34 protein-coding genes and 2 pseudogenes (2 of these 36 only partly in view) are annotated in these 57,671 nt (G+C 72.2%); 16 read left to right on the forward strand and 20 right to left on the reverse strand.

The annotated features are described in order from the left end of the window. From ABZ562_RS02335 to ABZ562_RS02350, 4 genes and pseudogenes are all read right to left on the reverse strand, one after another. A pseudogene (locus ABZ562_RS02335) lies at positions 1 to 884 on the reverse strand (MFS transporter); its annotated part reaches 130 nt to the left of the window's first position; the annotation flags it as partial. A gap of 83 nt (positions 885 to 967) precedes the next feature. Further along, the gene (locus tag ABZ562_RS02340; protein WP_361472799.1) at positions 968 to 1,546 is read right to left on the reverse strand and encodes a class I SAM-dependent methyltransferase; all 579 of its coding nucleotides are present in this window, start codon (positions 1,544 to 1,546) and stop codon (positions 968 to 970) included. A gap of 30 nt (positions 1,547 to 1,576) precedes the next feature. Continuing rightward, positions 1,577 to 1,819 carry an NUDIX hydrolase gene (locus ABZ562_RS02345; RefSeq protein WP_361472802.1) on the reverse strand — a complete coding sequence of 81 codons (243 nt, stop codon included), beginning with the start codon at positions 1,817 to 1,819 and terminating at the stop codon, positions 1,577 to 1,579. Between the two features lie 13 nt (positions 1,820 to 1,832). Further along, positions 1,833 to 2,207, reverse strand: a pseudogene (locus ABZ562_RS02350) (hypothetical protein); the annotation flags it as partial. 143 nt (positions 2,208 to 2,350) lie between these two features. Between ABZ562_RS02350 and ABZ562_RS02355 the strand changes: the two are divergent. From ABZ562_RS02355 to ABZ562_RS02385, 7 genes are all read left to right on the forward strand, one after another. Then, a complete protein-coding gene (locus ABZ562_RS02355; RefSeq protein ID WP_361472804.1) occupies positions 2,351 to 3,520 on the forward strand; it encodes a serine hydrolase domain-containing protein in 1,170 nt (389 codons plus the stop codon). Between the two features lie 87 nt (positions 3,521 to 3,607). Beyond that, positions 3,608 to 4,837: an alginate lyase family protein gene (locus tag ABZ562_RS02360; protein WP_361472807.1), complete on the forward strand. Its 1,230-nt coding sequence runs from the start codon at positions 3,608 to 3,610 to the stop codon at positions 4,835 to 4,837. A gap of 37 nt (positions 4,838 to 4,874) precedes the next feature. Then, positions 4,875 to 6,575, forward strand: coding sequence for a sigma-70 family RNA polymerase sigma factor (locus tag ABZ562_RS02365; protein WP_361472810.1), 1,701 nt, complete (start codon positions 4,875 to 4,877; stop codon positions 6,573 to 6,575). 129 nt (positions 6,576 to 6,704) lie between these two features. Beyond that, on the forward strand, positions 6,705 to 9,542 hold the full coding sequence (locus ABZ562_RS02370; protein ID WP_361472813.1) for a beta-L-arabinofuranosidase domain-containing protein: 2,838 nt from the start codon (positions 6,705 to 6,707) through the stop codon (positions 9,540 to 9,542). 145 nt (positions 9,543 to 9,687) lie between these two features. Further along, positions 9,688 to 12,906 (forward strand): NACHT domain-containing protein, encoded by a 3,219-nt coding sequence (locus ABZ562_RS02375; RefSeq protein WP_361472815.1) that lies wholly within the window; start codon positions 9,688 to 9,690, stop codon positions 12,904 to 12,906. 238 nt (positions 12,907 to 13,144) lie between these two features. Then, a complete protein-coding gene (locus ABZ562_RS02380) occupies positions 13,145 to 15,250 on the forward strand; it encodes an ATP-binding protein (protein ID WP_361472818.1) in 2,106 nt (701 codons plus the stop codon). Positions 15,251 to 15,256: 6 nt separating this feature from the next. Then, positions 15,257 to 16,846 (forward strand): ABC transporter substrate-binding protein, encoded by a 1,590-nt coding sequence (locus ABZ562_RS02385; protein ID WP_361472821.1) that lies wholly within the window; start codon positions 15,257 to 15,259, stop codon positions 16,844 to 16,846. Between the two features lie 3 nt (positions 16,847 to 16,849). Here the strand turns inward: ABZ562_RS02385 and ABZ562_RS02390 are convergent, their stop codons facing one another. After that, positions 16,850 to 17,260 (reverse strand): transcriptional repressor, encoded by a 411-nt coding sequence (locus ABZ562_RS02390; protein WP_361472823.1) that lies wholly within the window; start codon positions 17,258 to 17,260, stop codon positions 16,850 to 16,852. A gap of 247 nt (positions 17,261 to 17,507) precedes the next feature. On the opposite strand from ABZ562_RS02390, the gene katG reads away from it, so the two are divergent. The 4 genes from katG to ABZ562_RS02410 all read left to right on the forward strand — a co-directional run bounded on the left by katG (position 17,508) and on the right by ABZ562_RS02410 (position 25,588). Beyond that, on the forward strand, positions 17,508 to 19,736 hold the full coding sequence (gene katG / locus ABZ562_RS02395; protein WP_361472826.1) for a catalase/peroxidase HPI: 2,229 nt from the start codon (positions 17,508 to 17,510) through the stop codon (positions 19,734 to 19,736). Positions 19,737 to 20,016: 280 nt separating this feature from the next. Beyond that, entirely contained in the window at positions 20,017 to 21,021 is a 1,005-nt protein-coding gene (locus tag ABZ562_RS02400; RefSeq protein ID WP_361472828.1) for an enoyl-CoA hydratase/isomerase family protein, read from the forward strand. 234 nt (positions 21,022 to 21,255) lie between these two features. Beyond that, positions 21,256 to 22,032 (forward strand): SDR family oxidoreductase, encoded by a 777-nt coding sequence (locus ABZ562_RS02405; protein ID WP_361472831.1) that lies wholly within the window; start codon positions 21,256 to 21,258, stop codon positions 22,030 to 22,032. 577 nt (positions 22,033 to 22,609) lie between these two features. Then, positions 22,610 to 25,588 (forward strand): AAA family ATPase, encoded by a 2,979-nt coding sequence (locus ABZ562_RS02410; RefSeq protein ID WP_361473262.1) that lies wholly within the window; start codon positions 22,610 to 22,612, stop codon positions 25,586 to 25,588. Positions 25,589 to 25,652: 64 nt separating this feature from the next. Here ABZ562_RS02410 and ABZ562_RS02415 read toward each other — a convergent pair whose 3' ends face one another. The 9 genes from ABZ562_RS02415 to ABZ562_RS02455 form a co-directional block, all read right to left on the reverse strand. Continuing rightward, complete coding sequence (locus ABZ562_RS02415; protein WP_361472834.1) at positions 25,653 to 28,433, reverse strand: discoidin domain-containing protein; 2,781 nt, start codon at positions 28,431 to 28,433, stop codon at positions 25,653 to 25,655. Further along, positions 28,433 to 29,764 carry an MFS transporter gene (locus ABZ562_RS02420; protein WP_361472837.1) on the reverse strand — a complete coding sequence of 444 codons (1,332 nt, stop codon included), beginning with the start codon at positions 29,762 to 29,764 and terminating at the stop codon, positions 28,433 to 28,435. Before ABZ562_RS02420 ends, ABZ562_RS02415 begins: the two co-directional genes overlap by 1 nt. A gap of 69 nt (positions 29,765 to 29,833) precedes the next feature. After that, positions 29,834 to 30,844, reverse strand: a complete 1,011-nt coding sequence (locus tag ABZ562_RS02425; RefSeq protein ID WP_361472840.1) for a 3-oxoacyl-[acyl-carrier-protein] synthase III C-terminal domain-containing protein — start codon at positions 30,842 to 30,844, stop codon at positions 29,834 to 29,836. A 71-nt stretch (positions 30,845 to 30,915) separates the two neighbouring features. Then, positions 30,916 to 31,335, reverse strand: coding sequence for a 3-aminobutyryl-CoA ammonia lyase (locus ABZ562_RS02430; RefSeq protein ID WP_361472843.1), 420 nt, complete (start codon positions 31,333 to 31,335; stop codon positions 30,916 to 30,918). Then, the gene (locus ABZ562_RS02435; protein WP_361472846.1) at positions 31,325 to 31,855 is read right to left on the reverse strand and encodes a holo-ACP synthase; all 531 of its coding nucleotides are present in this window, start codon (positions 31,853 to 31,855) and stop codon (positions 31,325 to 31,327) included. Before ABZ562_RS02435 ends, ABZ562_RS02430 begins: the two co-directional genes overlap by 11 nt. Next, on the reverse strand, positions 31,852 to 32,697 hold the full coding sequence (locus ABZ562_RS02440; protein WP_361472849.1) for a hypothetical protein: 846 nt from the start codon (positions 32,695 to 32,697) through the stop codon (positions 31,852 to 31,854). Before ABZ562_RS02440 ends, ABZ562_RS02435 begins: the two co-directional genes overlap by 4 nt. 96 nt (positions 32,698 to 32,793) lie before the next feature. Beyond that, positions 32,794 to 33,054, reverse strand: a complete 261-nt coding sequence (locus ABZ562_RS02445) for a phosphopantetheine-binding protein (RefSeq protein WP_361472852.1) — start codon at positions 33,052 to 33,054, stop codon at positions 32,794 to 32,796. Between the two features lie 32 nt (positions 33,055 to 33,086). After that, positions 33,087 to 34,352 carry a type III PLP-dependent enzyme gene (locus tag ABZ562_RS02450; protein ID WP_361472854.1) on the reverse strand — a complete coding sequence of 422 codons (1,266 nt, stop codon included), beginning with the start codon at positions 34,350 to 34,352 and terminating at the stop codon, positions 33,087 to 33,089. A 5-nt stretch (positions 34,353 to 34,357) separates the two neighbouring features. Continuing rightward, a complete protein-coding gene (locus tag ABZ562_RS02455) occupies positions 34,358 to 35,719 on the reverse strand; it encodes an ATP-grasp domain-containing protein (protein WP_361472857.1) in 1,362 nt (453 codons plus the stop codon). Between the two features lie 405 nt (positions 35,720 to 36,124). Here ABZ562_RS02455 and ABZ562_RS02460 point away from each other — a divergent pair, with 405 nt between their 5' ends. Beyond that, entirely contained in the window at positions 36,125 to 43,459 is a 7,335-nt protein-coding gene (locus ABZ562_RS02460; RefSeq protein ID WP_361472860.1) for an amino acid adenylation domain-containing protein, read from the forward strand. 3 nt (positions 43,460 to 43,462) lie between these two features. Then, positions 43,463 to 44,695, forward strand: coding sequence for an FAD-dependent monooxygenase (locus ABZ562_RS02465; protein ID WP_361472863.1), 1,233 nt, complete (start codon positions 43,463 to 43,465; stop codon positions 44,693 to 44,695). On the opposite strand, the gene ABZ562_RS02470 is transcribed toward ABZ562_RS02465, so the two are convergent. Beyond that, positions 44,646 to 45,635, reverse strand: a complete 990-nt coding sequence (locus ABZ562_RS02470; RefSeq protein WP_361472866.1) for an alpha/beta hydrolase — start codon at positions 45,633 to 45,635, stop codon at positions 44,646 to 44,648. The two genes, ABZ562_RS02465 and ABZ562_RS02470, sit on opposite strands and share 50 nt — an antisense overlap. A gap of 138 nt (positions 45,636 to 45,773) precedes the next feature. Between ABZ562_RS02470 and ABZ562_RS02475 the strand changes: the two genes are divergently transcribed. Further along, positions 45,774 to 46,667 (forward strand): virginiamycin B lyase, encoded by an 894-nt coding sequence (locus tag ABZ562_RS02475; protein WP_361472869.1) that lies wholly within the window; start codon positions 45,774 to 45,776, stop codon positions 46,665 to 46,667. A 12-nt stretch (positions 46,668 to 46,679) separates the two neighbouring features. Here the strand turns inward: ABZ562_RS02475 and ABZ562_RS02480 are convergent, their stop codons facing one another. The 5 genes from ABZ562_RS02480 to ABZ562_RS02500 form a co-directional block, all read right to left on the reverse strand. After that, the gene (locus tag ABZ562_RS02480) at positions 46,680 to 47,630 is read right to left on the reverse strand and encodes an SDR family NAD(P)-dependent oxidoreductase (protein WP_361472871.1); all 951 of its coding nucleotides are present in this window, start codon (positions 47,628 to 47,630) and stop codon (positions 46,680 to 46,682) included. 133 nt (positions 47,631 to 47,763) lie between these two features. Next, complete coding sequence (locus ABZ562_RS02485) at positions 47,764 to 48,171, reverse strand: RidA family protein (RefSeq protein WP_361472874.1); 408 nt, start codon at positions 48,169 to 48,171, stop codon at positions 47,764 to 47,766. 139 nt (positions 48,172 to 48,310) lie between these two features. Beyond that, complete coding sequence (locus tag ABZ562_RS02490; RefSeq protein ID WP_361472877.1) at positions 48,311 to 48,868, reverse strand: helix-turn-helix transcriptional regulator; 558 nt, start codon at positions 48,866 to 48,868, stop codon at positions 48,311 to 48,313. Between the two features lie 17 nt (positions 48,869 to 48,885). After that, positions 48,886 to 51,027, reverse strand: coding sequence for a helix-turn-helix transcriptional regulator (locus tag ABZ562_RS02495; protein ID WP_361472880.1), 2,142 nt, complete (start codon positions 51,025 to 51,027; stop codon positions 48,886 to 48,888). A gap of 78 nt (positions 51,028 to 51,105) precedes the next feature. Continuing rightward, positions 51,106 to 53,805, reverse strand: coding sequence for a SpoIIE family protein phosphatase (locus ABZ562_RS02500; RefSeq protein ID WP_361472883.1), 2,700 nt, complete (start codon positions 53,803 to 53,805; stop codon positions 51,106 to 51,108). A gap of 421 nt (positions 53,806 to 54,226) precedes the next feature. Between ABZ562_RS02500 and ABZ562_RS02505 the strand changes: the two genes are divergently transcribed. Beyond that, the gene (locus tag ABZ562_RS02505; protein ID WP_361472886.1) at positions 54,227 to 56,188 is read left to right on the forward strand and encodes a glycoside hydrolase family 20 protein; all 1,962 of its coding nucleotides are present in this window, start codon (positions 54,227 to 54,229) and stop codon (positions 56,186 to 56,188) included. Positions 56,189 to 56,330: 142 nt separating this feature from the next. Next, a protein-coding gene (locus tag ABZ562_RS02510) for a Gfo/Idh/MocA family oxidoreductase (RefSeq protein ID WP_361472889.1) crosses the window boundary here: on the forward strand, positions 56,331 to 57,671 show its 5' portion. It continues 21 nt past the right edge of the window; only the first 1,341 of its 1,362 coding nucleotides appear in the window; it begins with the start codon at positions 56,331 to 56,333; its stop codon lies off the right edge, out of view.

Below are 57,671 nucleotides of genomic sequence, written 5' to 3' on the forward strand. Positions count from 1 at the left end.
GGCGTCAAACGGGTCAGGACGAACATCACGGCGGCCGCGGCGATCAGGGTGGAGCCGAGCAGGGCGGCCAGGGCGTTGATGATCAGCGTCAGGCCCGCGCGGACCGGCGGATAGCCGAGGAGTGCTTGGGTGTAGTAGCTCATGAACAGGTAGAAGCCGGACATCGCGACGAACATCAGGGTGATCGAGATGAACGCACCGGCGCGGGCCCGGTGCAGGAGCACACGCATCGGCAGCAGCGGGTGGGGTGCGCGGACCTCGACGGTGGCGAATACGGCCAGCAGCAGGACACCACCGGCCAGCAGCACCAGCACCTTCGGCGCGCCCCAGCCGAGCGGTTCGGCTTCGTTGAAGGCATGGACCACCGCGGCGAAGCCGGTGGTGCTGAGCAGTGCGCCCGCGACGTCGAGCCGTCCGCCGTCGCGGACCGGGCGGCCCGGCGGCACGAAGGCCGTACCGAGCACGGCCAACAGGGCGACGGGGACGTTGATGTACAGGCACCAGCGCCAGCCGGCGTACTCGGTCAGCAGTCCCCCGGCGATCAGGCCGATGGCCGACCCGGCGGCACCGACCGCGGTGAACACGCCGAACGCCCGGCCGCGTTCGTGCGGCTCCGTGAACGTCGTGGTCAGCAACGACAACCCGGCGGGTGCGAGCAGGGCGCCGAAGGCGAGGGCATACGCGGTGATCGCCCATTGCCGGTTCGCGTCGGACATCCCGAGCGCGCCCTGCGCGGAGGGCAGGGCGATGTTCACGACCGTCCCGTCCAGCACCACGAGCAGTTGGGCCGCGCTCACCGCCGGCAGGGTCCACCACCGCCGCTGCGGTACGGGGGCATCAACGGCAGACTCCACCTCGGGCGGTTCGATGTCTTGGGTATCCATGACTTCAAGGGGTTTCGTTGAAGTCATCCCGGAGACTTTTCCTCGCCCCCGGCCGACGGTTCACGGCCGGGGGCGGACAACCCTCAACCCTCCGGCTGAACCCGGCCCCGCAGGATCAGCATGGCCAGCCCCTCCGCGTCGAACCGATCCACCCGCTTCCATCCGCTGCTCAGCAGGCCGATCTCCGTTTCGTCCAGCGTGATGTCCCGACGCTCCTCGGGCGTCGTCGCTGCGAGCGGTGTGACCACCACGATCGCTCCGCCTTCCCGCAGCCGACGGGCGAGGGCGTCCATGGCCCGGGAGCGGTTACGGAAGAAGGGGTAGACCAGCCGGAGCGCGATCAGGTCGTAGCCGTCCTGGCGCAGCGGGGCGAGGTCGTCCCGCTCGATGTCCAGGCGTAACCACCGCACGCCCGCCGGGTGAGTGGTACCGGCCCGGGCGAGGGCGCTGTCGGACCAGTCGACGGCGTCGACGGTGTAGCCCACCGATGCCAGATACGCGGCCAGCTCGCCCAGGCCACAGCCCACGTCGAGGGCTCGGCCGCCCTCGGCGGGGGCGGGCACGTGCGCGGCCAGCAGTGCGCGCTCGGTGTCCCCCAGGCGCCGGAATGTCTTTCCGTCGGCGTAGTGCGTGTCCCATTCGTCCTGCCGTGTGTGTCCCAATGGATCGCTCCTCAGGGGGTGGAGGGTCGGTCAGGTCCAGCCCATCTCGGTGTAGAGGCGCCCGTGGCGGATGCCTTCGATCGCGGCCCGGGTGTAGGCAACGGTCGGCTCCGGCAGTGCGCCGGCCGGCCACCAGCCCCAGCTGACGCACGTGGCCGGCTCCAGGACTTCGGGCTCGCCCGTCCACCGCCGGGCGCGGAAGAACATCTGCCATGCGCGGCTGCGTGCCGGGCGTATCGACGAGGTGGACGGCCTGTACGAACTCGACGTCATCGGCGTCGATCAGCAGCCCCGCGTCCTCCTTCCCCTCCCGGATGAGGCAGGCGATGGCGGACTCCTGCTCGCAGTGTCCGGCCAGGGCATGGTGTTCCAACGGTGCGAACGCCGCATCGGGATGGCGCAGCCCGAGCAGGACTTGGCCGTCGCGCTCCAGATACAGGTGCACGCCGATGACGTTCTTCACGGTCCGCGCGCCGTGACGCGTGTGCGACTGCGGCGGGGTCGCGGCCCCTTCCGGGCCGCCGCCGGGGAGGGACCAGGTACCCGGGTCGGGGATCGGTTTGTGCGCGTCGCGGAGATGCAGCAGATACTGTCCACGGCTGTTGACGATGAGGGCTGCCGTTCCGGTGCACCGGAGTTCGGGGGTGGGCCGCGTGGTCATGAGGCCTCCGTGTCCGTGGCGGGTCCGCCGATGCGACCTTGCCCCACGGCGGGGCACGGACGCCGGAGGATCGGTCGGGTTTCCGCCGGTCCAACCAGTCGGTATGTTGCAAGTCCGCCGAACACACCTGTTGGGAGTGGACCATGACGCAGCCGTCCGTGCCGCCCGCGCCGCACATCGAAGGCCACTGCGACCCGGGATTCACCGCCGTGCGTGACGCTTTCGCGGCCAATTTCGCCGAGCGCGAGGAGCTGGGCGCGGCGGTGACCGTCCAGGTCGGCGGGCGGACCGTGGTGGATCTGTGGGGTGGTTGGGCGGACGCCGGGCGCGAGCGGGTGTGGGAGCGGGACACCATGGTGAACGTGTGGTCCACCACCAAGGGTGTGACGGCCCTGTGCGCGCATCTGCTCGCGGACCGGGGGCTGCTGGACTTCGACGCCCCGGTGGCCTCGTACTGGCCGGAGTTCGCGGCGGCGGGCAAGGCGGCACTGCCGGTGCGGTACCTGCTGTCGCACCGGGCGGGCCTGGCCGGGTTGCGGCAGAGGCACACCGTGGCCGATCTGTACGACTGGGAGAAGACCTGCGCACGGCTGGCCGCCACCGAGCCGTGGTGGGAGCCCGGCACGCGGTCGGGTTACCACGCCATGACGTACGGCCACTTGGTGGGCGAGGTGATCCGGCGCGTCACCGGTGTCCTGCCCGGCGAGTTTCTGCGGCAGGAGATCACCGGGCCGCTGGGGATCGATTTCAGCATCGGTCTGCCGGAGAAGGAGGCCGGGCGGGCGGCCGAGCTGGTGCATCCGCCCGCCGCCACGTCCAGCGAGCAGGCCGCGGTGTTCGCGCAGTTGGAGCCGGTCGCGATCGCCGCGCTGGCCAACCCGCTCGTCGGGGCCGCCGAGGCCAATACTCCGCAGTGGCGGGCCGCGCAGATCCCGGCCGCCAACGGCCACGGGACGGCCCGCGCGATCGCCACCCTCTACGGCGTCTACGCCCGCCATGGCCTGGCCGGGGACCATCGTGTGCTCTCGCCCGGGGCCGTCGAGCGGGCCCGTGAGGGGCAGGGGGCGTGCCGCGACCTGATCCTGGGGCACGGTCTCCCCCATGACATGGAGGCCGGGCTCGGTGTGTGGCTGAGCGGTCCCAACGGCTCGTACGGCCCCAACCACCGCGCCTTCGGCCACGACGGTTCCTGCGGCCACGCCGACCCCGAGGCCCAGGTCAGCCTCGGTTATGTCATGAACCGCATGGGTCCGCACATCGCCGACGATCCCCGGAAGAAGGCCCTGATCGACGCGGTGTACACGGCGCTGTGAGGGCGGGGTAGGAAAAACTGTTATCGGCGGTGGTGTGGCTCCGTCTCCTGGGTGTCCCCTGTCATCCTCGTTCAGGAGTTGAGCCGCATGCCGCACGACAACAAGCACCGCCTCAGCCGCAGAGGCCTGTTCACCCTCGGCGGTGGCCTGGTGGCGGCCGGGGCGCTCGGTGGCGGGGTCGCCGCGCTCGCCGGGGGCGGCGCGGAGGCCGCCCCGGCGGGGTTCGCGCACCCCGGCGCGCTGCACAGCGCCGGGGATCTGCACCGCGCCAAGGTGCGGGTGGCGGCGGGCGACGACCCGTGGCTGGCGGGCTGGAAGAGGCTCACCGCCAATCGGCACTCGGCGAGCACGTGGCAGCCGAGGCCGCAGGCCACGGTCGTCCGCGGTGGCAGCGGCCAGAACTACCCCACCCTGTACCACGATGTCCACGCCGCCTATCAGAACGCCCTGCGCTGGAAGATCGGCGGCACCAGGGCGAACGGCGACACCGCCGTGTCGATCCTCAACGCCTGGTCGGCCACGCTGAAGGAGATCACCGGCAACGCCGACCGCTTCCTGGCCGCCGGTCTCCACGGCTACCAGTTCGCGAACGCCGCCGAGCTGATGCGCGGCTACGACGGCTTCGACCTCGCCCGCTTCCAGGCGATGATGCGGCGCGTCTTCCAGCCGCTCAACGAGGACTTCCTCACCCGCCACAACGACGCCTGCGTCACCAACTACTGGGCCAACTGGGACCTGTGCAACACCGCGTCTCTCATGGCGATCGGCATCCTCCGCGACGACGCCGCGGCGTTCGACCGCGCCGTGACGTACATGAAGTCCGGCGAGGGCAACGGCTCCATCCGGCATGCCATCCCCTTCGTGTACGAGGACCAGGGGCTCGCCCAGTGGCAGGAGAGCGGCCGCGACCAGGGTCACACCATGATGGGCATGGGGCAGATGGGCGCGATCTGCGAGATGGCCTGGAACCAGGGTGTCGACCTGTACGGCTACGACGACAACCGGTTCATGAAGGCGGCCCAGTACGTGGCCACGTACAACCTCGGACAGGACGTGCCCTTCACCACCTACACCTGGGGCACCGGCCAGAACTGCGCACAGCGGTCGCAGACGGTGATATCCGACGCGGGGCGCGGGCAGATCCGCCCGGTCTGGGCGATCCTGCACTACCACTACGCCCGCCGCCGCGGACTCTCCGTACCCTTCATCACGGCGATGGCCGAGAAGGTGGGCGTCGAGGGCGGGGGCGGCGACTACGGGCCGAACAGCGGAGGCTTCGACCAGCTCGGCTTCGGGACGCTCCTCTACGCGAAGTGATCGCCTCGTACGAGAAGGGACGGCGGAAGGGCAGGTTGTGGGCGGGCGCAGTGTGGACGGGCGGCAGTGGCGCGCCACCATCGCGGCGGCGCAGAACGGGGACCGGCGCGCCCTCGACGAGCTGGTCGAGGGCTGGCTGCCGCTCGTCTACAACATCGTCGGACGGGCTCTGAACGGCCACGCGGACGTGGACGACGTGGTGCAGGACACCATGCTGCGCGCCGTCCACGGCCTGGGCTCGCTGCGCGATCCGGAGGCTTTCCGCTCCTGGCTGGTCGCCATCGCCATGCGCCAGATCCGCGACCGGGCGCGCCGCCGGACCGCCGACGCACTGCCCGACGACGACCACGGCGCCCCGGACTTCGCCGAACTGACCGTGCTGCGGCTCCAGTTGGAGGGGCAGCGGCGGGAGGTGGCGGAGGCGGTGCGCTGGCTCGCCGACGAGGACCGGGAGCTGCTGTCGCTGTGGTGGCTGGAGGTCGCGGGCGAGCTCACCCGGCGCGAGCTGGCGGCGGCGGTCGGCATCAGCCGGCAGCACGCCGCCGTGCGGGTGCAGCGGATGAAGGCGCGGCTGGAGACCGCGCGGGGCATCGTCCGGGCGCTCGGCTCCTCGTGCCCGGATCTGCGCGAGGTGACCGACGACTGGGACGGACGGCCCGATTCGGTGTGGCGCAAGCGGCTGGCCCGGCACATCCGGGGGTGTGCGCGCTGCTCCGGAGGACGCGAGGACGCCGTACCCGCCGAGCGGCTGCTCGTGGGCATCGCGCTGGTGCCGCTTCCGGCCGGTTTCACGCTCGCGACGGTACTGGGCGGCGGCAAGACGGCGGCTGCGGCCGCCACCGTCTCCGCCACGGCCTCGGTCACGGCGCCGGTGGGCTGGTCGGCCAAGGTGCTCGGCGCGCTGGCCAAGCCCGCGGTGGCGGTGACGGCCGGGGCGGCCATCGCCGCGGGCGGCGCGTACGTCGTGACGCAAGCGCCGGACGAGCCCGCGCCACGGACCGCACCGCCCACCACCGCGAGCACGGCCCGCCCGCCGTCGTCCGCGCCTCCGGCCTCCCCGGCGCCGTCGCCCTCGCACCCGGAGGAGCAGCTGTACGGCACGGTCGTCGACACGGCCGACCGCGCCCCCGCGGCCACCGTCCGGCCCGCGGCGCTGCCACGGCGCGCCGACGGCACGGTGACGCTGACCGGAGCACCGCCGACCGGGCTGACCCACCGGGGCGAGGAGGTCACGTTCACGGGGCGCGGCTACGTCCGGGTGCGCTGGCAGGTGCTGCCCGGGCAGCGCCCCGGCGCGCTCGTCATGCCGACGTGGACCGGCCTGCGCGGCAGGCTCTTCCATGTGGCCTCGGGCGGCGGGCGGCGGCTGGACGACGTACAGCCGGGTTCGGCGGACGGTACGACCTGGATGGGCGGCCCCGCCACCGGCACCACCGTGCTGCCCGCCGGGGCCCAGCAGATGTGGCAGAACGAGTACTTCTGGCTGGACGGCAGCGTCACTCTGCACCAGAACGAACGGGGCGCGGACTACAACCTCTTCGCCCAGGCGTCCAGTTGGGACCAGGTGGCCGAGGACGTGGCCACTCCGCCCGACGCGGGCGCGGGCGTCGTCCGTTACGGGCTGGTCCGCGACACCGGTGAGGACACGGCACCGGTGCCGCAGTATCTGACGCGCGCGCGGCCCGCCGACCCCGCGACGGTGCCGCGACAATCCGAGGTCACTCCCCCGCCGCGCTGAGGCGTGCGCGCACTCTCGTCCCAGCTATTGACGTGTCCTGACCAGCGTTCTACTTTCTGGTCGGCTTTCCGAACGATGTTTGATATGTCGAACGCGATCCCGGCCCCGCCCCCAGAAACGAGGCAATCCATGGCATCCGCACCCGCCAGACGAGCCGTCCTCCGCGCCGCCGCCCTCGTCGCGGCGGCCCCGGCGCTGACCTCGCTCGCCACCGGCCGGGCGGCCGCGGCTCCTGGCGCGGCGCCCGGGACCGGGGCCGGGGCCGGGCCCGGGGTCCCGGCCGCCTGGACACTGCGGCCGTTCCGCCCCGAGGACGTGGCGCTCCGGACAGGCGTCTTCACCGCCAAGCGCCAACTGATGCTGGACTACGGCCGTGGCTACGACGTGGACCGGCTCCTCCAGGTCTTCCGGGCCAACGCGGGCCTCTCCACCCGTGGCGCGGTGGCGCCGGGCGGCTGGGAGGGGCTGGACGGCGAGGCCAAGGGAAACCTCCGCGGCCACTTCACGGGCCATTTCCTCACCATGCTCTCCCAGGCCCATACCGGCACCGGCGAGAAGGTGTACGCCGACAGGATCCGCCATATGGTCGGGGCCCTGGACGAGGTCCGCGAGGCGCTGCGGCACGATCCGGCGGTGCTCAGCGTGCCGGGCAGGTTCGGCACCGCCGCGGAGAACGTCCGGGGGTCCTACAGATACGTGGACCTGCCGGACACGGTGCTCGGCGGCGCCGCGGCGATCACCCTCGCCGCCCGGGTGAAGCCCACGCACGACGCCGCCTGGACCCGCATCCTCGACTTCGGCGACGACACCACGCGCTATCTCTACCTCACCGCCCGCAACGGACAAGGCCATCCCCGCTTCGCCATCACCACCTCGGGGGCGGGCGGCGAGCAGAGCCTGGACGGCACCGCGCCCCTGCCCCTGGGCGAGTGGAGCCATGTGGCGGTGACGATCGCGGACGGCACCGGAATCCTCTACGTCAACGGCGCCGCGGTCGCGAAGAACACCGCGATGACCCTCACCCCGGCCGCCCTGGGCACCCTGCGCGACCACTGGCTGGGCCGCTCCCACTACTCCGCCGATCCGGTGTTCGCGGGGGCCTTCGACGAGGTCGGCCTCTGGTCACGGGCCCTGACGGCCAACCAGATCGCCGAGCTCCAGGACCACCCCGCCGCCGAGTCGTCCGCCGGGGCCGGAGACCTGGCCGCCTACACCTTCGAGGAGACCACCGGCGGCACCTTCGCCGACTCCTCGGGCCACGACCGGCACGCCACCCTGCGCCGCACCTGGGGAGGGCCGAGCCACCCCGGGTTCCTCGCGGCGTATCCGGAGACGCAGTTCATCACCCTGGAGTCGATGACGAGCGGCGACTACACCGTGGTGTGGGCGCCGTACTACACCGCCCACAAGATCCTGCGCGGGCTGCTCGACGCCCATCTCGCCACGGGCGACGCGCGGGCCCTGGACCTCGCGACGGGCATGTGCGACTGGATGTACTCCCGGCTGTCGAAGCTGCCCCGGAGCACCCTGCAGCGGATGTGGGGCATCTTCTCCAGCGGTGAGTTCGGCGGCATCGTCGAGGCGATCTGCGATCTGTACGCGATCAGCGGCAAGCCCCAGCACCTGGCGCTGGCCCGCCTGTTCGACCTCGACAAGCTCATCGACGCCTGCGCCGCCGGCGACGACATCCTGGACGGGCTGCACGCCAACCAGCACATCCCGATCTTCACCGGTCTGGTCCGGCTGTACGACGAGACGCGGGAGGAGCGCTATCTCACCGCGGCGAAGAACTTCTGGGACATGGTCGTGCCGACCCGGATGTACGGGATCGGCGGCACCAGCAACCGGGAGTTCTGGGGCGCGCGCGGCGCCATCGCCAAGACCCTCAGCGACACCACCGCCGAGACCTGCTGCGCCTACAACATGCTCAAGCTGAGCAGGATGCTGTTCTTCCACGAGCAGAAGCCGTCGTACATGGACTACTACGAGCGCGCCCTGTACAACCAGGTCCTCGGCTCCAAGCAGGACAAGGCCGACGCGGAGAAGCCGCTCGTCACGTACTTCATCGGCCTGGTGCCGGGGCATGTGCGCGACTACACCCCCAAGGCGGGCACGACCTGCTGCGAGGGCACCGGCATGGAGAGCGCCACCAAGTACCAGGACTCGGTGTACTTCAGGCGCGCCGACGGCACCGCCCTGTACGTCAACCTGTACAGCCCGTCCACCCTCACCTGGGCCGAGAAGGGCATCACGGTCACCCAGTCCACCGGCTATCCGGCCCAGCAGGGCTCCACGCTCGTCATCCGGGGCCGCACCGCCCGCTTCGACCTGCGCCTGCGGGTGCCCGCGTGGGCGACGAGCGGCTTCCGGGTGACGGTCAACGGCAAGCCGGTGAAGGGGCCCTGGTCCCCCGGGGGTTACGCCTCGGTGTCCCGCACCTGGCGCGACGGGGACACCGTCCGGGTGCTCATCCCGTTCCGGCTGCGGGTGGAGAAGGCGCTCGACGACCCGGGCGTACAGACCCTGTTCCACGGCCCGGTCAACCTGGTGGCCCGCGACGCGCGCACGGACTTCCTCACCTTCGGCCTCTACCGCAACGCCGCCCTCTCCGGCGATCTGCTGCCCACGCTCACCCCCGTACCGGGCAAGCCGCTCCACTACACCCTCGACGGCGTCGAGTTCGCCCCGTTCTCCGAAGGGACCGAGGAGCCCACGCACGCCTACTTCCGCCGGTCCGAGCCGACGGTGGTCTTCGGCGGCCACGACTCCGGCATCGCCAACCCGGCCCGGGACGACGGCACCACCCTCCTGGACGCGATCTGGGCCGCCGCCCCGTACCGGAGCAAGGGCGCGCTGGTCCAGCACGTCCGGTCCACCGTGGACGCCTGGGTGGCCGCGGGGCTGCTCGGCGCCGCGGACGGCCGCGGCGTGGTCGCCGCGGCGAAGAAGGCCGACTACGTATCCTGAGCGGACCCGGGCGCGGGCACTTGGCGCGAGCCCGGCGCCCGCGCGCCCTGCCTCAAGACGGCCGTCCGCGGCTATGGTGAGCGGGGGTTCGAGGGGCATGGGCCCGGCGGGGGAAGCGCGTCGGCGCTGGTGAGGGAGGGCTGCTGTGGACGGCGGCACGGTGGGGCTCCGGATCGCATCGGCAGTGGTCGTGCCGGTGGTCAAACGACTGCTGGTGCCGCCCGCGAGCGCGCCGGCGGCCGAGTTCGGCGAGCGCCCGGTCCCGATCCGCCGGCTGGTGTCCTTCGCCAAGGAGCACCGCACGCTGACCGAGGACGATCTGCACAAGCTCGCCCGGGAGCTGGTCCGCCGCGCGGTGCGGGCCGCGGGTCCCCACGATCCGCCGATCGGCGCGGACGAGCACGACTCCGTCGGGCAGGCGCTGACCCGCACCCTGCACGCGCTCGGCGATCTCGACATGGACGACGTCCACGCCTTCGCGCTCGGCCCCGAGCGGCTGGCCGCCGAGCTGTCCCGGAGCGCGGGGCCCGACACCCGCAGGCTCCTCAGCGACGACGCCGCCCGCTTCCACGACCGGCTCCTGGAGACGGCGTGCGTGCACCTCATGCGCTTCTTCAGCCAGCGGCCCGGTTTCGCGGCCCGAGCCCAGATCGAGCTGAGCCGCGAGATCCGGGAGCAGAGCGAGAAATTGGACAGGATCCTGCGGCGGCTGCCCGACATCAGCCGCCAGGACGCGGAGTTCGAGGAGGAGTACGCGCGCTACGTCGTCGAGTGCCACGGCCGGCTCACGATCTACGGCGTCGACCTGCGCGAACCGGACGGCCAGGACTGGCCGCTGGAGACCGCGTACCTGAGCCTGGAGGCCCGGCCGTACCGCGAGGGCACCGATCCGGTCCCGGTGGTGAACGGCGAGCCGGGCGCCGACCGGGAGGCGGAGGCCGAGCGGGCCGCGGGCCCGGCCGAGGGGGTCTTCGCCCGCCACGAGCGGGTGCTCCTGCACGGGGTCGCGGGCACCGGCAAGACGACCCTGGTGCAGTGGCTGGCCCTCGCCACGGCACAGCAGGACCGGGTGCCCGGCGGGCTGACGCAGCTGTTCGGACGCGTCCCGTTCGTCCTTCCGCTGCGCACCCTGGCGCGCAAGGACGCCGAACTGCCCATGCCCGAGGACTTCCTGCGCTGGATCGGCTGCCCGCTGGTGGGCATCGAACCGGACGGATGGGCGGCACGGGTGCTGCAGCACGGGCGCGGCGTGCTGCTGATCGACGGGGCCGACGAGATCCCGAAGGAAGACCGGACCCGCACTCGAGCCTGGCTCAAGAAGCTGCTCGCCGTCTTCCCCGGCAATCTGTGGCTGCTCACCTCCCGCCCCTCGGCCCTGGAGCGGGGCTGGCTGGCGCGCGACGGTTTCCAGGAGTTCACGCTCGCCGCGATGCGGCCCGCCGACATGAAGCAGTTCATCCGGCGCTGGCACGCCGCGGCCGGGGCCTCGCAGGAGCTGGGCGAGACGCTGACGCTGTCGCTGCGCAGCAGCCCCGAGTTGAGCCGGCTGGCGACCAACCCGCTGATGTGCGGCCTGATCTGCGCCCTGCACCGGGAGCGCCGCGGCTTTCTGCCGCAGGGTCGCGCCGCCCTGTACGAGGCGGCGCTCTCGATGCTCCTGGAGCGGCGCGATCTGGAGCGCGAGGTGTACGGCCGCAGCCGCCCGGCGCTGGACCAGCGGTCGGCGACGGAACCGCTGCAGAAGCTGGCGTACTGGCTGATCCGCAACGAGCGGACGCAGCTGGACCGGCCGGACGCGGTGGACGTGGTGCGGCGGCTGCAGCCCTCGGTGCCCCGTCTGGCGGAAGTGGGGACGGCGGAGGAAGCTTTGCAGTATCTGCTGGAGCGTTCCGGTCTGTTGCGGGAACCCGCCACGGGTGCGGTGAACTTCATTCACCGGACTTTTCAGGATTTCCTGGGCGCCAGGGCCGTACTGGAAGAGCGCGACATGGGCATGCTGGTGAACAACGCGCACTTGGACCAGTGGGAGGACGTGGTTCAGATGGCCGTCGCACAGGCCCGCCACCAGGAGCGCGCCGATCTGCTGACGCGCCTTCGCGAACGGGGCGACCGGGAGCAGGACGCGGCGGTGCGAGCGCGCCTGCGACTCCTCGCGCTCGCCTCCCTCGAACAGGCCACCCGGCTGGAGCCGACGGTGCGCGAAGCGATCGAGGACCGGGCCGCGCGGCTGCTCCCGCCGCGTAGCCTGCGGGAGGCCAGGTCACTGGCGCAGACGGGCCCGCTGCTGCTCGGCCTGCTGCCCGCCGCGAAGGACCTGGAGGGCGACGAGGAGCTGGCCACCGTCCACGCGATATGCCAGATCGGCGGGGACGCGGCCATCCCCAGGCTCCGGGAGTTCCTGCGCACCGGCCAGCCCGCGGTGCGCGCGCAGCTCCTCGCCCACTGGGACCGGTTCGACACGACGGCGTACGCCGAGGAGATCGTGCGCCCCCTCCTCGACATCGCCCCCGAGGAGATCGTCACGGTGCGCTCGCACGCCGAGCTGGACGCGCTGCGCACCATGTCCGGGTATCAACGCGTGGGGCTGCACGGGGATTTCGGTCCCGACGAGATCAGTGCCGCGCTCGATCCGCGGCGGCTGCGCGAGCTGCGTCTGCGCAACACCCTCCAGCTGGAGGATCTCGGCCTGCTCTGCGCCTATCCCGAGCTGGAGACGCTCGCCCTGCAGGGGTGCCGGAACGTCAAGGACCCGGCGCCGCTGACCCGGCTGCCCCGGCTGCGGAGGCTGGAGCTGCGGGACCTCCCCCAGTTCGAGACCCTGCTGAAGCTGGCCGGCTGCCCCCGGCTGGAGGGGCTTCTCGTCGGGCCGGAGGTGCCCTGGCGCGGACTGTCCGACCTGCCGCGCGCCGCCGAGCTGCGGCTGCTGGCGCTGCCGTCGGCGGCGGCCCAGCTCGCGGGCATCGTGGCGTGCCGGGGGCTTGAGGAACTGCGGCTGCAGGACGCCAGCGAGCGGCTGACGCCGGACGAGTGGGGCTCCCTCGTCGCCGAGCTGCCGCATCTGCGCAAGCTGACGCTCTCCCCGCAGCAGCTGAGCATGCTGCTGTTCGCCCCGCGCACCGAGATCCCCCAGGTCACCCACCTGGATGTGTGGGCCAGGGCGGGGGACGCGGTTCCGCTGCGGCGGATCGCCCGGCGCCTCCCGGGCCTGGAGGAGGTCCATTTGTCGCAGGTCGCGGAGCTCGATCTCGCCTCCCTCGCCGGGCTGCCCCGGCTGCGCCGGGTACGGCTCGTCTACCCCGGCGAGATCCGCGGGGCGGACTCGCTTCCCGACAGTGTCGAACTGGATATCTATCCGCACCCCTGACACCCGGCGACACGCCGCACCCGTGTTCGACACCAGGGTCACACTGGAGGCCATCGCGTACGCGATTCCGCCTTCACCTGGTGTGATGTCCCCGCGACGGGTAAATTCTCTGTTTACAGGCGTAGTTGGTACGGATGTCAGCGGCTGATGTCTCGGGGGAGCGGTGCCGCCCGCCTCCTAAAGTTGTGGCCGCCGGCAGCGTTGAGCACGTTGGGCAACGAAGGCGGGACACAGCCAGATGCGCGTATCGGAAGGGTCACCGCTCTATGGCCGGGACCCCCTGCTGCGCTCGCTCGTCCCCCGGCTCACGGGCCTGACCCTCGACGAGCGGTCCCGCACGCCCCGGGAGCACCAGGGCGACCTGCCCGTCGTGCTGGTGACGGGATACCACGGCATCGGGCGCAGCGCCGTCCTGGCGGAACTGGCCTCGCGTTACCGGGACCGGCTCCCGCTCGCCCACGTACGGGTCGTCGCCGGCGAGACCGTCGTCGTCCGGCCGGCCCCGGCCGACGGCGGGACGCCCGCCGCCTCCACCCTGGTCGAGATCCTGGCGGAGCTGGTGTGCGGACTCGCGCCGGACCTGCGCCGCCGCTTCCCCGTCCTGGTGCCGGGCCTGTTCGCCGTCTCCGGCTGGCACCACGGCAACGCCGAGCAGCGGGACGCGGCGTGTCTGCGGTTCGCCCGGCTGTTGCTGGCCTGCCGCCTCACCGGCGGGGACGAGAACACGCTGCGGCACGCCTGGGCCACCGCCGTCGAAGGCCGTCTGGACACCCGCGAGACGGACACCGGCGCGGCGTACGCGGAGTCCGGCCAAGCGGACCCGTGGGATCTGTCGGACCCCTCCCGCCGGGACGCGGTCACCGCCGCCGTGGTGGCCGAGTACGCCGAGCGGCACCCGCCGGGCGCGGCCCGGGAGTGGTACCGGCGGCGCTTCCCCCGGGGCGCGGAGGGCCAGGATCCGCTGGTGCTGCTCGGGCAGTGGTTCCAGCAGGGCGGCGACTACCGGCATGCCGCCGAGCAGAGTCTGATGGCTGCCTTCCTGCACGATGTGGCCGCCTCCTACGGCAGGCTGCAGCGGTGGAACCGGGAGCCGTGGCCGCTCGTCCTGCTCGACGACGTACACCACCCGCCGGGGCAAACCTTCCTCGATCTGCTCCTGGAGCACCGGGCCAGCCCTGCGCGCCCCGACCACGAGGAGCTGGTCGTCGTGGCCACCCGGCTCGGCGGGCTGCCGGAGGGCGCGTCCGCCGCGGTCCGCCGCAACCTTCCCGACCTGGTGAAGTCCTCCGGCTGGGAGCGCAAGGGCCTCAGCCCCTCCGCCGGGCTGCTCGCCGTCCCCCTCACCCCGCTGAGCCGGGACGACATCCTGCCGATGCTGGTGCCGGACCGGCCCGCCCGGCCGCTCCACCCCTATCTGGCCTCGGCCGTGCACTCCCTCACCGGCGGGCATCCCGCGGTGACCACCGTGCTGTGCGGCGCGGTGCTGGACGCCACCGAGAAGGGCGGCAGCGTGGGCCCGCGGGACCTTCTGCAGCTGCGGGCCGGGGACGGGCGCCCGGTCACCGAGGCGCTCCTGGAGCGGCTGCTTCCGGACCGGCGCCAGCGCGACCGGCTGACCCTGCTGTCGCTCGCCCGCGACAGCACCGCGGCCGAGGCGCTGGCCGACCATCTGCGCCTCCAGGGGCCCGATCAGCTGCCCGCCAACTCCGCCACCGACTACCTCGAAGAGCAGCAGTGGCAGCAACTCACCCCGCCGGACGAGCCGCTGGTCACCGATCCCCTGCTGCGGACCCTGCTGGTGCACGAGGCGCGCCGCACCTCGCGGGCGGCCGAGGACGGCCGTGGCTGGCAGGACATCCACCGCTTCCTGCGGATGCACCACGCCCAGCGCGGTGAGAGCGGGGAGGCGGACGCCCTGCGGCACACGCTCGCCGCCGGGAACGCCGAGGCCGTGGTGGCCATGCTGGCGGAGGAGTTCCAGTCGGAGCAGGACGAACACGCCGCCGCGCACTGGCTGCTGTGCCTGCGGTACGCCGCCACCGCGCCCACCCCGCCCGTCGGGGAGTGGACCGACGAACGCATGCAGGTCGCCCTCGGCGCGCACGACGGCCGGTACGCGGGGCTGCACGAGATCGAGCGCTGCGTCAACCGGCTGCTGCACGCCCTGTGGCACGTGTCCGAACCGCACGCCGAACCCGACCCCGACATGTGCAAGGCCGTCGGCGAAGAGCTGGCCTACCTCTCACCGCGGCACCCGTCCTGGCACGCCGTCCTGGGCCAGGCCGCCCGCAGCTGGCCCGCGGCGGCGCGGAAGAAGCGCCCCTTCCCCATCACCGGTCAGTGAGGAAGCATGCTGCTGCGTCTGTTCCGTCGTCATCCCCGCGAGTGGGGCCCGGTCGAGTGGCTGGCCGTCTTCGGACTCGGCGCCCTGACCGCCGTCGCGATCACCGTCATCGTCGGCATGGCCCGGGGCCCCGGCAGATGCGGTGACGATCTGCGGGACATCGACGGGGACTGCATAGGCGTCACCGAGAACGCCTTCGAGGCGGATCCGGGCGTCACGTCCCTGATCCAGGCGGTCGCGGACGAGAACGCCCGGGTGCGGCGGACCGCGGAGTCCCCGTCGAGCGGGCCCAGGATCCCGTATGTGCGCATCGCGCTGATGATGCCCTTCACGGCGGACGAGCACAGCGCCATGACCACGGACATGATCCGTCGCGGGCTCGCCGGTGCCCTCGCCGCGCAGCGGCAGGCCAACCGCTTCGGCGGCCCGCACTACCAGCTGCTGCTCGCCCCCGACGGCCGCAACCTCGACCAGTGGGAGCCCGTCGTCGCGCGCCTGGCCGAACTGTCCAAGGACACCCGCGCGCCACTGGTCGGCGTGACCGGCATCCCCAGCAGTACGCCGGACACGCGCAGGGCGATCGCCGCGCTCAGCAAGCACAGCATCCCCACGGTCGGCCCCGTCATCACCGCGGCCACCATGAACGCGCCGTACTTCTTCAAGACCTCGGCCAACAACGACCAGTTCGCCCGCGCCCTGGGCCGCTACCTGGCCGAGAAGCCGGGCAAGCACCGGGGCTTCCTGGTCTGGGACAACCGCGCCGAGGACGTCTACTCGCAGAACCTGCGCAGCGTCTTCGAACGGCACTTCGGCGACGCGTACGGCCTCACCCACCACAACTCGAACTTCACCGGCACCTCCGGAACCGACAAGGGCATCCCCCAGCGGTTCACCGACGCCGTGCAGAAGATCTGCAACGAGAAGTCCGACACCGTCTTCTTCGCGGGCCGCGACCAGGACCTGCCCGCGTTCGTCGAACGCCTGGCCCAGGAGGGCGACTGCGGCCGCACCACGAAGCTGCGCATCCTCAAGGTGGGCATCGGTCTGGAGCCCACCCTCACCGCCGACGCGCCCACGCGGCGGCTGGACGACGCCCGGGCGGTGATCGTGGACGCGTCCTGCGTCGACCCCGCCTGGTGGAGCGGGAAACACAAGCGCGGCAAGGCGCTCGGCCGTTTCCTCGACCGCTTCGACGAGCTGAAGAAGCCGCACAAGCTCGACACCGAGCAGCTCAACGACGGCTACGCCGTCATGTACCACGACGCCTTCACCCTGCTCGCCAACGCCGTGGACCGCACCTACACCGAAATCAACGAGGGCGGCCGGCGGGCCCCGAAGTCCCCGAGCATCCCCACCAAGGACGACGTCTACAACACCCTCATCATCCCGAGCATCTCCGGCGACTCCTGCGATTCCTGCCTGATCGGCGCGGGAGGCACCTACGGTTTCGAGGGCCCGGGCAAGAACGACCAGTGGGCCGTCTGCAAGCCGGTCCCCGTCGTCGAGTACCCGGCCCCCGCCCGCGCCGACGAGGAGCGCCCCCACTCCCTGTACCGCACCTACCGCGACGGCCCCGGGGACGCCTGCCCCTCCTGACCGCTAGGCGCAGGACGGGCACAGGCCGCGGTAGGTGACCTCGGCCTCGGACACCGTGAAGCCGAACCGCTCCTCCGCCGGGAGGGCGGACAGGGGGTCGCCGGTGGGGTGGACGTCGCGGATGGTGCCGCAGCTGGAGCACACCAGGTGCTGATGGGGATGGTGCGCGTTCGGGTCGTACCGCTTGGCGCGGCCGTCGGTGGAGACCTCGGTGACCTCGCGGAGGGAGACCAGCTCGCCCAGGGTGTTGTAGACGGTCGCCCGGGAGATCTCGGGCAGCCGCTCCGCCGCGCGGGCGTGCACCTCGTCGGCGGTGAGATGCACATGGTCCCCGTCCAGGACCTCCGCGACGACACGCCGCTGGGAGGTCATCCGCCAGCCACGTCCTCGCAGTCGCCGCAGCAGGTCACTCATACAGGCTCACCTATTCACGTTCGGTGGGATGCCCCGATTTTACCCACGAGCGTCCGGGACTCCGATGGGATCTGGGTTTGGCGTGCTTATTGACTTAGATTCTGTCCATCGTAGGATCGGTTCCGGCGATAGCCAAGGGACAGGAAGCCTCCATTTTCGGCAGGAGACGGAGACGTGGGGCCCGCGCCCCGACTGTTCCACGCCCACAGTTCCGGGCACCTGATCCGCCTGGTTTGGAAGGATTCCCATGTCTGAGAACCATGAAGCAATCGTCACAGACTCCAAGACGGAGGGTGAGGGCGGAGGTGGCTGCCCGGTCGTGCACGGGCGTGCCCCGCATCCGACGCAGGGCGGCGGAAACCGCCAGTGGTGGCCGGAGCGGCTCAATCTGAAGATCCTTGCCAAGAACCCTGCCGTGGCCGACCCCCTCGGTGAGGACTTCGACTACGCCGAGGCGTTCAACAGCCTCGACCTGGCGGCCGTGAAGCGGGATATCGCGGAGGTGCTGACCACCTCGCAGGACTGGTGGCCGGCCGACTTCGGCCACTACGGCCCGCTCATGATCCGGATGGCCTGGCACAGCGCGGGCACCTACCGGATCAGCGACGGCCGCGGCGGTGGCGGCACCGGCCAGCAGCGCTTCGCGCCGCTCAACAGCTGGCCGGACAACGGCAACCTGGACAAGGCCCGCCGTCTGCTGTGGCCGGTCAAGAAGAAGTACGGCCAGAGCCTGTCCTGGGCCGACCTCATGATCCTCACCGGCAATGTGGCCCTGGAGTCGATGGGCTTCGAGACCTTCGGCTTCGGCGGCGGCCGCGCGGACGTCTGGGAGCCCGACGAGGACGTGTACTGGGGCCCCGAGACCACCTGGCTCGGCGACGAGCGCTACACCGGTGACCGGGAGCTGGAGGACCCCCTCGGCGCGGTGCAGATGGGCCTCATCTACGTCAACCCGGAGGGCCCCAACGGCAACCCCGACCCGCTCGCCGCGGCCCGGGACATCCGCGAGACCTTCCGCCGGATGGCGATGAACGACGAGGAGACGGTCGCCCTGATCGCGGGCGGTCACACCTTCGGCAAGACCCACGGCGCGGGCCCGGCGGACAGCGTCGGCGCCGACCCCGAGGCCGCCACCCTCGAGGAGCAGGGCCTGGGCTGGAGGAGCACCCACGGCACCGGCAAGGGCGCGGACGCCATCACCTCCGGCCTGGAGGTCACCTGGACCCCCACGCCCACCCAGTGGGACAACACCTTCTTCGAGGTCCTCTTCGGCTACGAGTGGGAGCTGACCAAGAGCCCGGCCGGCGCCAACCAGTGGCGGCCGAAGGACGGCGCGGGCGAGGGCACGGCGCCGCACGCCCACGACGCGTCGAAGAAGATCGCGCCGAACATGCTCACCACGGACCTGGCGCTGCGCTTCGACCCGATCTACGAGCCGATCTCCCGCCGCTTCTACGAGCACCCCGAGGAGTTCGCGGACGCCTTCGCCCGGGCCTGGTACAAGCTGACCCACCGCGACATGGGTCCCAAGTCGCTCCTCCTCGGCCCTGAGGTCCCGCAGGAGACCCTGCTGTGGCAGGACCCGCTGCCGGAGGCCGAGGGCGAGGTCATCGACGCCGCGGACATCGCGGCGCTCAAGGCCAAGCTGCTCGACTCGGGCCTGAGCGTCTCGCAGCTCGTCAGCACCGCGTGGGCGTCGGCCTCGACCTTCCGCGGCAGCGACAAGCGCGGCGGCGCCAACGGCGCGCGCATCCGCCTGGAGCCGCAGCGCGGGTGGGAGGTCAACAACCCCGACGAGCTGGCGACGGTGCTGCGCACCCTCGAGGGCATCCAGCGGGAGTTCAACTCCGGTGCCAAGAAGGTCTCCCTGGCCGACCTGATCGTGCTCGGCGGTTCGGCGGCCGTGGAGAAGGCGGCCAAGGACGCCGGTCACGACATCGAGGTGCCCTTCACCCCGGGCCGTGTCGACGCGACCGAGGAGCACACCGACGCCGAGTCCTTCGCCGCGCTGGAGCCGAAGGCCGACGGGTTCCGCAACTACGTCGGGAAGGGCAACCGGCTGCCGGCCGAGTACCTGCTGATCGACCGGGCGAACCTGCTGACCCTGAGCGCCCCGGAGCTCACGGTCCTCGTCGGTGGCCTCCGCGTCCTGGGCGCCAACCACGCCCAGTCCGCGCACGGCGTCTTCACCGACACCCCGGGCACGCTGACCAACGACTTCTTCGTCAACCTGCTCGACATGGGCACGCAGTGGAAGTCGACGTCCGAGGCCCAGGACACGTTCGAGGGCCGCGACGCCGCCACGGGCGAGGTCAAGTGGACCGGCACCCGTGCCGACCTGGTCTTCGGGTCGAACTCCGAGCTGCGCGCGCTCGCGGAGGTCTACGCGAGCGATGACGCGAAGAAGAAGTTCGTGAACGACTTCGTCGCCGCGTGGGCCAAGGTGATGGACCTCGACCGGTTCGACGTCGCCTGATCCCTCTCCTGCCCCATAGCGTCCAGGCCGGCCCGCACGGGCCGGCCTGGACGTCTTTTCTTTCCGGCCGCGGACACCGGCGCCCGATTCGTCCGCGCGGACCTGGCGGACCCGACGGGGACCAGAACGTCATCGGCGGGTTCGGCTGAACCGGCCCGGTGGCGGGGGCCGACGTCCCGGACGGTGGCCGCCGTGTCTACCGTGAGGGCTCCGGGCCGGTCCGGGCACGATGCCCACGCTGGTCAGGGACCCTGCCGACCGACTTTCTGAAGAGGCACTCATGACGACTGTCGAAACCTCGGTACGCGAGGGGGTGGCGCATCTGGTGCTCGACCGCCCGTCCGCGCTCAACGCGCTCGACACCGACACCGTGCTCGCCATGCGCGGCGCGCTGGACCGGTGGCGCGGCGACCCCGGTGTCCGCGCGGTTGTCGTCCGCAGCGGCACACCGCGGGCGTTCTGCGCGGGAGGAGACATCCGGGCGATCCGGGAGGCGGCGCTGCGTGGCGACTTCGCCGCCACGGCGCGGTTCTTCCGCGAGGAGTACGCCCTGAACCAGGAGATCGCCGAGTATCCCAAGCCGTATGTGGCGCTGATCGACGGGGTCGCCATGGGCGGCGGCCTCGGCATCTCCGTGCACGGCGCGGTGCGCGTGGCCACCGAGCGATCGGTGTTCGCGATGCCGGAAACCCTCATCGGCTTCTTCCCCGATGTCGGCGCCTGCTTCTTCCTGCCCCGGCTCGGCGGTGCGCTCGGCCGCTACCTGGGGCTGACCGGCGCGCGGCTGAGCGGGGCCGACGCGGTCAAGGCCGGGCTGGCGACCCACTTCGTGTCCTCCGCGGAGCTGCCGGAGTTCACCGCCGCTGTGGACACGGCCGAACTGGACGACGCGCTCGCCAAGTACGCCCGTACCCCGCCGCCGTCCGACCTGGACGACATCGGCGGCCGCGTCGCCGCGGCGTTCGCGCCCGGCCCCCTGTCCGAGGTGGTCGACCGGCTCCGGGCGGACGGCTCGGCCTGGGCGGAGACGACGCTCGGCTCACTCGCGGCCGCGTCGCCGCTGAGCCTCCGGCTGACCGACGAGATGCTGTGCCTGGGCGAGCGCGACAGCCTCGCCCAGTGCCTGCGGCGGGACCTGGAGGTGGCGTCCCGGCTCGTCCGTGAGCCGGACTTCGCCGAAGGTGTCCGGGCGAAGCTGGTGGACAAGACCGGGGACGCGCGCTGGTCGTTCGTGTCCGGCGAGGCGGTCCCCCACGAGCGGATCGCCGAACTGCTCGGTGGCTAGGGGGTGTCTTCCGGATCATGCCGGGCTCGCGGGCCCTGGCACGCACGCGCGCCGCGTTGTCGTCGTCGTACGCAGCGCCGCTGCGCTCTCCTCCTCCGCCTTGCGATCGCACGCGCCCCCAGCTACCGCTGGGAGGTGCCCCCTGACCCCGCTCCCTGATCCGGCCTGATCGACAAGACACCCCCTAGCCTGATCGCACCTTCGTACCTACCACCGCAGAGGAAGTGATGTGCCGTGCCGGGTCCTTCGGGCAGGGGCGTTCTGGTCACCGGGGCGTCCCGGGGCATCGGGCGGGCGGTCGCGCGGGCGTTCGCGGAGCGGGGCGACCGGGTGGCCGTGCACTACGGGGCGCGGGTGGCGGACGCCGAGGAGACCCGGGCGGCGCTGCCGGGCGAGGGACATGTGGTCATCGGCGGCGATCTCGGTGATCCGGCCGCGGCGCAGCGGATCGCCGACACCGCCGAGGAGGCGCTGGGCGGCGTCGACGTGCTGGTCAACAACGCCGCCGTGGCCACGTCGGAGGACAACGCGCACCGGGTGGCCGAGGTGTCGTACGCGCAGTGGCAGCGGGTCTGGCGGCAGATGGTCGAGGTGAATCTGCTCGGCGCGGCGCACCTGAGCTACTGCGTGGCGCGGCACCTCATCGACCGTGGTGCGTCCGGCCGGATCGTGCACATCGGCTCGCGCGGGGCGTTCCGCGGCGAGCCGGACCATCCGGCCTACGGGGCGAGCAAGGCGGCGCTGCACGCGCTCGGCCAGTCGCTGGCGGTCGCGCTGGCGCCGCACGGCATCGCGGTCACCTCGGTGGCGCCCGGGTTCACCGCCACCGAGCGGGTGGCGGGACGGCTGGCCGGGGAATCGGGGGACGTGCTGCGGGAGCAGAGCCCGTTCGGCAGGGTCGGCACGCCGGAGGAGGTGGCGGCCGCGGTGGTGTATCTGGCGTCGGCGGAGGCCACGTGGGCGTCGGGGACCGTCCTGGACCTCAACGGGGCGTCGCATCTGCGGCTGTGAAAGAGGCGGACGCACGGGGCCGAGGGCGAACCGGGCCATCTGCGAGCGGGCGGCCGCACACCGGGCTTCACGGTGAGATATGCCACACCGCACCTGCCGAATTCCGGCGCGGCTTAAGTCCGGGGGAATCGCCATCCGCGCACGCAGTCTCTATTGACCTGCGCGGACGAGGTTTCGGCGCGAGCCCTCCACAGTAAGGCACGACAGGAAGGGCGGCCACTCCTTCGGCGAATGCCGACCAGGCCGGGCGCCGTGGCGGGCGTCTGCCTGCCAAAGGCCTCCTTGATTCCCCATAGACCCCTCATTATCTTGGATAAATCAGGGGAGGTGCATTTGACCGATGCTGACTCACCCCCGGCTACAACGACCACCCTGGCCAGGCCATTCGACGAATGCGGCACTGACGGCAAGGTGCACGCTCGAAGCGCTGCACTCCCCGCCGACCCGCCCTTCCAAGAATTGCGGTGGCGCTGAACGGCAGATGTTCACGTAGTTGTTACAGCGGTGCATCGCTTTCCACCCGTGCGGCATGTAGCCATCGCCCATGCCCTGCCGCGCAGACCCGGCCGAATTCCGCATGGTCGTACGTCGAAATACTAGTGACCACACTAGACTTTCAGGAAAGGATCTACTCTTGCTCACTCCCCTCACGAACACGGTTTCCGCGGAGAAGTCTTGCCCGGCTCTTCAGTACGAGCTTCTCGACCGACGCGAAGAACTCGCCGTCTTAGGACGACTCACCGAGCGTTTACCCGATCGTGTCAGCTCGGTGGTCTGCATCGAGGGCGCGGGAGGCATCGGCAAGACCGCGCTGCTGAACGCCTGGATCGCCGGTGCGCGCGACCGTGGTCTGCTGGTGGCGCGCGTGTGTGGCAGCGAGTCGCAAGAAGGCCGGCCGTGGTCGGCGGCACGGCAGTTGTTCGACTCCCTTCTTGCCGCGCTCTGCGAATCGGACCGGCGTGCCCTGCAGGAGAGCCCGGCGGCCCGGGCCCTGTCCGCCCTGTCCACCCCGCCCGGCGAGGGCGGCCGGGCGTGCGGGGACCAGACCGAGGTGATCGGCGAGAGCCTGTACGAGCTGGTCGTCAACGCCTGCGAGATGGGCCCTCTGGCCCTGGTCCTGGACGACGCCACCTGGGCCGATCAGGCGTCGCTCCACTGGATGCGCCGGCTGGCGGGCCGGATCGACGGCCTTCCGCTGATGCTGGTGACGACCCGGCGGTGCGGTAACGGGCAGGAAGCCGCGCCGCTGCTGGACGAACTCGCCCTCCAGCCGGGCGTCATCACCCTGGAACTCTCCCCGCTCAGTCCCGGCAGCGTGCGCCGGCTCGTCCAGGACCGGATGGGCACACGCGCCGACGAGCAGTTCTGCGCGGCGTGCCACGAGGCGTGCGGGGGTAATCCCCTGCTGCTCAACGAGTTGCTGCGGGTCCTGGTGAAGAACGGGGTGCGACCGTGCGCGGCTCAGGCCGGCCGCGTGGCCGAACTCAACGAACACGTACTGGAGAAGACCATCGCCATACGCCTGGCCCGGCAGTCCAAAGCGGTCATGGCGATGAGCCGGGCGCTGGCGGTACTGGGTGACGGTACGCAGCTTCCCGTCGTGGCCGCGCTGGCCGGTCTCGATCCCTTCCGCGCGCAGGAGGCGGTGCGGGAGATGCGCTGCATGGGCGTCCTGACCGAGGAGGAGCATCCGCGGTTCACCCAGCCGCTGATACGGTCCGCCCTCTTCCGTGCCATGGCTCCGCAAAAGCTGGCCGAGGAGCACATGCGCGCCGCCCGCCTGCTGCGCGACCACGGTGAATGCAGTGAGGTGGTCGCCCGCCACCTGATGCTCACCCAGCCCACCGGAGACGAGTGGCGCATCGCGGTGCTGCGAGACGCCGCGCGGAGGGCCGCGGCCCGCGGCGCCCCGGCCCTTTCGGCCCGCTACCTGCGGCAAGCCCTGACGGAGGCCCCGGCCCCGCAGGTGGAGGTGTGCCTCCGGGCGGAACTCGCGACGATCGAGTTGCTGGACAATCCCACGGCTTCCGCCTACCACTTCCAGCAGGAACTGCTGCTGCGCCAGGACACCTGCGGGCGGGCCGCCGCGGTCAGCGGGCTGGCCGCGGCGTTGTGCACCACCCGGCGCACCCATGAGGCGGTGACGGCGCTGCGGCAGGGACTGGCCGAACTCGGGGATGCGCCCGAGCACGGCGAGTGGCGGTTGCGGCTGGAGGCGCAATGGGTCCTGGCCGCGTGGCAGGACGGCTCCTCCGCGTCGATCGGCACGGAGCTGGTGAAGGCGCGGTCGAGCCGTCACCTGCGCGGCGACACCCCTGGCGAGCGGGCTTGGCTGGCGGTGTGCGCCTTGCACACCCAGGCGGGTCACGGCACCGCCGAGCACGCCCGTGCCCTGGCGGGCCGCGCCCTGCGGGGTGGGATGGAGCTCGACGGGGCCATGCTGTGGTTCTACCCGCCCCTCCTCCTCGCCCTCGTCGCCACCGACCACCCGGAGATGGCGGCCGGCTGGCTCCAGCGGATGGCCGACCACGCCGCACGGCGTGGCTCAGCGCGCCTGTCCGCCCTGGCGAGCCTCGGCCTGGGCACGGTGGCCTGGCACTCCGGCCGTGTGCGGGAGGGGCTCGGCCACGCGCGTGACCTGCTCGACGTGGTCGGGCGGGAAACCCCGGAACGTCCCGCCCTGCCGTCGTTCGCGGTCGTGGCCAACCTGCTGCTGGACCTGGGGGCCACCGATATCGCGCACGACATCCTGCAGACGCACCCGACCGACAGCCTCGTCAGCGATGCCTGGGCCAGATCCGCCTATCTGCTCGCCCACGGGCGGCTGCGGCTGGAGCAAGGCGACGCGGGTGCCGCCCTGGCATCCCTGCTGGAATGCGGCCGGTACCAGGAGGCCGGCCCGGTGATCACTCCGGCGGTCACCCGGTGGCGCTCCTACGCCGCCCTGGCGTACGCCGCCACCGGCGACCGGGCCTCGGCGATCGACATGGCCGAGCGCGATCTGGAGCTGTCGCGCAGATGGGGCACCCACAAGGCGATCGGCGTCAGCCTCCGCACGCTGGGCACGGTCACCCGCGGCAAGCGGGGACTTGAGCTCCTGTCCCAGGCCGTCGACATGCTGGAGCACTCACCGGCGCGGGTGGAACTCGCCTACACGCTGAACGAGTTCGGTGCCGCCTGCCAGCGCCTCGCCCGGCGGGACGCGGCGCGGTCCTCCCTGCAACGGGCCCTGGCGGTGGCCGAGGAGTGCTCCGCGAGCTGCCTGGCCGACCGCGTCCGCGGCACTCTGCCACTGGTCGGAGGCAGACTTCGGGCGGCCAAGGCATCGGATGCGCGGCGCCTCACCCCCAGCGAGCGCCGGGTGGCGGAGCTGGCCGCCCAGGGCCGCAGCAACCGCGAGATCTCCGAGGCCCTCTTCGTCACCCGGCGCACCGTCGAGATCCATCTGACCAGTGCCTATCGCAAGCTGGGGATCTCCGGCAGGCCGGAACTGGCCTTCGCGCTGGCCCAGTCGGCCACCCCGGTCCGGCAGAACCGGGCGCTGCCGGTGCCCTGACTGCCGCCGCAGGGCCCGGGCCCCGGCCGCAGGGTGCGGCCGGGGCCCGGGTTCCGCGCGTCCGTCACCGGCCGCCGGGCGATCGGTCCGCGGATGCCTGGCTCACCGTCAGCTCCGCCAGACCGGGAGGGTCACCACGGTCGGCCGCCTTGAGCGTGAGCCGTACGTAGCGGACGAGTACGGAGTGCCGGAGCGCGCCGGAAGAGGCGGAGTTCTCCGCCGGGCGCCAATGCCGGCCGTCTGCCGACACCTGCACGGTGGACGACTCGGGCGCGGTGGAGGTCCACTCCGGCGAGATCCGGGTCACCCGGCGTGCGCGTCCCAGGTCGACGGTGAGGCTGCCGGCCGCCTCGGCCGGGACCCAGGCCGTGGCGGCGCTGCCGTCCACCGCCGCCCGGGCGTCCATGCCCGGCTGTCCGGAGGTGGCCGTCGCCGTCGCGCACCGGGCGGCGTTGGTCGTGGCCTCGAGGTCCGGGCGCCGGGTCTCCAGCACGGCCGGGGCGCCCGTGGTGACCGTCCGGGTGCCTTCGGCGGTCTCGACCTCCAACGGTCCGCCACCGGTCAGCCGGACGGTCGTGCGGTGGGGACCGATGGCGACGTCGAACGTGCGGCCCCGCCAGTGCAGCCCCTTCAGCCGCACCCCGTCCTTCATCTGCGGGGGGAGCACCGGGTCCAGTCGCAACCGGTCGTCCTCCCACCGCAGTCCGGCCAGGCCGTAGGTGAACGTCTGGAGGAAGCCGCCCGCCCCGGTGAGGAAGTCGTGCGCGGGCGCGCCCGCCAGTGGGTCGTCCGCTCCGGCCTTGGCGCCGCGGGCCTCGGAGAACTGGTGGAAGGGCCCGCGGACGAACGGTTCGATCGAGCGCATCACGTAGGTGTACGTCGAGCATCCCGGCTCGCCGATGGCCGCGGCGTCGATCGCGTGGATCGCGTCCGTCATCGCGGGGCCTTCCGGGTCGGTGCGTACGGCGTAGTAGTCCAGGGTGCGGGCCGCCTGCTCGCGGGTCATGGGCCACCGCAGCGGGTACATCAGCATGGCGGTGTCCGCCTGCTTGATCTTCGAGCCCTCGTAGCCCGCGTACTGCTCGAAGACCTGCCGCTCGGCGTCGTAGGGAATGCGCAGCCGGTCGGCGATCCGCGTCCAGTCGGCGGGCGGGTCCTGTCCGAGCACCCGCGCCGCACGGGTCGCGTCGCGCAGCGCCGTGGCCGCGCCGGCGTTGGTGAAGGCTCCGTCGGTGACGCCGTTGCTGTACTCGTCGGGGCCGGCCACGTTCTCGATCGAGTAGCTGCCGTCGGCGTTTTCGGTGACCCGTCCGGTCCAGAACTCGGCGATGCCCTTCAGCACCGGCCACCCGCGTGTCCGCAGCCAGTCGCGGTCGCCGGTCGCCTGGTAGTACTGCCAGACGGCCATGGCGATATCGCTCTGGAGGTGGATCTGCATGAGGCAGTGCGGCGGCGGGCCCCAGCTGTGACACTCTTCGAGGTCGCCCTGGCCGCCACTGGTCCACGAGTAGAACAGACCGGGATAGCCGATCCGCTCGGCGTTGGCGCGGGCCGCCGTGCGGGTGCGGTAGCGGTAGTCCACGATGGATCTGGCCAGCCGCGGCTGGTTCGCCAGCAGCGCGGGGAACATCCAGGTGTCGGCGTCCCAGAACACCTGGCCCGCGTAGTTGTCGCTGGTCAGTCCGGTCGGCGCGACGCTGTTGCCGGAGCCGGCGCGGACGTTGGACAGCATCGCGTACTCCGAGGAGCGGATCCATGCCTGGAGGTCGGGCTGCCCGGGGACCGCGATGTCGCTGCGCCACAGGGCGGCCCAGGCCGCCGTGTGGGTGGCGAACAGGGCCGGCCAGCCCCGCTCGGCGGCCTGCCGGGAGGCCGCCACCGCCGCCCGGAGCGGCGCGTCAGCGGTCAAGGCGGTGTCCACGCCGATGTACTTGGTGAGGGTGTACGTGTGCGCGCCGCGGACCGGGAAGCCGACGGATTGACGGTTCGTCAGGCTCCGGCCCGTCTCGGCCGGGCGGGTGTCGCGCGGGTGTACGCCGGGGCCGGTAATGAGGGTGGAGGCGATGGCGCCGCGGGTCCCGGTGCCGTCGGCGCGGAATCCCACGGTCATCGTGCGGCCGGACTCACGGCCGCCGCCGGTCGCCGACAGCCTCCGGGCACCGCGGCCGTCGATGAGGTCGGTGACGGTGGCGTCACCGCTCCAGTGCGGGGTCATCCGCACCCGTACCGCGGCCGTATGCTCCCGGTCGCGGGCGGCGAACACCTCGTAGACCAGGTCGGTGGCGCGTCCGTCGGCCGTGGTCCAGGTCAGCGAGGTGCGGACCAGGCCGCACCGCTGGAGGACGGTCTGCCGGTAGTGGGAGATCCGGTCGGCCGGAGTGGCCGAGGTGAAGGCTTCGGCGCCGACGCCGACGGTCAGCCCGGTCCAGGTGGGGAGGGCGGCGATGACCTGCCGGTCGTCGGTGGTCGACGGGTTGTGGGCGTACAGACCCGAGACGTACGAGCCGTCGTAACGCGGCGTGTACAGGGGCCAGCCGGTTCGCTGCTCGCCGGCCCAGTACCCGGTGCCGTTGGGGGGGATGCGCTGCCCGAGGTAGCCGTTGCCCACGAAGGCGTGGTAGCTGTCCTGCGCGTCGATGGCGGTCGATGACGGCGCCCAGCCGTCCTCCGGACGCTCCCCGGAGCACGATGCGGCGGAAGGCGCCGACGGGGCCGGGTCCCGGGTGGGCAGCGCGGAGGCCGAGGCCACGGGCAGGGCCAGGGCGACCAGGAGGATCCAGCCGATCCGCAGCCATCGGGGCATCCGGGCGCGGGCCGCCCGGCCGGAGGCCTCGGGCCCGGCCATCACAGCCGGACCCCGTCGCGCGCGAGGGGGTTGGACGGACGGATCGCCAGGGACATCGCCCCCGCGGCCAGGCACACCGTGGCGCCCGTGAACCAGACGATCGTGTAGCTGCCGAAGTTGTCACGGATCACCCCGCCCACGGCGGTCGCGAGCGCCCCGCCGAGCTGGTGCGCGGTCCACAGCCAGCCGAAGACCACACCGGCCGACGAGCCGAAGGACTCCTGGCACAGCCGGATGGTCGGCGGCACGGTGGCGATCCAGTCCATGCCGTAGAAGATGGTGAAGACCAGCATGCCGGGCGTCACCGTGTCGGCGAACAGCCACGGCAGCATCAGCAGGGACAGCCCTCGCAGGGTGTAGTACACCAGGAGCAGGTAGCGCGAGTCGTACCGGTCCGTCAGCCAGCCCGAGAAGGTGGTGCCGACGATGTCGAAGACCCCGGCGATGCCGAGCAGCCCGGCGGCCGCCGTCGTCGTCATCCCGTGGTCGTGCGCGGCCGGGATGAAGTCGGTCTGTATGAAGCCGGACGTCGTGACGCCGCAGATGCCGAAGGTGCCGGCCAGCAGCCAGAAATCCTGTGTACGGGCCGCCTTCCGCAGCACCCCGAAGGCGCTCGTGGCCGCGGGCGCCGCCTCCGGTGCCGCCGGCTCCGCGCCCGGTTCGCCCTCCGCCGCCTCCTCGGCCCCGTACGCGGTCAGGCCCATCTCCCGCGGGTGGTCCCGGAGCAGGAAGATGACGAAGGGCACCGCGACCAAGGAGCCGAGCGCCACCACGATCGACGCCGTGCGCCAGCTCGAGTTGTCGCTCAGCCGTCCCAGCAGCGGCAGGAAGACCAGCTGGCCGGCGGTGCTTCCGGCGGTGAGAACCCCGGAGACGATGCCGCGGCGCTTGACGAACCACCGCTCGGTGAGGGTGGCGACGAAGGCCAGGGAAATGGCGCCGCAGCCGGCTCCCACCAGCACGCCCCACAGCAGCACCAGTTGCCACGGCGCCGTCATCCACGCGGGCAGCCCGGTGCCGAGTGCGATCAGCACCAGCGCGCCGGAGAGCACACTGCGGATGCTGAGCCGTTCCATCAGCGCCGCCGCGTACGGCGCCGCCAGGCCGACGATCACCAGGTTCAGCGAGATCGCGAAAGAGATCGTGCCGTAGGACCAGCCCATCTCCTCGTGGAGCGGGGTCAGGACCACCGAGGGCAGGGAACGGAAGCCGGACGTACCGATCAGGACCAGGAACGAGACACCGGCCACGATCCAGGCCCAGTGAAGGGAACCCGCTCCGGGACGTGGCCCGCTGCGGGGTGTTTCGGGGATCTTTTCGAGGTTTTGCACGTGCATCCTCCCACGGGAACGGGCAAGCCCGAGGTCAAATCCGGGGCGCGGCGGTTCCGCCGGACGGTGTCAGCGGTCCCCTTCGGGCGCGTGGGTGACGACCATGGCCGAGTACGTGGCCCCCAGGCCGGTGGCGGTGAACAGGTAGTGCCGGCCGGCCTCCAGCTGTCCGGTGTCCCTCATCGTCGTGTAATTGACCATGACGTCGGAGGCGTAGCAGTGGCTGTACTTCGGCAGGTTGTCGGTGAAGAACCGGTCGCGGTCCACGCCCAGTTCGGTGGAGACCTCGATCATCAGCGAGTTGTAGTGCACGAACCGGTGGATGTCGTCGAGTTCGAGGCCGGCCTGGGCGACCGCCTCGCGGATGACACCGCAGACCTCCGGGTCGTGTGCGTTGTTGGCCCTCTCACGGGTCTCCTGGTCCATCAGGATGCCGTCGGCGAACTCGCCCCGGGCGCGGGTGACGTAGGAGCGCACCCGGTCTCCCCGGCCCCCGCGGGCGACCAGGCAGGCGCTGGCGGCCTCGCCCATCACCGAACCGAGGGAGTGGTAGTCCTGGTTCAGCTTCGCGAAGGGTTTCTCACCGGTGACGACCAGGGCGCGCGCCGCCGGGTCACCGTCCATCGCCAGCAGGGCGCCGGCCATGTCGATGGCGGCGAGCCCGATCGCGCAGTTCTGCTGGCTGAGCCCGAACGCCTGCGCGTCATGCAGTCCGAGCGAGGTGCGCAGGACGTCGGCCGCGTCCATCGTGGAGGGGGTGACCTCCTGGGTGGCGTGTCCGTACAGCAGGTACTTCACCGTGCTCGGGTCGGTCACCTCCTTCAGGGCCGCGCGGGCGGCCGGCAGGAGGAGGTCGAAGAGCGACTGTTCGGGGTCCAGCCGCATGTCGCGGACGCCGTAGACGCGGCGCAGCACTTTCATCTGCGCCCGTGTCAGCCCCAGCGGGCCGCCGACGTCCTCCAGGGAGACCGAGCGGGACGGTACGTAGGCACCCCATGCCTCCAGGGTGGTCGGCTGGTCGTCGAGGGATCCCTGCGGTCCGTTGCCGGGCCGGGGCGTGTAGGCGGTCGAGAAGGTCACGCCGTTGTCCTCCTGTGTGTGGTCCGTACTTCCTGAAGCTGCGTGGCGCCGAGCCGCGTGGTGGGGCCGGCTCAGGCGGTCAGCGCGCGCCGGCGGGCCTTGTGCACCGGCACCACCACGACCCCCACGGCACGGCAGACGACCACCGGCTCGTCGAGGACCGCGGCTGTGCTGTGGCCCTCCTCGTAGCGGGCCTCGATGACCTTGCGGGCCTCCAGCTCGACGACCCGGCGCAGCCGGCTTTCCTTGGTCAGCCGCCCGGTCACCTCGATGAAGTCACCGGCGTGGACGGGAGCGGTGAAGGTCACCTCGGTGTAGTGGGACAGCAGTCCCTCGTCTCCGTCGGTGCGGATGGCGATCTCGGTGACGACGTCACCGAAGAGGCGGAGCATGCGGGCTCCGTCCACGAGGTCGCCGCCGTAGTGCGCCTCCTCGGCTCCGATGCGCACGCGCAGCATCACCGTGGACGGATCGGTCGGATCAGTCGGCACTGAATGCCCTCCTCGTCGTGAGAACGCCGCCGCCAGCCCTCGTCGTCTGCGCGAACACGGCGTCGAACGCCTGCTCCACCTCCCGTTGCGTGGCGGTGTCGGCGCGCTCCGGCATGGCCGCCGACCAGCCCACCGCGACGGCGATGACCAGGTCTTCCTTGTGTGAGATCGACACAGCGATCCGGTCCAGGCCGATATCGGCGGCACGGCGCTCGGCGGCGCCGGTCAGCCGCACCCGAGGGGCGCCGTCCTCGGTCCGGCCGATGTCGACCTGCCAGGCCGGGACGCCGGCGAGCAGTCCGACGCCCAGCGCTTTGAGCACCGCCTCCTTCGCGGCGAACCGGCCGGCCAGGAACTCCCGGCGCCGGCTGGGCGCCAGGGTTTCGGCCTCCCGGCGTTCGGGGGCCGAATACAGCAGGTGCCGGAACCAGCCGCGGCGCGCCAGCCGGTCGAGTTCGCCGATGCGGAGCAGGTCGACCCCGACGAAGGGGGGACCGGTCCCCCTCGTGGCTTGGCTCACGGCGAGGGCTCCGGGTGCGCGGCGCCGTGCAGGACCGCCGCCGAGCAGGTTCCCGAGCGCGGGTCGGTGTCGTGCAGGACGACCGTGGCGTACTGCTCGGCCCACTGGGGGTTCTGGGCCAGCTCCAGCCAGACGCTCGTGCAGTAGGTCCGCTCGGTGTGCCGGTGGACCTCCACGCCGTCCGGCAGGGTGTCGTGCCCGCCCCGGGGGCCTTCGACGACCAGTGCCGTGCCGGACCGGTCCGGGGCGGTCACCTCGGCGAGCCGGCGGGCGCAGTCGGCCGGTCCGGTTTGGGTCCACACGTCGTGCACGTTCAGCCCCGGCCCCTCGTGGCCGGACTGCAACAGCAGCAGCGCACCGGAGTCGACCAGGTCCGCGCCGTCCACCAGCGGGTCGTGGTTGGGCAGTGTGCTCTGCTCCAGCACCGCCAGCACGGCTTGGTCGCAGTGGCCGAGCCTGCAGTACGCGGCAGCGACGCGAAGCGCCGAGAAGGGCGCCGCCAGTCCCTGCTCGGCGATCGAGAAGCTCGACGCGCGGTTGCCGAACACCCGGTTCAGCTGGGTGGAGGTGGTGGTGAAGGGATGCACGTCGGGCAGGGCGTAGGAGACCATCACGAGGTCCGGCTCCACGGTTCCGAGCGGATCGCCGTCGAGCAAGTGCTGGACCAGGTCGGCGTGGGTGACCACCGGCCGGTCCCCGGCCGCCGCCGCGTCCGGGCTCTGGCCGAAGGACGTGAGGAGGTCGCGGTCGTACTCCGCCATGATGGAGAACTCGGGGCGTACGGTACGGGGCGGGGCGAGGACCGCCGCCCCCTGTCGTACCGCCAGTGTGCTGCCGGCCATCAAGATCCTTCCTGGAAGAGTTCTGAGGTCGATGACGTCACGCGGGCTCCCAGGCCCGGCTGGCCGGGCCTGGGAGAACTCCGGCCGGCCGGCGGCTCAGGCCGCCGCGGACGGCATCTGCCGGAGCAGGTAGTCCGTGAAGCTGCCGACGGTGGCGAAGTCCGTCATCTCCAGCTGCTCGGGGTCGACCTCCACTCCGACCGAGTCCTCCAGCGTCATGAGGACCTCGAGTACGGAGGTGGAGTCCAGGTGCATGTCGTCGAACAGCCGGACGTCCTCCGACAGGCCGTCGACCGGGCGTTCGAGAGCCTCGCTCAGCGCGGACTCGATCTGCTGGACGAGTTCGGTGCGGTCCATGGGAACTCCGTTCGGGTCGGGAGGGGGTGTGGTTAGAAGCGGACCAGGTGCTGCCGGTTCAGCAGGTCCGCGGGGGTGTCACGGCGGGCGATGAGGTGCGGCGTCCCGTCGTGGACCAGGACCTCGGCCGGGTAGCCGTGGCTGAGGAAGAGCACGGGCGAGGCGGTCGGCCCGTACGCGCCGGACCGCTCGACCCCCAGCAGGTCGCCGGGCGAGACGGGAGGCAGCGCCACCCGCTTGCCGATCACGTCGTTGGGGGTGCACAGCGGTCCGGTGACCGTGATGGGGGCGGTCGCCGGGTCGTGGTAGCGGGTGAGCGACCGGATGGGGAAGTTGCGCTTGACGAAGCTGCCCACGCCGACCGCGGCCATGTGGTGGTTGGTGCCGCCGTCGGCGACCGCGAAGCGCTCCCCCATCGACTCCTTGACGTAGAGCACACGGACCACGTAGGTGCCGGCCACGGCGGTGAGATAGCGGCCCAACTCCATGATCAGCCGGGTCTGCGGGTGCCGTTCGACGAACTGCTCGATCACCGCGTTGACCTCGCCGTGCAGGGCGTTGAGATCGAGCTCCTTCTCGTTGTCGAAATACGGCACGCCCAGACCGCCGCCGAAGTCCACGGTCCGCAGCGGGACGCCCAGCTCCTCGCACAGTTCCTCGGCGATGGAGAGGATGTTGGTGGTGTTGTTGACGACGTCGGAGTAGTCGAGGATGCGGGTCCCCATGTACGCGTGGATTCCGATCACCCGCGCCGCCCGGAGGGTCCGGACCAGGCTCGCGGCCGACTGCCGCAGCACCGACAGGTCCACGCCGAACTGCCGTGGCTTGCCCCCCATCGAGAGCCCCCCTCCCTTGGTCTGGAAGTCGGGGTTCATCCGCAGCAGCACCGGCACGTCGGTCAGGCCGGCCTCGACGGCCAGGGCGTCGAGCGCCTCCAGTTCCTCCAGCGACTCGCACACGACGGCGTGCAGACCGGCGTCGAGGCAGGCGCGCAGTTCCTTGGTGGTCTTGCCCGGGCCGAGGAAGATGATGTTCTCCGGGGCGACTCCGGCGCGCTGCGCCGTGATCAGCTCCGTCAGCGAGGACACCTCGGCGCCGGCCCCCAGCGAGCCGAGGTAGGAGCAGATGCTGATGTTCGGGTTCGCCTTGAGGGAGAAGAAGACATCGACCGCCGGGTGCAGGTTCTCCCGCAGCCGCTGGTAGTTGGTGCGCAGGACCTCGGCGTCGTAGACGTACAGCGGAGTGCCGTACTCGCGGGCCAGCTCGGATACCGGCACGCCCTGAATCTCGAACTCCATCGCATTCACCGGATTTCTCCTATCGTCGGCACGGCGCCGAGCGCGTCGCGCACCTCGGCGTCGAGGGCGGTCAGGGCATCGCGGTCCTGGGCGAACAGCAGGGTGTAGAGGCGGCCTTCGAACGGGGGCCGCCGGTGGGCCTCGGCGTTGACCGTTCCGAAGCAGGTGACCACGACACCGGTGCCGCCCGGGCCGCGCGGCGTCAGCGGGCGGAGGGCCGACTCGATCTGGTGGAACCGGACCGGGGCCTCGAGTTCCAGCGTGTAGTGCTTGGCCAGCGCGGCGCCGGAGGAGAGGAACCGCTCGGTGACCGGCCCCTGGTAACTGGACATGTTCAAGCGGGCGTTGATCTCCAGCACGGGGTAGAGCGTGTCGTCCGTGCCGAGGATGGCGTCCACCCCGACCACGCCGAACAGTCCGTCCGCGTGCAGCCGCTTCCCGACCCGGGCCGCGATGTCCTCCAGCTCCGCCAGGTGGGCCGCGCCCAGGCGGGTCGGCATCACGTGGCCGAGGTGTACGCCCCCCGAGGTCTGCGCCTCCTTGACGAAGTCGAGGCGGGTCCCTCCGGCGCGGTCGATGGTGAACTGGTAGTTCAGATCACACTTCTTGTCCAGGAACCTCTCGACCACCACGTGGATGGCGCGGGAACCGGTGCGGGCCGTCCGCTGCCGGACCATCCGCAGCAGACGTTCGGCCTTGGCGGGCGTGTCCAGCACGATCAGTCCCTTGCCGGAGACCCCGTACGACTCCTTGACGATGAGCGGTTGGCCCTCGTCGAGGCCGCGCCCGACCGCCGCCGTGAGCTCGTCCACCGTCTCGCAGCACTCGCCGGGCACCGGTCGGATGCCCAGTTCCTCGACCAGGCGCCGACTGTAGATCTTCCCGTTGACCCGCTCCATCGTGTCGCTGTCCGGGACGGCCAGCGGCAGGCCGGTCGACTCGGAGATCTTCTGCTCGGTGGCGGAGGTACCCATCGGCATCAGATAGGTCCGGCCGTCGGCCAGGTCGGCCAGGCGCCGCAGCGTCTCCGGCGAGGCCAGAACGCGTTCGCCGGTGCTGGCGCCGGGCTCGCCCCGGGGGACGACGAGCTCGGTCGGCAGGTGGAAGCCGAGCCCGGTGGCGTACTGCTTGAAGCCGGGGTCGAGCGGTTCGCCCAGGCAGATCACGTCGCCGCTTCCGGCCAGCAGGGCGCCCAGTTCCTCCATGCGCTGCACGGTGGCGGGGGCCGACGCCAGTCTCGGTATCGGCAGTCCGACGTAATTGCGCGCCCAGGCGTGCTCGACCTCGAAATTGCAGAGAAAGACCAGCCGGGCGTCGGGGTTTCCGGTCAGCGACCCCTTGAGGCCACGTAAATAGGCACCGCTCATAGCCATTCACACCTTCCTGTGCAGGGATTTGCCACTCACGACAGGATTGATGGTCGCGAACGTTCAGCGCGCGGAATCACACCGAGAAGTACAGAGCACGGGCAGGCACACCGGCAATAGCTGCCGCCAAAGGCTGTGGTGGCCCCCCGTCAGCACTTCGGTGGCCCTCTTACGGTACCCACAAGGTCCCTGGGCTTGGCGTTCTCGCGCTCCGCCCTGGCGCATAGCATCTCCCCGCAACCATCCGGCCGCGGCCCCGCCACGTGCCCCCGCACGGGCCGGCGCCGTCCCGGGACCGTGGCCGTGCCGCGCCGTGCGCCCCAGCCGACATTCCATCCATGCCGATCCCGGCGAACCCGACCGGCCGGAAAGCGAAGGAGGAAGTCCGTGGGAAGTGTGAATCGTATGCCGCTGACGTCCAATCAGCGCGAAATCTGGACCGCCGAGGCCCAGAACCCGGGCGACCCGCAATTCAATATCGTCGTCCATGAACGACTCACCGGCCCCGTGGATACCGAGGCGCTGCGCACGAGCCTCACACGGGTGCTGCGCCGGCACGAAGCCTTCAGCGTGCGCTTCGGCGAAGACGAGGGCGTCCCCTACCAGTGGATCGAGAGGCGCGACGAGTGCTCATGGGTCGACCAGGTCGACCTCTCGGACGGACCCGAACCGGCCGTCGCCTTCGAGACCTGGCGTGATCGGCTCATCGCCGAGCCGTTCGTGCCGACCGGCTCCCGCCTCTTCACCGCCCTCCTGCTGCGCGAGAGCGACGAGGTCGTCCATCTGCTGCTCAAGGCCCACCATCTGATCGTGGACGGCTGGTCGCTCAACCTGGTCGGCACCGAGATGTGGACGGAATACGCCCTGCTGACGAACGGACGGCGACAGCCGTCCCCGGGCCCCGGCACCACGTACGCCGGCTCCGCCTACGCCGACACCATCGCTGCCGACGCCGACTACCAGAAATCCGAGGACCACCAGCGGGACCTCGTCCACCACGGTGCGGCCCTGACACGCGCGAGTCCCGCCCTCTTCCCACGGAGCACGCCCCCCGCAGGCCCGGGGAGCGCCCGGTACGACCGGCGGCCGCCGAGCGGCCGGTACACCTTCACCCTCGACGCCGCCCTGGTGAAGCGCCTGCGCGAGGGCGGCGGCTCACCTTTCGCCTACCTCGCCGCGGCGTTCGCCACGTACGCCGCCCGTCTCCACCGCACCGACGGCATCGTGCTCGGCGTGCCGTTCCTCAACCGCCGCACCGCGGCGGAGCGCGGAGTCGTCGCCCAGCTCGCGAACAACCTCCCGTTGCCGGTGGCGATACGCCCCGGGGCGACGTTGCGCGAGCTGGCCGCCGAGATCGGGACGACGATCGAGGAGACGCGGCCGCACCAGCGGCTCACCCTCGGGGACCTGGTCCGCTCCCTGCCGTCCCCGCCGGGCGGCGGGCCCTCGCGGCAGCCGTTCGACATCACGCTCACCTATCTGCGCTTCCCCCGGGCCACGGTGCCGCCGGGCATCGGCCGGGACCTGCTGATGTTCGTTCCCCGGCACCCGCAGGACGCCCTCTACGTCGTCGTCCAGGCCCCGGAGGACGACTCCGATCTGCGGATCGACCTGGAGTACGCGGGCGATGTCTTCGACGCGGACCTCCCCATCGCCGCGGTCGCCCGGCAGGTGCGCGCGCTCATCGTGGGCGGCCTGGACATGCCCGACCGGCCCGCCACCGCGCTTCCGCTGCTCGACGGCGCCGCGCGGGCGCGGCTGATCCGCCAGGCGCAGGGACCGGCCGTCCCCTACCCGGCCGACCGCACCGTGCACGCGCTGATCGAGGAACAGGCGGCCCGGACCCCCGACCGGATCGCGGTCATCCATGGGACGGGCCGGCGGCTCACCTACGCCGAACTGGACGCCCGCGCCAACCAGGTCGCCCGGGCGCTGCGCGCCAGGGGCATCCGGCCGGAGGACCGGGTCGCCGTGCTGAGCGAGCGCGGGCCGGAGTCGCTCATCGCCCTGCTCGGCGTCCTCAAGTCCGGTGGCGCCTACGTGCCCGTGGACCCCGGCTACCCCGCCGACCGCATCGCCTTCATGCTGCGCGACAGTGGCGCCGCCGCCGTCCTGACGGATGCCGGCACCCCACGTCCCGAGGTGGACACGGCCGTTCCGGTGCTGCGGGTGGCCGAACTGCTCCACGGCCCGCGAGGGCCGCTGGAACCGGCCGCCACCTCCCGCGACCTGGCCTACGTCATCTACACCTCGGGCTCCACCGGACGGCCCAAGGGCGTGATGGTCGAACACCACTCCGTCGTCAACCGGCTCGCCTGGATGCAGCGCCGCTACCCGGTGGGCGAGGGGGACGTGCTGCTGCACAAGACCCCGATCTCCTTCGACGTGTCGGTGTGGGAACTGTTCTGGTGGGCGATCGAAGGCGCCACCGTGGCGCTGCTGCCGCCCGGCGGTGAGAAGGACCCGCGCACCATCCTGCGGACCGTGCGCGACCAGCGGGTCAGCGTGCTGCACTTCGTGCCCTCGATGCTGGGCCCGTTCCTGGACCTGCTGAGCGACGCCCCGGGGGCACGGGCCGACGCCGCCTCGCTGCGTCACGTCTTCTGCAGCGGCGAGGCGCTGCCCCCGGCGCGCGTCGAGCAGTTCCACCACGTCTTCGCCCCCGGCTCAGGCCCCGGGCCCCGGCTGGTCAACCTGTACGGGCCGACCGAGGCCACCGTGGACGTCTCGTACCACGACTGCCCGGGTGGTCCCGGCGTGCCGGTCACCCGGGTGCCGATCGGCCGCCCCATCGACAACACCGCCCTGTACGTCCTGGACGGCCACGGCCGGCCACAGCCGCCCGGGGTGCCCGGTGAGCTGTGCGTCGGCGGAGTCGGGGTGGCCCGCGGCTATCTGGGCCGCCCCGGGCTGACCGCCGAGAAGTTCGTCCCCGACCCCTTCGGGACCCGCGGCCCGGCCGGGACCCACGGCCCGTCCGGGACCGGGAACCGGCTCTACCGCACCGGCGACCTCGCCCGCCGGCTCGCCGACGGCACCCTGGAGTACCTGGGCCGGATCGACGGACAGGTGAAGATACGCGGCAACCGCGTGGAGCTGGGCGAGGTGGAGAGGGCGCTGGCAGCGGCGCCGGGTGTGCGGGACGCGGTGGTCGTGGACCGGCGGTCCGCGTCCCGCGGCACGTATCTGACCGGCTGCTACGTCGCGGACACCGAGCTGGAGCCCGGTGCGCTCCGGGTTCATCTGGCCTCCCGGCTGCCCGACTTCATGATCCCCGCGACCTTCGTGCGGATCGACGCGGTACCGCTCACCCCCAACGGCAAGGCCGACCGGCGCGCCCTGCTGTCCCTCCCGGCCGCCGGGACGGGGCCGCGCGGGAAGACACCGCCGCGCGACGCGGCCGAGCGGACCCTGGCACGCGTCTGGGCCGAACTGCTCGAAGCCGGTGACATCGGCGTGTACGACGACTACTTCGCCCTCGGCGGCGACTCGCTGCTCATGCTGCGGGTGCAGGCCGCCGCCGCGAAGGAGGGGCTGCTCTTCTCCCTCACCGACCTGACCCGGAACCCCACGGTCGCCGGACTGGCCGCGGTGGCCACCAGCGGCCGCAAATCCTCCGGCGGCGCCGCGGACGAACCGTTCGCCCTGGTCTCCCGCGTCGACCGGGCCCGGCTGGAAGGGTACGAGGACGCCTATCCGCTCTCCCGGCTCCAGCTCGGTCTGCTGTACCACAGCCGCGCCCAGGAGCGCACCGCCGTGTACCACGACGTCTTCCGCTACTCCTTCGACATCCCGTGGGACGAGGCGCTGTTCACCCGGGCCTTCGACCGCCTGGTGGCCCGCCACCCGGCTCTGCGCTCCTCCTTCGACCTCGGCGGCTTCTCCGAGCCGCTGCAGCTCGTGGCGCCGCACGTGTCCGGCGGGCTCGCGGTGCGCGACCTGCGCGGCGCCTGCGGGGACACGGAACCGGCGGAGATCGCGCGGCACATCGAGGAGCGGCGCTTCCACCGCTACGACTTCCTGCGGGCGCCCCTGTACCACTTCCGCCTGTACGTCCTGCCGGACACCGTCGAGATGGTCCTCAGCTTCCACCACGCCCTCCTGGACGGCGGCAGCGTCGCCAACCTCGTGCGCGAACTGCTGCAGGACTATCTGAGCGCCATGGGGCTGGGCACCGGGCCGGTGGCGGACCACAAGCTCCCCTCCCCCGCCGGGCACGTGGCGGCGGAACGCGCCGCGCTCGCGTCCGCGTCGACGCGGACGTACTGGCGCGACCGTCTCGAAGGCGCCTCGCCGCCACGGCCGACCGCGTTCCGCCCTCATGAGGCCCCGCGCGGTGAGGAGCTGATCACGCGCCGGGAGCGTCTGTCCGCCGAGCTGACCGACGCGATCCGCCACTTCGCCCGGCGGCACGCGGTTCCGGTGAAGTCCGTGCTGTTCGCGACGCATTGCCTGACGCTCAGCCGGTTCAGCGGCACCGAGGACATCGTCACCGGGCTGATCACCCACTGCCGCCCCGAGACGGAGGGCGCGGAGCGCATCGCGGGCCTGTTCCTCAACACCCTGCCCATCCGGCTGAACACCGCCCGGGACAGTGGGCTCGACGTCGTCCGCGAGGCTTTCTCGCAGGAACAGCAGAGCCACGCACACCGGCGCTATCCGCTCAGCGCCATCCAGGAGGACCTGGGCTGCACCGTCCTGGACACCGCCTTCAACTACGTCCACTTCCGTCAGCTGACCGAGGTGTTCGCGCTTCCCGGGGTGCGGCTGCGCTCCTTCCTGACCTGGGAGGAAACGAACTTCACCCTGCTGGTCAACGCCCTCACCGACCCGGCGGACGGGCGTCTGTGGCTGCGCCTTGACTACCAGGGCAGCGTGTTCACCCCGTCCCAGGCCGGGCTGTACGCGGACACCTTCACCGGCCTCCTCTCACGGCTCGTGCGCCACCCGGACGAGGCGCCCGGCTCCGGCGTGCCCGCCCCTTCGCCCGCAGCCGCCGAACCGGTGGAAGCGACGCCGCCGGATGTCGTACGGGCCGTACGGGAGCAGACCGCCCGCACACCGGACGCGATCGCCCTGGGCTTCGGGGAACAGCGCTGGACGTATGCCGAACTCGGCCGGGCGTCCGACCGGGTGGCGCGTCGGCTGCTCGCCCTGGGCGCCGCGCCGGGAGAGAGCGTCGGCATCGCCATGGACCGTTCACCGGAGACGGTCGCCGTGCTCCTGGGCGTGCTCAAGGCCGGGGCGGCGGCGCTCCCGCTGGACACCGCCTACCCGCCGGAACGGCTCGGCGCCATGCTGGAACAGGCCCGGCCCCTCAGGGTCATCGCCCAGCCCTCGTACCACCAGTTGGTGTCCGGCGCGGCCACGACGATGACTCCGCAGGACGTACTCGACGGGAGCGGGGACGGACCCGGCACCGACGCACCGCCCTTCCCCGCGATCGCGCCCGAACACACCGCGTACGTCCTGTTCACCTCCGGTTCCAGCGGACGGCCGAAGGGCGTGGCGATGCCGCATCGCTCACTGGCCCGGCTGATCGCCTGGCAGAACGGCGTGCCCAGCGGCGTGCCCAGCGGCATCACCGCGCAGTACGCGCCGATGAGTTTCGACGTCTCCTTCCAGGAGATCTTCTCCACCCTGTGCGGCGGCGGCACCCTGGTGCTGTTGTCCGAGGCCGAGCGGCGCGACATGCCCGCTCTCCTGCGGCTGCTCGACCGGGAGCGGGTGCGGCGGCTGTATCTGCCGTACGTGGCGCTCCAGCAGCTCGCCGAGGCCTCCGCCGCCCTGGGGCTGGTCCCCTGCGCCCTCAGGGTGCTGATCTCGTCCGGCGAGCAGTTGCGCGTCACCCCGGAGATCCGCCGGCTGTGCGCCGGGCTGCCCGGGGCCCTGCTGGAGAACCAGTACGGCCCCACCGAGTCGCACGTCGTGACCAGCCACACCCTGTCCGGCGACCCGGACCACTGGCCGTCCCTGCCGCCGATCGGCACCCCCGTCGACGGCGCCGAGGTGCTCATCCTCGACTCCCGGATGCGTCCGGTGCCCGCGGGGGTCACGGGCGAGATCCACCTCGGCGGCGCCTGCCTGGCCGACGGCTATCTGCACCAGTCCGCGCTGACCGGGGAGCGCTTCGTCCCTCACCCCTCGGGCGGGCCCGGCCGCCGTCTGTACCGCACCGGCGACCTCGGCTTCGCCCTGGCCGACGGCGCGATGGTGTGCACCGGCCGAGCGGACGCACAGGTCAAGGTGCGCGGCTTCCGGGTGGAACCGGCGGAAGTGGAGCTGGCCATCGCCCGGTTCGCCTCCTCCCACCACCCGGGCCTGGCCGAGGCGGCGGTGGTGGCGAGGCGCCGCGAGGGCGATGACGCGTTCCTCGCCGCCTTCCTGGTGGGCGACCGGGAGCACACCGACACGGCGCAGCTCGGCAAGCAGCTCCGCGCCGTCCTCCCGGAATACATGGTGCCCTCGCACGTCGAGTGGCTGCCGGCGCTGCCGCTGACCCCGAGCGGCAAACGGGACGACGCGGCCCTGCGACGCCTCCCCCTGACGGTGGGGACCACCGGGGTGGCAGGCGGGACGGCGCCGCCACGGGACGGCTACGAGCGGGCCCTGGTGGAGATCGTCGGCGAGCTGCTGCGGCGGCCCGCCGTGGGCGTGCACGACAACATCTTCGACCTGGGCGCCACCTCGCTCACCGCCATGCGTCTCGTCGTCCTCATCGAGCAGCGTTACGGCACCGGCCTTCCCCTGTCCGAGCTGATCGCGGCGCCCACCATGGCCCAGCTCGCCGGACGACTGCGGTCCAGAGGGGCGAGCGCGGCCTTCGACCCGCTCGTGCCCATCCGCACCGGCGGCAGCCGGCCCCCGCTCTTCCTCGTCCATCCCATGGGCGGCAACGTGCTGTGCTACGTGCGCTTCGCGCGGCACCTGCCCGCGGGCCAGCCGCTGTACGCGCTCCAGGCCGCGGGGGTGGATCCGGGGACCGAGCCCCTGCGCGGCGGCGTCGAGGAGATCGCGGCCGGCTACGTCGCCGCCCTCCGCCGGCTGCGGCCCCGGGGCCCGTACACGATCGGCGGCTGGTCCTTCGGCGGATTCGTGGCCTTCGAGATGGCCCGGCAGATCCGGGCGGCGGGCGAGGAGGTGGCGCACCTGGTGCTGCTCGACACCACGGCTCTCGCGCCGGGAAGACGGCTTCCCGTCCGGTCCGACGCCCTGCTCACGTGGTTCTTCTGGGAGCTGTTGTGGCTGCGCCGCGGCGGTGACTCGCCCCTGGAGGTGCTGCCCGCCGGGCTGACGACGCTGGACGAGCAGTTCGACTTCATCGCCGCTCTCGCGGTCGCGGAAGGGGTGCTTCCGGCGGGCAGCTCCGGCGCGGTGGTCCGACGGCTGTTCCGTGTGTACGAAACCAACTGGCGGGCGGCCTACGCGTACCGGCCCGGAACGGTCCACCAGGACATGACGTTGATTCACGCCGCTGAACCGCTGCCCGATGTCCTGGAATCGATGCACGAGACCATCGGCAGCATGCACCGGGATCCGGCGAACGGCTGGCGGGAGCGGACCAGCGGGAACCTGACCGTGATCGACGTACCGGGCGACCACCTCACGATCATGGAGGAGCCGCACGTCATCCGCGTGGCTCGCACCGTCGGTGAGCTGATCGCCCCGCCTCCTGGCGCGGGCCCGGGATTCACGCCCCAGCAGCGGCACACCGATGACAGCGATCTGAGGGGAGAGTGACGCATGACCAGCCACCGTCGCCGCAAGGCGATCGTTGTGGGCGCGGGGATCGGCGGCCTGACGGCGGCCATCGCGCTGCGCAAGGCCGGGCTCGACGTCGAGGTCCATGAGCGGGCCAACCAGCTCACGGCCGCGGGGTCAGGGCTGTCGGTGATGAGCAACGCCCTCGCCGCCCTGGACTCCATCGACCTGGATCTGGGACTCGACAAGCATGGGCAGATCCTGCGGTCCTACCACGTCAGGACCGCGCGCGGACGGCTGATCAGGGAGTTCCCGTTTCCCGAGATCATCGGGCGACTGGGCGTACCGAGCGTTCTCATCACACGGTCCGCGCTCCAGCAGGCCCTGCTGGACGCCGCCGACGGGATCCCGATCAGGCTGGGCGCGACCGCGGAGGACTTCAGCACCGAGGAGCGGCGCGGGGGGCCCGGGGTGACGGTCCGGTTCTCGGACGGGACCGAGACCCACGGTGACCTCCTCATCGGCGCGGACGGCTTCAACTCGGTGGTACGGCGCCGGCTCGTCGGCCCCGAGGAGGCGCGGTACGGCGGGTACGTCTGCTGGCTGGCCCTGGTGCCGTTCAGCCATCCGCGTTTCACCACCGGTTCGGTGACCCACTACTGGGGCAGCGGTCAGCGATTCGGGCTGGTCGACATGGGCGGCGGCACCCTCTACTGGTGGGGGACGAAGAACATGCCCGCCGAACGCGCGCACGACTGGAAGGGCGGCAAGGCCGACATCGAACTCGCCTATGCGGGCTGGGCGGAGGAAGTGCGGCACGCGATCCGGCAGACGCCCGAAGAGTCGATCCTGGCCACCCCGTCCCACGACCGCGTCTTCCTCGACCGCTGGGGCCGGGGTCCGGTGACGCTGCTCGGCGATGCCGCGCACCCCATGCTTCCCAGCCTCGGCCAGGGCTCGGGTATGGCGATGGAGGACGCGGTGGTGCTCTCGCGGCATCTGGCCGGGACCGCCGACCCTCTCCGGGCGCTGCGGGCCTACGAGGACGAGCGCCGGCAGCGGACCAGCGGCGTCGTGGCGGCCGCCCGGTCGATCAGTGCGGTCGAGCAGGCGGAGAACCCCTTTCGCAGGCCCCTGCGTGACGCGTACTTCCGGTTGCTGCCGACGAAGCGGCTCACCGGGCTCCTGGAGGGCTCACTGACCTTCCCCGGCCCCGCCGCGGCGGTCAGCCGCGGCCGTCCACGTGGGCAAGGAAGTCCCGCAGGGCGGCGTTGACTTCGTCGGGGCGCTCCTGCTGGGTCCAGTGACCGCAGCCGTGCAGGGTCACCTCGTCGTGCAGCCGGGGGACGATCCGGCGCAGCGAGGCGCGCAGGGTGTTCACGCCGCGGAAGGAGGTGACCAGGTCACGGTCGCCCACCATGTACAGCGCTGGCACCTCGATGCCACGGCCCCGGAAGGGGGCCAGGAGCTCCTGGTTGCGCTCGATGTTGCGGTACCAGTTGAGGGGGCCGGTGAAGGCCCGGGGGCCGTGTTCGGCGTAGTCGCGGGCGAAGACCTCGATGTCCGCTTCGGTGAGCCACCCGGGCAGCTGCTCCGGTTCGGGCACGGTGTCCAGCAGGGTCCTGCCCTCGGGGACGACCCACGGCCGGGGCCGCTCGGTCCTGGGGTTGTCCCCGGAGCCGCTGTACAGGATCCGGCGGAGGGACGACGCGATGTCCTGCCCCAACTCGGCGTCGGCGACGCCCGGTTGCTGGAAGTAGTTCTGGTAGAAGCCCTCGCCGTAGTACGTCCGGGTGGCCGAGGGCGGGGCCATTCCGGCGGGCAGCGCGGGCGGGACGCTCAGCCCGGCCACGGCCCGTACGACATCGGGGCGCAGCATCGCGGTGATCCAGGCCACCGGCGCGCCCCAGTCGTGTCCGACGACGACCGCCTGCTCCTCGCCGAGGGCGCGGATCAGCCCGATCACATCACCGGCGAGGTGGAGCAGGCTGTAGGAGGCGATGTCCTCGGGCTGCTCACTGCGGGCGTAGCCGCGCTGGTCGGGGGCGACGACGCGGTATCCCGCCTCGGCCAGCGGGCCGAACTGGTGGCGCCAGGAGTACCAGCTCTCCGGAAAGCCGTGCAGCAGCAGGACCAGCGGCCCCTCCCCCTGCTCCGCGATGTGCAACCGCACTCCGTTGACCTCGACGACGTCATGCTTGACCGGGCTGTGCACTGTGGCTCCTCTTCCGGTTGCGGCGCTCTACTGATCAGTAACGATGCTAAGGCACGGGGTGCGGAAAGCAGTTGCACAGGCCCCGTCCCGACCGGCAGGGTGCGTCAGGTGAACGCCGCCGCTTCGGAAGGAGCCCTCGTGCCGCATTCCGCTTCACCCTCCGTCCGGGTGTTCCCCGTGGCGGACGAGCGGTCGGGCCCGTACGCGCTCGCCACCGGCCCTGACGGCGCGCTGTGGGTCACCCTCGTGCACAGCGGCCAGATCGCGCGGCTCACCGTCGACGGTGGCCTCACCACGTACGATCTGGACGCGCGCACCTGCCGGCCGACGATCATCGCCGCCGGGCCCGACGGGGCATTGTGGTTCGCCCGGTCCCAGGACCACCAAATCGGCCGTATCACGACCGACGGCCGGTCCGGGGCCCACGCCGTGCCGACGCCCGGGAGCGCGCCGTTCGGCATCGCCGCCGGCCCGGACGGCGCCCTGTGGTTCACCGAAATGAACACCGACCGCATCGGGCGCGTCGGCGTCGACGGCGCGATCACCGAGTTCACCCTGCCGGTCGAGGGCGCGTTCCCTTCGGCGATCACGGCGGGTCCGGACGGCGCGCTCTGGTTCACCCTCAACCAGGCGAACGCCGTCGGCCGGATCGACGTGGCCGGTGCTGTCACCCTCCATCCGCTGCCCACGGCCGGCGCCGGACCGGTGGGGATCACCTGTGACGGCGACGCCCTGTGGTTCGTCGAGATCGCGGCGGGCCGGATCGGCCGGATCGCGGTGGACGGCACGGTCGAGGAGTTCCCGCTCCCCGACCGTACGGCCAAGCCGCACGCCATCGTGGCGGTGTCCGCCGGAGAGTGCTGGTTCACCGAATGGGGCGCCAACCGCGTCGGCCGCATCACGGCGGACGGCGCGATCCGCGAGTACGACCTGCCCTCGCCGTCATCGGAACCCCACGGCATCGCGGTCGGGCCGGACGGGGCACTCTGGGTGGCCCTCGAGACGGGCGCGGTGGCCCGGGTGGCGCCCTGACCCTTCCCCGGGCTATCGGGGGACGGGAACGGGGTCGACGCCGGTCATGGTGCGGCTCAGCTCCCACAGCCGCGCCGCGACGGCGGTGTCGGCGAGATGCGCCCACACCGGTTCGGTCCGGGGTCTGCCGCGCAGGCTGAAGACGCCCGGCCCCCACAGCTGACCGCCGCGCACGGCGGGGTCGAGCACCGCTCGCACCGCGGGCCACGCCCCGGCGTGCTTGCCCTGGAGGAGGACACCGGCGGGCGCGCCGCGCAACCGGGCGCCGAGGGTGGGCACATGGACGGGCGGCCGCGAGGGGGTGAGGGAGTCGAGGGCGCCGCCGGGGTGGACCACCACGCTCGCCACCGGGCTGCCGACGGCGCGCAGACGGCGGTCGAGTTCGAGGCCGAAGTGCATCTGCGCCAGCTTGGACCGGCCGTAGGTGCGCTTGGGGCGGTAGTCCTGCCGGGACTGCGGGTCGTCCAGGTCGAGCCGTTCGGTCTTCGCCGCGAAGCTGCCCACCGTCACGACGCGGCCCGCCGGCGCGGCCGACAGCAGTGGCATCAGCCACCCGGTGAGCGCGAAGTGCCCGAGATGGTTCGTGCCGAACATCAGCTCATGGCCCTCCCCCGTCTCGCGGCGCGGCGGGTCGTCGAGGGCGACCCCCGCGTTGTGCACCACCGCGTCGAGGTGTGGCAACCCCAGGGCGTCCACCGCGGTTCCGAGCGAGGCGAGGTCGGCGAGGTCCAGCCGCAGGGCACGCACCCGCGCACCGGGGACACGCTCCCGGATCGCGGCCATGGCGGCCTCCGCCCTCACCGGACTGCGGCTGCCCAGTACGACGGTGGCCCCGGTCGCGGACAACTGCTCCGCGATGAAGTACCCGATGCCCGCGTTGCCGCCGGTGACCAGAAAGACGCGCCCATCGGCGCGCGGCAGCCGGTGGACGTCCCAGAGCGGGGTGGAAGACACGGACGGCATGGCGGCAAGCTCCCTTGCGGCGCAGGGCCCGCACGGCCCGGAGGCCGTGCGGGCGGGCGCTCGGGGTGAGCGCCCTGCCGTCGAAGATCCCAGCGGCCACCGACATATCGGCGACGGACCGCCGACAGCCCGCTCAGTCGAGGACCGCGGTGGCCTCGATCTCGACGAGATGCTCGGGTACGTCCAGTGCCGCGACACCCAGCAGCGTGGCGGGCGGCACCGGGGTGACCCCCAGTTTCGCGGCCGCCCGGGAGATCCCCTCCAGGAGGGCCGGCATCTTGTCGGGGGTCCAGTCGACGACGTGGACGTTCAGCTTGGCCACGTCGTCGAAGGTGCCGCCGGCCCCGGCGAGGGCGGCGGCGATGTTGAGGTAGCACTGCTCGACCTGGGCTGCGAGGTCGCCCTCGCCGACCGTGGTCCCCTCGGCGTCCCAGGCGACCTGTCCGGCGATGAAGACCAGTTTCGACCCGGATGCGATCGACACCTGCCGGTAGACGTCGATCGTGGGCAGTGCGGGGGGATTCACCAGGGTGACGGCCATGCTGTCGGCTCTCCTCATCAGGGGTTCCACGGTCTCTCGTGGTTACCCGGGAACCGTAGGAGAGCAGCCGCTGACATGGAAGAACGCACTTTTCGGTGACTCGGGAACCTGATGGTGACCCAGCAGCTCAAGGGCCCCGTCAGAAGTCCATCTCCACGTAGTCGATGTCGGTGAACTCCACCAGGAGACCGTCCGCGCGGCGGCCGCCGTCCTTGAAGTAGACCTCCTGGAACCCCTCGGCGGCGATGTCCCGGAGTTGCTGTTCGGTGGCGCCGGTGGACTGCGCTTCGAAGAGGCGGGCCGCGTAGGCGGGGGGCAGATGCTGGGTGATCAGGCGGACACGCCCGTCGTCGGTGGAGCCGGGGGCGGCGGTGAAACCGAAGCGGGCCCGGGTCTCGATGACGATGCCGGTGGCGGTGGCGGCCTGCCGCCTGGCCCGGGCGCGCACCCGGGGCTGCCAGTCCTTGCGCACCTCCTCGGCGAGGCGGGCGGCGAGGTCCTTGCGGGGGTGCTTGAACTGGCCCGTGAGATACCGCTCGACGGTGCGCTGGGACACCCCGAGCCGTCGCGCGACCGCCTTGGTGGAGCCCTTCTCCCGCTTCACCAGGAAACGCATCCGCGCGGGGGCGGATTTCGGGAGGGGGCGGGTGAAGGTGGCCTCCGTGGCCTTGTCGAGGCTGTCGCCCATGATGCCCATCGTGCTCGTCCCCTCTCCTACTCGCCGTCGATCGCGGCGTCGGTGCCCTTGATGTGGCGGGCGGGGTTGTGGCCCTCGTCGAGGAGCTGGGCCGCCCACAGGAAGTCCTGGGTGCCCTCGTGCTTGACCATGCCGGGTGAGACACCGAGGCGGAATCCGCCGGGCAGGGGCTTGCCGTCGGGGGTGTGCGGCAGGAAGTCCAGCGGGCTCGGGCCGTCGGAGAGGTAGACGACACAGTCCGAGAGGACGGCCACGGGGAAGAGCCCGGTGTCCGCGAGCTTGCGCATCTTGCGGTGCATGTTGACCCGGGCGGTGGAGATGACGGCGGCGCGGATGTCGGGGCGCCAAGTGGGGCGTTCCAGGGCGGGCCAGCGTTCGCCGGGGCGGTAGCGGGCGCCCTGGGGCCGTTCGCGGAGCTTGCCGATGCCGCCCTTGACGGTGGCCTTGATGGCGGACAGGACGGCGGCCTGCCCGGGGTCGGCCTGCTTGTGCCGCTCCATGGCGGCGAGGAAGTCCGGCGGGCTCATGCCGGAGACGACGCCGAGCCGCTCCATGGTGGCCATGTAGGCGTCGCGCAGCCGGGTGTACCAGGCGTCCAGGTAGGGGCCGGTCCCGGGGCGGACCCACGCCTCGGCGGGCCGGACCTCGTGGCCGAGTTCCACGGCGTACGCGACGGTCGGCGTGGCGTACCAGGCGGGCCCCTCGGGGCGGTTGCCGTGCGGGGTGAAGGGGTTCGGGAGGCGCGGGTCGAGGTCGATGTGGGACAGGTCGACCAGCCAGCTGCCGGGCAGCGCCTTGTCGAAGGCGGGCGCCGTGCGGTGTTCGGGCGCCCCGAGCCCGACGTTGAGGCGGTTGGCGGCGGCGGCGAACGCCATGTTGACGTCGATGCCCACGGCGTGGGTGTGCGCGCATTCGGCGTCGGTGAGCAGCTCGGGGTCGCGGATCCAGTCGTACGCCTCCTCGTCCAGGACCTCGGCCGGGGTGCGCCGGTGGCCGCGCGGGTACAGCTGGGCGACGACGGGGTGCTCGTCCGGCGCCTCCGGCGGCGCCGGGTCGACCGGCGCGGTCAGCGAACCGGGCTGCGGGCCGGACATCCAGGCGCCGGTGGCCTCGTCCTTCACGGCCCGGGTGGGCGGGCGCAGCGCGGTCATCAGCTCGAGACCGGTGACGGCGGTGGTGCCGCGCGGGGTGATGACGCGGGTGGCGTAGTCGCCCAGTACGCGCGCCAGTTCGGCCGGGGCGAACCGGTCGGCGCTCCCCCAGGCCCGGGAGTCGAGCGCGCCCCAGGGAAGGACCGCGAACTGGACGCAGTGGCGCCGGTTGCCCTCCACCGGGCGGTAGACCGAGGCCCAGGGGCCGAAGCCACGGCGGGTGAGCTGCCACGTGGCCCTGGTGATCTGCTTGACCACCTTGTGGTCCTCGGGCAGTCGCAGGTTCCGGCGATCGGTCAGTTCGGCGGGCAGTCCGAGGCGTTCGGCGGCGGACGCGGTGAGGACGAGCAGGGGGTCGGCGTCCTTGCCGTTGCGGTGCAGCCGGGGGGCGCCCAACCGGGCCTCGGACAGGGCCCAGGCGACCAGGGCCGGGATGTCCTTCAGCGGGCAGTCCAGGATCAGGCCGCCGGCGCAGTACGCGGACCCGTCGCCGTCCACGACGGCCAGGGGGCCGTTGGCGAAGCGGGGTTCGGTGCCGGCCGGGGCGGTGGCGGGGGTCGTGTGCGGTGCGGGTCGCCCGGTGGTCTGCCGGGGTGCCCGGCGCGGGGCCGGGCGGCGGGGCGCCGCGGTTTCCCCGGCGGGTGGCGGAACCACCGGTGCCGCGGGGGGAGATACGGGGGCGGCCGGGGGCGCGGGAGGCGCGGGGCGGGGCGCTTCGGGGGCGGTGGCCGGGGCCGGTGGCGGAGCCGGGGCCGGTGGCGGAGCGGGGGCCGGGTACAGCTTGGCCAGTTCGCTCAGGAAGTGGGCGTACGCCTCGCGCTGCGGCGGCCGGGGTTCGGTCTTCCCGCTCTCCCAGTTGACCACCGTCGCACGGCGCACCTTCAGCGCCTTGGCGACCTGCTCCTGGCTCAGGCCGTGTGCCGTGCGCAGCCGCTCCCGCTCGGCCGGTGGCGGCAGCGGGGACTGGCCCGCGATCAGTGCGTCGATCGCGTCGAACAACTCGGACATGGAACGCCTCCCGCCCCCGTTATACACAGCGGCGGGCTTCCGGCGCACATATCGCCGGCAGCCGTGCGCAGCGGCCGGCTACGTCGAGACGTCGTCCAGGTCACCCCACTGGGCCAGCAGGTCCTCCTCGGTGGGCTCGGGACCGGGGGCGGCGGCGGTGAGGGGCTGCTCGGCCCAGATGATCTTGCCGGTGGGGGTGTACCGGGTGCCCCAGCGCTGGGCGAACTGGGCCACCAGGAACAGGCCCCGGCCGCCCTCGTCGGTGGAGGCGGCGCGGCGCAGGTGCGGGGAGGTGCTGCTGCCGTCGGAGACCTCGCAGATGAGGCTGCGGTCGCGGACGAGGCGCACGGTGATGGGGCCGGAGCCGTAGCGGATGGCGTTGGTGATCAGCTCGCTGAGGATGAGTTCGGTGGTGAAGCCGCTCTCCTCGAGCCCCCAGCCGGCCAGCCGGCGGGCCGCCTCGGCGCGGATTCCGGCGACGGCGGCGGGGTCGGACGGAACGTCCCACTCGGCGACGGAGTCCGGGTCCAGGAGGTGGGTGCTGGCGACGAGGAGGGCGATGTCGTCTCTCGGGTGCGAGGAGGTCATCGCCTTGAAGACGGCCTGGCAGATCTCCTCGGGGCCGCGCCCGGGATGCCCCTCCAGGGTGCCGCGCAGCAGGCGGAGACCGGTGTCCCGGTCGCGGTCGCGGTCCTCGACCAGACCGTCGGTGTACAGGGCCAGCCGGCTCCCCTCGGGGAGCAGCATCTCGGTCGTCTCGATGGGCTCGCCGCCGAGGCCGAGCGGCGGGGCGAGGGGGACCTCGGGGAAGGTGACGGTGCCGTCGGGGCAGGTCAGGGCAGGGCCCGGGTGGCCCGCCCGGGCCATGGTGCAGCGGCCGGAGACCGGGTCGTAGATCGCGTACAGGCAGGTGGCGCCGCTGATCGGCGCGGCGTCGGTGTCCGCGGTGACCTGGTCCTGGTCGAAGCGGGTCACCAGCTCGTCGAGGTGGCTGAGGATTTCGTCCGGCGGCAGGTCCAGGGCGGAGAAGTTGTGCACGGCGGTACGCAGCCGTCCCATGGTGGCGGCGGCGTGCAGCCCGTGGCCGACGACATCGCCGACGACCAGGGCGACCCGGGCGCCGGGCAGCGGGATGACGTCGAACCAGTCGCCGCCGACACCGGCCTGGGCGGGCAGGTAGCGGTGCGCCACCTCCAGGGCATCCTGTTCGGGCAGGCCCTGCGGCAGCAGGCTGCGCTGGAGGGTGACGGCCATGGAGTGCTCGCGGGTGTAGCGGCGGGCGTTGTCGATGGCGACGGCGGCGCGGGCGACCAGCTCCTCGGTGAGGGCCACGTCCTCCTGGTCGAAGGGCTCGGACTTCTCCGAACGCCAGAAGGTGGCGATGCCCAGGGTGACGTCGCGGGCGCGCAGCGGAATGGTGATCATCGAGTGGATGCCGTATTCGACGATCCGGACGGCCTGCTCGGGGTCCTGCTCCTGCCATCCGGCGAAGTCCCGGATGTCGGCGTCGAGCACCGGCCGCCCGGCGCCGAAGCCGAGCGCCTGCGGTGCGCCGCGCACATAGGTCGTCCGCTTGCCGACCCGCCACAGCGGGTGGTCGTTGCGGATGCCGAAGGTGGCCGTACGGCACATGGCGTCGCCCGTCGGCTCGTCGCCGCGCAGCACCGGGTCCACCAGGTCGACGGTGGCGAAGTCGGCGAACCAGGGCACCGCGAACCGGGTCAGCTCCTCGGTGGTGCGCGTGACGTCGAGCGTGGTGCCGATCTTCGCGCCCGAGTCGTACAGCAGCCGCAGCCGCTTCTCCGCCACCTCGGCCTGGCCGGACAGCGCACGCAGTTCGGTGGTGTCCCGGAGGGTGGCGACGCTGCCGGGGAGGCCGCCGTTCCACTGGGTGGAGCGCTGGTTGACGGCCAGCAGCCGGTCCCCCGCGAGATGCACCTCGTCGGTGGCCACGCGGCCGGAGGACAGCAGCGCGGCGGTGCGCGGTTCGAGGCCCAGCTCGCCGACGTGGTGGCCCTCGGCGTCCGGGGGCAGGTCGAGCAGCCGGCGCGCCTCGTCGTTGACGAGGACGAGGTGGCCGTGACCGTCGACGATGAGCACGCCCTCGCGGACGGAGTGCAGCACGGCGTCGTGGTGCTCGTACATACGGGTCATCTGGGCCGGGCCCAGGCCGTGGGTCTGGCGCCGCAGCCGCCGGCCCACCAGGGCGGTACCGGCGGTGGCGAGGGCGAGCGCGCCGCCGGCCGCGCCGAGGACCAGCGGCATCTGGCGGGTGACGCGGCCGCTGACGTCGTGGGCGGTCATCCCGGCGCAGATCACGCCGACGACCGTGCCGTCGGCCTTTCGGATCGGGACCGTGGCCTGCACTTCCTTGCCGAGGGGTCCCTGCACGGTCTCCGTGACGACCTTGCCGCGCAGCGCGGGCTTGAAGTCGGCGACGAGCTGCTTGCCGATCTGCTGCGGCAGCGGGTGGGTGTAGCGGACGCCCTTGGTGTTCGCCGCGACGACGAAGTCCAGGCCCGCCCGCTTACGGACCTGCTCGGCCCGGGGCTGGAGCACGGCGGTCGGGTTGCGGGCCGTCATGGCCTCCGCGGTGCCCGGAGAGCCGGCGAAGGCCTGGGCCACGGCGGTGGAGCGGTTGACGGCCTCCTGCTCGCTGTCGTTGCGCGCCTGCAGTACGAGGGCCAGCGTCGCCACGGCGATGAGCAGGACGACGACGACCGCCTGGACGGCGAACACCTGTCCGGCGATGCTTCGCAAGCCGAGCAGGGAGCGCAAGCGTCCCCGCGGCCGGACAGGCGGGGAGTGCTTCGATCGACCGAAAAATCCGATCACCCCCTATTCCTAACACCTCACGGCGCCGGGACGTGAGCGGCTGGAATGAGACAGTACCCCGGACCGGGCGGTTCATACGTTCCCGTCACGCACCGCTGCCCCCCGGTGGCGTTGCGTAGGGGTTCAGAAGGCGGGAGGGAGGGGAAGGACCCTGCCGCCGGGCCGTGACTCCCGTGGCCGTCCGGCACCCGCACCACCTGTTGTCCGATCATGGCCGCCGCCCACGGGCGGGGCCCGGTGAGCATGGAGGCGAGTGCCGTTGTCGGCCCCTGATCGCAGATGGACCCCTCATCACAGACGGACGCGGCATCACGGAGAGACGCGATCTCACAGCCGGACGCGGCATCCCGGACGCCGGATCCGGATGAGGGCCACGGCGGGGGCCGTCGTCCTGGCGGCGCTGGCCCTGCTGATACCGGCCGTGTCATCCGCCCCGGCGGCGGCCGCCGGGCGCGCCGCGGCCGCACCGGGCGTGATCCCGGCGCCGGTGCGGTGGACCGGGCAGGAGGGCACGCTGCGGCTGGCCGCCACGGCGGCGGTGGTCGCGCGGACGGCGGAGCTGCGCGGTGACGCGTCGACGTTCGCCGACGATGTGGCCGACGCGACCGGGTTGCGGCTGTCCGTGGTGACCGGCGGGGGCGGCGCGGCGGGCGATGTGGTGCTGGGTGTGGACGCGTCGCGTAAGGATCTGGGCGCCGAGGGGTACGAACTGATCGTCGGCGACACCGTGCGGATCACCGGGGCCACGGCCGCCGGGGCGTTCCTGGGGACCCGGACCGTGCTGCAGATGCTGGGCGGCGGGCGCGAGCTGCCGCACGGCAGGACGGTCGACGTGCCGCGGTACGCCGAGCGCGGGGTGGGGGTGTGCGCCTGCTACATCCACGTCTCCCTGGACTGGTTCGAGCGGCTGATGCGCGAGATGGCGTATCTGAAGCTGAACCAGCTGTGGATCGAGGCGAAGGTGGCCGGCGACGCCTACCCGAAGACGAAGTTCTGGGGCTACTACACCAAGGACGAGGTGCTGCGGCTGTCGGCGATGGCCCGGAAGTACCACATCACCCTCGTACCGGAGATCAACTCCCCCGGGCACATCGACCCGTACCTGCAGAACCACCCCGAACTCCAGCTCACGGACACCAAGGGGACCCGGTCGCCGTCGCGGCTGGACATCACCCGGCCCGAGGCGTTCTCCTTCTACACCGGGCTGCTGGACGAGGCGCTGACCGTATGGGACACCCCGTACTGGCACATGGGCGCGGACGAATACATGCTGGGCTCCGACTACGCCGCCTACCCGCAGATCGCCGCGTACGCCAAGGCGAAGTACGGCGCCGGAGCCACTCCGCAGGACGCGTTCGTGGACTTCGTCAACCGCGTCGACGACCATGTGCGCGCCGGCGGGCGGACCCTGCGCATCTGGAACGACGGGCTGACCGGCGACAACACCGTCCCCGTCAACAAGGACATCCGGGTCGAGCACTGGACCGCCGAACCGGACCAGCCGCCCTCCGCCCTGCTCGCCCAGGGCCATCAGGTGATGAACTCGGCCTACGCGCTCTACCTCATCCGCGGCGGCTCCCCCATGAAGACGCGGGAGCTGTACGAGAGCGACTGGACACCGCTGCGCTTCGAGGGCGAGACGCTGAGCGGCCCCCAGCCGGGCGTCACCGGGGCGAAGATCACCATGTGGCCGGACTCGGCGGCGGCCCAGACCGAGAACGAGGTCGAGACGGAGGCGTATCTGCCGTTGCGCTTCCTCGCCCAGGCCACCTGGGGCGGCCCGAAACCGGCCGCCACGTACGACGGATTCAGCGCGCTCGCCCGGGACATCGGGCACGCGCCCGGCTGGGAGAACGTCGTACGGCTGCCGGTGAAGGACGGTACGTACGCCCTCACGCTGCCCGGCTCCGCGACCCGGCTGACCACCACGGGCGGTGGCGAGGGCGCCACCGCGCGGTTCGGGGACGACGGCGGCGCGGCGTGGAAGCTGTCGGCCACCGAGGACGGCTACTACACGCTCCGCGCCGTGCGGGCGGGCACGGCCACCGCCTCCTGCCTGGACATGGTGAAGGGGGCCCGCTACCTGGGCGCCCCGCTGGAGGCGGGCGCCACGGTCACCACGCAGACGTGCTCCGCCACGGCCCGCACCCAGCGGTGGCAGCTGACCGGCACCGGGGCGGGGGTGCGGCTGGTCAACGCCATCTCCCAGCTCGGCCTCGCGCGGCGCGCCGCCGACGGGGTCGCGGTGCAGCAACCGCCGGATGAGCAGGCGGCGGCCACGCTGCGTCCGGTGGCCGCCGCCCCGCCGTCTCGGGGCCGCGGCTGAGCCGGGCGGGGTGTTCTTTAGCAGTGCTACGCGCTGACCACGACGGCCGGGGCGGGTGTCCGCATGGTGTCGGACCCGTGGTGGTGGGCCACGGATCGGGCCTATCCTGCGCACGCGTTGATCGACTTCCTATGGAGGACGCATGACCGTCGGCAACACTCCCTCCCGGGCCGTGGTGGTGGGCACCGGATCCCGTGCGCAGATGTTCACCACGGCACTGGCCCGCCGCCCCGGGTTGCGGGTGGCCGCGCTGTGCGACCCCAACCCGGTGCGCATCGCCCACCACCAGCGGCTGCTGAAGGAGGCCGGTGAGCCGGAGGCGGCGGCCTGGGACCCGGAGGAGTTCGAGCGCCGGCTGCGTGCGGACGACATCCAGGAAGTGGTCGTGACCTGCGTGGACGCGCTGCACGATGCCTACATCGTGCCCGCGCTGCGGGCCGGTTGCCGGGTGGTCACCGAGAAGCCGATGACCACCGACGCCGCCAAGTGCCGCCGCATCCTCGAAACCGTCGAGGAGACCGGCAACCATCTGGCGGTGGCCTTCAACTACCGCTTCAACCCGGTGCACGAGGAAGTGCACCGGCAGCTGTCCTCGGGGGCCATCGGCGAGGTGCTGTCGGTGCACTTCGAATGGCTGCTGGACACCCGGCACGGCGCCGACTACTTCCGCCGCTGGCACCGCGAGAAACAGCACAGCGGCGGGCTGATGGTGCACAAGTCCAGCCACCACTTCGACCTGGTGAACTGGTGGCTGGGGGCCCGGCCGCAAAAGGTCTTCGGCTACGGCAGGCTCGGCTTCTACGGCCGCGAGGCGGGCGAGCGCAGCGGCTACCGCCGCGACTACGAGCGGGCCCACGGCGCGGCCGCCGCGAGGGACGACCCGTTCGCGCTGGAGCTGGCCGACAATGACGCGCTGCGCTCGCTGTACCTCGACGCCGAGGGGGCGGACGGCTACCACCGGGACCGCAATGTGTTCGGCGACGACATCACCATCGAGGACGACATGTCGCTGCTGGTGCGCTACGACACCGGCGCCACCATGACGTACCACCTGACGGCGTACTCCCCGTGGGAGGGCTACCGGGTGATGTTCAACGGCACCCGCGGCCGGCTGGAGCTGGAGGTGGAGGAGAGCCGCTGGCAGCCGCGCGTGCTGGGCACCGCCTCCGGCCGGGGCACCCTCCACGGCGACGAGGCGCTCGCCAACGCGGGCGGTCCCCGGGTGGTGCTGCGCCCCCTGTGGGAGCCGCCCCGGGAGGTGGAGCTGCCCGCGTTCGACCACGCGGGACACGGCGGCGGGGACGAGCGCATGCTGACGGCGCTGTACGGCCCCCTGGACCCGGCGGCGCCCACCGGGACGCCCGCCACCACGGACGGCTCCGACGCGTCGCAGCAGCGGGCCACCGAGGCGGACGGGGCGCTGGCGCTGGTCACCGGTCTGGCCGCGAATGAATCGTTCGTCACCGGAAAGCCGGTGGCCACG

It is taken from the genome of Streptomyces sp. NPDC019937 (genome assembly GCF_040631655.1).
Lineage (GTDB): Bacteria > Actinomycetota > Actinomycetes > Streptomycetales > Streptomycetaceae > Streptomyces.

Coding starts and splice junctions, on each gene's coding strand:
- ABZ562_RS02345 (WP_361472802.1), bottom strand. CDS start 1,819: ATGACGTCGAGTTCGTACAGGCCGTCCACCTCGTCGATACGCCCGGCA.
- ABZ562_RS02355 (WP_361472804.1), top strand. CDS start 2,351: ATGACGCAGCCGTCCGTGCCGCCCGCGCCGCACATCGAAGGCCACTGC.
- ABZ562_RS02360 (WP_361472807.1), top strand. CDS start 3,608: ATGCCGCACGACAACAAGCACCGCCTCAGCCGCAGAGGCCTGTTCACC.
- ABZ562_RS02370 (WP_361472813.1), top strand. CDS start 6,705: ATGGCATCCGCACCCGCCAGACGAGCCGTCCTCCGCGCCGCCGCCCTC.
- ABZ562_RS02380 (WP_361472818.1), top strand. CDS start 13,145: ATGCGCGTATCGGAAGGGTCACCGCTCTATGGCCGGGACCCCCTGCTG.
- ABZ562_RS02385 (WP_361472821.1), top strand. CDS start 15,257: ATGCTGCTGCGTCTGTTCCGTCGTCATCCCCGCGAGTGGGGCCCGGTC.
- ABZ562_RS02390 (WP_361472823.1), bottom strand. CDS start 17,260: ATGAGTGACCTGCTGCGGCGACTGCGAGGACGTGGCTGGCGGATGACC.
- katG (WP_361472826.1), top strand. CDS start 17,508: ATGTCTGAGAACCATGAAGCAATCGTCACAGACTCCAAGACGGAGGGT.
- ABZ562_RS02400 (WP_361472828.1), top strand. CDS start 20,017: ATGACGACTGTCGAAACCTCGGTACGCGAGGGGGTGGCGCATCTGGTG.
- ABZ562_RS02410 (WP_361473262.1), top strand. CDS start 22,610: ATGGTCGTACGTCGAAATACTAGTGACCACACTAGACTTTCAGGAAAG.
- ABZ562_RS02415 (WP_361472834.1), bottom strand. CDS start 28,433: ATGGCCGGGCCCGAGGCCTCCGGCCGGGCGGCCCGCGCCCGGATGCCC.
- ABZ562_RS02440 (WP_361472849.1), bottom strand. CDS start 32,697: ATGGCCGGCAGCACACTGGCGGTACGACAGGGGGCGGCGGTCCTCGCC.
- ABZ562_RS02445 (WP_361472852.1), bottom strand. CDS start 33,054: ATGGACCGCACCGAACTCGTCCAGCAGATCGAGTCCGCGCTGAGCGAG.
- ABZ562_RS02450 (WP_361472854.1), bottom strand. CDS start 34,352: ATGGAGTTCGAGATTCAGGGCGTGCCGGTATCCGAGCTGGCCCGCGAG.
- ABZ562_RS02455 (WP_361472857.1), bottom strand. CDS start 35,719: ATGAGCGGTGCCTATTTACGTGGCCTCAAGGGGTCGCTGACCGGAAAC.
- ABZ562_RS02460 (WP_361472860.1), top strand. CDS start 36,125: ATGCCGCTGACGTCCAATCAGCGCGAAATCTGGACCGCCGAGGCCCAG.
- ABZ562_RS02465 (WP_361472863.1), top strand. CDS start 43,463: ATGACCAGCCACCGTCGCCGCAAGGCGATCGTTGTGGGCGCGGGGATC.
- ABZ562_RS02480 (WP_361472871.1), bottom strand. CDS start 47,630: ATGCCGTCCGTGTCTTCCACCCCGCTCTGGGACGTCCACCGGCTGCCG.
- ABZ562_RS02485 (WP_361472874.1), bottom strand. CDS start 48,171: ATGGCCGTCACCCTGGTGAATCCCCCCGCACTGCCCACGATCGACGTC.
- ABZ562_RS02490 (WP_361472877.1), bottom strand. CDS start 48,868: ATGGGCATCATGGGCGACAGCCTCGACAAGGCCACGGAGGCCACCTTC.
- ABZ562_RS02495 (WP_361472880.1), bottom strand. CDS start 51,027: ATGTCCGAGTTGTTCGACGCGATCGACGCACTGATCGCGGGCCAGTCC.
- ABZ562_RS02505 (WP_361472886.1), top strand. CDS start 54,227: ATGAGGGCCACGGCGGGGGCCGTCGTCCTGGCGGCGCTGGCCCTGCTG.